The organism is Novosphingobium terrae, assembly GCF_017163935.1.
GTDB classification, from domain to species: Bacteria; Pseudomonadota; Alphaproteobacteria; order Sphingomonadales; family Sphingomonadaceae; genus Novosphingobium; species Novosphingobium terrae.
The window spans coordinates 3,937,093-3,994,763 of the sequence record NZ_JABVZR010000001.1; the positions used below are offsets into that span (position 1 = coordinate 3,937,093).

47 protein-coding genes (2 of these 47 only partly in view) are annotated in these 57,671 nt (G+C 65.3%); 17 read left to right on the forward strand and 30 right to left on the reverse strand.

Going from position 1 to position 57,671, the window contains the following annotated elements:
• A protein-coding gene (gene murA, locus HGK27_RS17525; protein WP_206242226.1) for a UDP-N-acetylglucosamine 1-carboxyvinyltransferase crosses the window boundary here: on the reverse strand, positions 1–860 show its 5' portion. The gene continues 424 nt to the left of window position 1, outside the view; only the first 860 of its 1,284 coding nucleotides appear in the window; its start codon is at positions 858–860; its stop codon lies beyond the left edge, outside the window.
• A 144-nt stretch (positions 861–1,004) separates the two neighbouring features.
• On the opposite strand from murA, the gene galU reads away from it, so the two are divergent.
• Entirely contained in the window at positions 1,005–1,901 is an 897-nt protein-coding gene (galU, locus tag HGK27_RS17530) for a UTP--glucose-1-phosphate uridylyltransferase GalU (protein WP_206242227.1), read from the forward strand.
• A gap of 460 nt (positions 1,902–2,361) precedes the next feature.
• On the opposite strand, the gene HGK27_RS17535 is transcribed toward galU, so the two are convergent.
• From HGK27_RS17535 to glnE, 4 genes are all read right to left on the reverse strand, one after another.
• Positions 2,362–3,129 (reverse strand): M23 family metallopeptidase, encoded by a 768-nt coding sequence (locus tag HGK27_RS17535; protein ID WP_206242229.1) that lies wholly within the window; start codon positions 3,127–3,129, stop codon positions 2,362–2,364.
• Between the two features lie 163 nt (positions 3,130–3,292).
• Entirely contained in the window at positions 3,293–4,090 is a 798-nt protein-coding gene (locus HGK27_RS17540; RefSeq protein WP_206242230.1) for a ferritin-like domain-containing protein, read from the reverse strand.
• Between the two features lie 282 nt (positions 4,091–4,372).
• Positions 4,373–4,846, reverse strand: a complete 474-nt coding sequence (locus HGK27_RS17545; protein WP_206242232.1) for a peroxiredoxin — start codon at positions 4,844–4,846, stop codon at positions 4,373–4,375.
• Positions 4,839–7,565, reverse strand: a complete 2,727-nt coding sequence (glnE, locus tag HGK27_RS17550) for a bifunctional [glutamate--ammonia ligase]-adenylyl-L-tyrosine phosphorylase/[glutamate--ammonia-ligase] adenylyltransferase (protein WP_206242234.1) — start codon at positions 7,563–7,565, stop codon at positions 4,839–4,841. Before glnE ends, HGK27_RS17545 begins: the two co-directional genes overlap by 8 nt.
• Positions 7,566–7,680: 115 nt before the next feature.
• Between glnE and HGK27_RS17555 the strand changes: the two genes are divergently transcribed.
• Entirely contained in the window at positions 7,681–8,664 is a 984-nt protein-coding gene (locus HGK27_RS17555; protein ID WP_206242235.1) for an agmatine deiminase family protein, read from the forward strand.
• Positions 8,665–9,148: 484 nt separating this feature from the next.
• Here HGK27_RS17555 and thrS read toward each other — a convergent pair whose 3' ends face one another.
• The gene (gene thrS / locus HGK27_RS17560) at positions 9,149–11,140 is read right to left on the reverse strand and encodes a threonine--tRNA ligase (RefSeq protein ID WP_206242237.1); all 1,992 of its coding nucleotides are present in this window, start codon (positions 11,138–11,140) and stop codon (positions 9,149–9,151) included.
• 148 nt (positions 11,141–11,288) lie between these two features.
• Here thrS and HGK27_RS17565 point away from each other — a divergent pair, with 148 nt between their 5' ends.
• The 5 genes from HGK27_RS17565 to HGK27_RS17585 all read left to right on the forward strand — a co-directional run bounded on the left by HGK27_RS17565 (position 11,289) and on the right by HGK27_RS17585 (position 18,525).
• Complete coding sequence (locus HGK27_RS17565; protein ID WP_206242238.1) at positions 11,289–11,708, forward strand: hypothetical protein; 420 nt, start codon at positions 11,289–11,291, stop codon at positions 11,706–11,708.
• A 10-nt stretch (positions 11,709–11,718) separates the two neighbouring features.
• A complete protein-coding gene (locus tag HGK27_RS17570) occupies positions 11,719–11,910 on the forward strand; it encodes a helix-turn-helix transcriptional regulator (protein ID WP_206242240.1) in 192 nt (63 codons plus the stop codon).
• A gap of 50 nt (positions 11,911–11,960) precedes the next feature.
• Positions 11,961–12,731 carry an alpha/beta hydrolase gene (locus tag HGK27_RS17575; RefSeq protein ID WP_206242242.1) on the forward strand — a complete coding sequence of 257 codons (771 nt, stop codon included), beginning with the start codon at positions 11,961–11,963 and terminating at the stop codon, positions 12,729–12,731.
• Positions 12,732–12,746: 15 nt separating this feature from the next.
• Positions 12,747–13,691 carry a tetratricopeptide repeat protein gene (locus tag HGK27_RS17580; protein ID WP_206242244.1) on the forward strand — a complete coding sequence of 315 codons (945 nt, stop codon included), beginning with the start codon at positions 12,747–12,749 and terminating at the stop codon, positions 13,689–13,691.
• A gap of 91 nt (positions 13,692–13,782) precedes the next feature.
• Positions 13,783–18,525 (forward strand): NAD-glutamate dehydrogenase domain-containing protein, encoded by a 4,743-nt coding sequence (locus HGK27_RS17585; RefSeq protein WP_206242246.1) that lies wholly within the window; start codon positions 13,783–13,785, stop codon positions 18,523–18,525.
• A 254-nt stretch (positions 18,526–18,779) separates the two neighbouring features.
• On the opposite strand, the gene HGK27_RS17590 is transcribed toward HGK27_RS17585, so the two are convergent.
• Positions 18,780–20,030 carry an ABC transporter permease gene (locus HGK27_RS17590; protein ID WP_206242248.1) on the reverse strand — a complete coding sequence of 417 codons (1,251 nt, stop codon included), beginning with the start codon at positions 20,028–20,030 and terminating at the stop codon, positions 18,780–18,782.
• Complete coding sequence (locus tag HGK27_RS17595; RefSeq protein ID WP_206242250.1) at positions 20,030–21,031, reverse strand: ABC transporter ATP-binding protein; 1,002 nt, start codon at positions 21,029–21,031, stop codon at positions 20,030–20,032. Before HGK27_RS17595 ends, HGK27_RS17590 begins: the two co-directional genes overlap by 1 nt.
• Before the next feature lie 42 nt (positions 21,032–21,073).
• On the opposite strand from HGK27_RS17595, the gene queG reads away from it, so the two are divergent.
• Positions 21,074–22,144 (forward strand): tRNA epoxyqueuosine(34) reductase QueG, encoded by a 1,071-nt coding sequence (queG, locus tag HGK27_RS17600; protein WP_206242252.1) that lies wholly within the window; start codon positions 21,074–21,076, stop codon positions 22,142–22,144.
• Positions 22,145–22,399: 255 nt separating this feature from the next.
• Here queG and HGK27_RS17605 read toward each other — a convergent pair whose 3' ends face one another.
• A complete protein-coding gene (locus HGK27_RS17605) occupies positions 22,400–23,185 on the reverse strand; it encodes a 3'(2'),5'-bisphosphate nucleotidase CysQ (RefSeq protein WP_206242254.1) in 786 nt (261 codons plus the stop codon).
• Between the two features lie 134 nt (positions 23,186–23,319).
• Between HGK27_RS17605 and sucC the strand changes: the two genes are divergently transcribed.
• From sucC to HGK27_RS17620, 3 genes are all read left to right on the forward strand, one after another.
• Positions 23,320–24,522: an ADP-forming succinate--CoA ligase subunit beta gene (gene sucC / locus HGK27_RS17610; RefSeq protein ID WP_206242256.1), complete on the forward strand. Its 1,203-nt coding sequence runs from the start codon at positions 23,320–23,322 to the stop codon at positions 24,520–24,522.
• Positions 24,523–25,002: 480 nt separating this feature from the next.
• A complete protein-coding gene (locus HGK27_RS17615; protein ID WP_206242258.1) occupies positions 25,003–25,749 on the forward strand; it encodes an electron transfer flavoprotein subunit beta/FixA family protein in 747 nt (248 codons plus the stop codon).
• 1 nt (position 25,750) lies between these two features.
• Positions 25,751–26,683 (forward strand): electron transfer flavoprotein subunit alpha/FixB family protein, encoded by a 933-nt coding sequence (locus tag HGK27_RS17620; protein WP_206242260.1) that lies wholly within the window; start codon positions 25,751–25,753, stop codon positions 26,681–26,683.
• 351 nt (positions 26,684–27,034) lie between these two features.
• Here HGK27_RS17620 and HGK27_RS17625 read toward each other — a convergent pair whose 3' ends face one another.
• The 5 genes from HGK27_RS17625 to HGK27_RS17645 form a co-directional block, all read right to left on the reverse strand.
• Entirely contained in the window at positions 27,035–28,246 is a 1,212-nt protein-coding gene (locus HGK27_RS17625) for a DUF445 domain-containing protein (RefSeq protein WP_206242262.1), read from the reverse strand.
• A gap of 32 nt (positions 28,247–28,278) precedes the next feature.
• On the reverse strand, positions 28,279–31,524 hold the full coding sequence (locus HGK27_RS17630) for an efflux RND transporter permease subunit (protein WP_206242264.1): 3,246 nt from the start codon (positions 31,522–31,524) through the stop codon (positions 28,279–28,281).
• Entirely contained in the window at positions 31,521–32,723 is a 1,203-nt protein-coding gene (locus tag HGK27_RS17635) for an efflux RND transporter periplasmic adaptor subunit (RefSeq protein ID WP_206242266.1), read from the reverse strand. The genes HGK27_RS17630 and HGK27_RS17635 overlap by 4 nt, the downstream gene beginning before the upstream one ends.
• A 208-nt stretch (positions 32,724–32,931) precedes the next feature.
• Positions 32,932–33,231: a CtrA inhibitor SciP gene (gene sciP / locus HGK27_RS17640; protein ID WP_068088725.1), complete on the reverse strand. Its 300-nt coding sequence runs from the start codon at positions 33,229–33,231 to the stop codon at positions 32,932–32,934.
• Positions 33,228–33,668 carry a hypothetical protein gene (locus HGK27_RS17645; protein WP_206242268.1) on the reverse strand — a complete coding sequence of 147 codons (441 nt, stop codon included), beginning with the start codon at positions 33,666–33,668 and terminating at the stop codon, positions 33,228–33,230. Before HGK27_RS17645 ends, sciP begins: the two co-directional genes overlap by 4 nt.
• Before the next feature lie 195 nt (positions 33,669–33,863).
• On the opposite strand from HGK27_RS17645, the gene mnmA reads away from it, so the two are divergent.
• The gene (mnmA, locus tag HGK27_RS17650; protein ID WP_206242270.1) at positions 33,864–35,015 is read left to right on the forward strand and encodes a tRNA 2-thiouridine(34) synthase MnmA; all 1,152 of its coding nucleotides are present in this window, start codon (positions 33,864–33,866) and stop codon (positions 35,013–35,015) included.
• Between the two features lie 232 nt (positions 35,016–35,247).
• On the opposite strand, the gene HGK27_RS17655 is transcribed toward mnmA, so the two are convergent.
• On the reverse strand, positions 35,248–35,661 hold the full coding sequence (locus tag HGK27_RS17655; RefSeq protein ID WP_241127275.1) for a hypothetical protein: 414 nt from the start codon (positions 35,659–35,661) through the stop codon (positions 35,248–35,250).
• A gap of 55 nt (positions 35,662–35,716) precedes the next feature.
• Between HGK27_RS17655 and HGK27_RS17660 the strand changes: the two genes are divergently transcribed.
• Positions 35,717–36,826 carry a serine hydrolase domain-containing protein gene (locus HGK27_RS17660; RefSeq protein WP_241127277.1) on the forward strand — a complete coding sequence of 370 codons (1,110 nt, stop codon included), beginning with the start codon at positions 35,717–35,719 and terminating at the stop codon, positions 36,824–36,826.
• A gap of 262 nt (positions 36,827–37,088) precedes the next feature.
• On the opposite strand, the gene HGK27_RS17665 is transcribed toward HGK27_RS17660, so the two are convergent.
• Together HGK27_RS17665 and pdxH are read right to left on the reverse strand one after the other, a co-directional pair.
• A complete protein-coding gene (locus HGK27_RS17665) occupies positions 37,089–38,012 on the reverse strand; it encodes a cation diffusion facilitator family transporter (RefSeq protein ID WP_206242274.1) in 924 nt (307 codons plus the stop codon).
• A complete protein-coding gene (gene pdxH / locus HGK27_RS17670; RefSeq protein ID WP_241127278.1) occupies positions 38,009–38,647 on the reverse strand; it encodes a pyridoxamine 5'-phosphate oxidase in 639 nt (212 codons plus the stop codon). The genes HGK27_RS17665 and pdxH overlap by 4 nt, the downstream gene beginning before the upstream one ends.
• Before the next feature lie 154 nt (positions 38,648–38,801).
• Between pdxH and HGK27_RS17675 the strand changes: the two genes are divergently transcribed.
• From HGK27_RS17675 to fabI, 3 genes are all read left to right on the forward strand, one after another.
• On the forward strand, positions 38,802–39,758 hold the full coding sequence (locus HGK27_RS17675; protein WP_206242278.1) for a DnaJ C-terminal domain-containing protein: 957 nt from the start codon (positions 38,802–38,804) through the stop codon (positions 39,756–39,758).
• 91 nt (positions 39,759–39,849) lie between these two features.
• Entirely contained in the window at positions 39,850–40,767 is a 918-nt protein-coding gene (locus HGK27_RS17680; protein WP_241127279.1) for a YihY/virulence factor BrkB family protein, read from the forward strand.
• Positions 40,768–40,784: 17 nt separating this feature from the next.
• Positions 40,785–41,588 carry an enoyl-ACP reductase FabI gene (fabI, locus tag HGK27_RS17685; RefSeq protein ID WP_206242279.1) on the forward strand — a complete coding sequence of 268 codons (804 nt, stop codon included), beginning with the start codon at positions 40,785–40,787 and terminating at the stop codon, positions 41,586–41,588.
• Positions 41,589–41,859: 271 nt separating this feature from the next.
• Here fabI and HGK27_RS17690 read toward each other — a convergent pair whose 3' ends face one another.
• The 7 genes from HGK27_RS17690 to HGK27_RS17720 all read right to left on the reverse strand — a co-directional run bounded on the left by HGK27_RS17690 (position 41,860) and on the right by HGK27_RS17720 (position 50,023).
• Positions 41,860–42,414: a hypothetical protein gene (locus HGK27_RS17690; protein WP_206242281.1), complete on the reverse strand. Its 555-nt coding sequence runs from the start codon at positions 42,412–42,414 to the stop codon at positions 41,860–41,862.
• A gap of 368 nt (positions 42,415–42,782) precedes the next feature.
• Positions 42,783–44,546, reverse strand: coding sequence for a hypothetical protein (locus HGK27_RS17695; RefSeq protein WP_206242283.1), 1,764 nt, complete (start codon positions 44,544–44,546; stop codon positions 42,783–42,785).
• 85 nt (positions 44,547–44,631) lie between these two features.
• Positions 44,632–46,494, reverse strand: coding sequence for a hypothetical protein (locus HGK27_RS17700; RefSeq protein WP_206242285.1), 1,863 nt, complete (start codon positions 46,492–46,494; stop codon positions 44,632–44,634).
• Between the two features lie 10 nt (positions 46,495–46,504).
• Complete coding sequence (locus tag HGK27_RS17705) at positions 46,505–46,900, reverse strand: GtrA family protein (RefSeq protein ID WP_241127280.1); 396 nt, start codon at positions 46,898–46,900, stop codon at positions 46,505–46,507.
• 19 nt (positions 46,901–46,919) lie between these two features.
• Complete coding sequence (locus tag HGK27_RS17710; RefSeq protein ID WP_206242290.1) at positions 46,920–48,497, reverse strand: NAD(P)/FAD-dependent oxidoreductase; 1,578 nt, start codon at positions 48,495–48,497, stop codon at positions 46,920–46,922.
• 209 nt (positions 48,498–48,706) lie between these two features.
• Positions 48,707–49,216, reverse strand: coding sequence for a peptide-methionine (R)-S-oxide reductase MsrB (msrB, locus tag HGK27_RS17715; RefSeq protein ID WP_206242292.1), 510 nt, complete (start codon positions 49,214–49,216; stop codon positions 48,707–48,709).
• Between the two features lie 108 nt (positions 49,217–49,324).
• Complete coding sequence (locus HGK27_RS17720; RefSeq protein ID WP_206242294.1) at positions 49,325–50,023, reverse strand: OmpA family protein; 699 nt, start codon at positions 50,021–50,023, stop codon at positions 49,325–49,327.
• Between the two features lie 173 nt (positions 50,024–50,196).
• On the opposite strand from HGK27_RS17720, the gene HGK27_RS17725 reads away from it, so the two are divergent.
• Positions 50,197–51,513: a hemolysin family protein gene (locus HGK27_RS17725; RefSeq protein ID WP_206242296.1), complete on the forward strand. Its 1,317-nt coding sequence runs from the start codon at positions 50,197–50,199 to the stop codon at positions 51,511–51,513.
• A gap of 350 nt (positions 51,514–51,863) precedes the next feature.
• On the opposite strand, the gene HGK27_RS17730 is transcribed toward HGK27_RS17725, so the two are convergent.
• The 6 genes from HGK27_RS17730 to HGK27_RS17755 form a co-directional block, all read right to left on the reverse strand.
• Positions 51,864–52,271: a DUF3035 domain-containing protein gene (locus HGK27_RS17730; protein ID WP_206242298.1), complete on the reverse strand. Its 408-nt coding sequence runs from the start codon at positions 52,269–52,271 to the stop codon at positions 51,864–51,866.
• A gap of 5 nt (positions 52,272–52,276) precedes the next feature.
• Positions 52,277–52,849 (reverse strand): signal peptidase II, encoded by a 573-nt coding sequence (lspA, locus tag HGK27_RS17735; RefSeq protein ID WP_206242300.1) that lies wholly within the window; start codon positions 52,847–52,849, stop codon positions 52,277–52,279.
• Positions 52,846–55,644 carry an isoleucine--tRNA ligase gene (ileS, locus tag HGK27_RS17740; protein WP_206242302.1) on the reverse strand — a complete coding sequence of 933 codons (2,799 nt, stop codon included), beginning with the start codon at positions 55,642–55,644 and terminating at the stop codon, positions 52,846–52,848. The genes lspA and ileS overlap by 4 nt, the downstream gene beginning before the upstream one ends.
• A 285-nt stretch (positions 55,645–55,929) precedes the next feature.
• Positions 55,930–56,859, reverse strand: a complete 930-nt coding sequence (locus HGK27_RS17745) for a bifunctional riboflavin kinase/FAD synthetase (RefSeq protein WP_206242304.1) — start codon at positions 56,857–56,859, stop codon at positions 55,930–55,932.
• A 10-nt stretch (positions 56,860–56,869) separates the two neighbouring features.
• On the reverse strand, positions 56,870–57,352 hold the full coding sequence (locus HGK27_RS17750; protein WP_206242305.1) for a dihydrofolate reductase: 483 nt from the start codon (positions 57,350–57,352) through the stop codon (positions 56,870–56,872).
• Between the two features lie 10 nt (positions 57,353–57,362).
• Positions 57,363–57,671, reverse strand: partial view of a 5-(carboxyamino)imidazole ribonucleotide synthase gene (locus HGK27_RS17755; protein WP_206242307.1) — the 3' portion only. 747 nt of this gene lie beyond the right edge of the window; 309 of the gene's 1,056 nt are visible here — the last part of the coding sequence; the start codon falls outside the window, past its right edge; the stop codon is at positions 57,363–57,365.

A 57,671-nucleotide genomic window follows, 5' to 3' on the forward strand; every position in this document is an offset into this window, starting at 1 on the left:
CCGGCGACGCCTTCGACATGCACACCGGCGTCGCGCAGCGCCTGCAGGGTGCTTTCCATTTCCTCGATGCGGGCGCCCTTGAGCTCCACCTCACCGCCGGTGATCGCGGCGGCGCAGGCATAGGAACCGGCTTCGATGCGGTCTGGCATCACCATATAGGTTGCGCCATGCAGGCGGCTGACACCATGAATGATGAGGTCCGAACTGCCGATGCCCTCGATCTGCGCGCCCATGGCCACCAGCAGGTTGCAGAGGTCGACGATCTCCGGTTCACGCGCAGCATTGTGCAGAATGCAGGTGCCGGTGGCCAGCACGGCAGCCATCAGGGCGTTCTCGGTGGCGCCCACGGAAACGACAGGGAAGGTGTAACGCCCGCCGGGCAGGCCGCCATCAGGAGCGATCGCGCGGACATAACCGGCGGTCAATTCGATCGTCGCGCCAAAGGCTTCCAGCGCTTTGAGGTGCAGGTCGATTGGGCGGTTGCCGATGGCGCAGCCGCCGGGCAGCGAAACAGTGGCTTCACCAGCGCGGGCCAGCAGAGGGCCCAGCACCAGAATCGAGGCGCGCATCTTGCGCACCAGTTCGTAAGGCGCGGTGGTGGCCGTCAGCCGCGTGGCGGCCAGAGTCATCACCCGCCCGAAATCCTCGGGCCGGCTGCCCGCGATGGTGGTCGAGACACCGAACTGGTTCAGCAGATGCTGGAACGAATCGATGTCCGCCAGACGCGGCAGATTGCGCAGCGTCAACGGTTCGTCCGTCAGCAGCGCGCAGGGCAGCAGGGTCAAAGCCGAATTCTTGGCGCCCGAAACGGGCACCGCGCCCGACAGGCGTTTTTGCCCGTGAATGATGATCTTGTCCATTTCGGCCCTTTAGCTTGTTTGCCTCCGGCCCGCAAATGCCCAACACCCATCGCACGCCAGACACATGTCGCGCTGAACGGCTTGCGCTGCAGTGCGGCATAAGATTTAACACGTAATACACATCCATGTGGCAGCAGGGGTTTCATGACCAACCAATCATCGATCAAGCCCGTTCGCAAAGCTGTTTTTCCCGTTGCGGGATTGGGCACACGCTTTCTCCCCGCCACCAAGGCGATCCCGAAGGAGATGCTGCCGATCATCGATCGCCCGCTGATCCAATATGCCGTCGATGAGGCGCGTGAGGCCGGCATCGAACAGCTGATCTTCGTGACCGGGCGCGGCAAGACCGCCATCGTCGAGCATTTCGACACCGCCTTCGAACTCGAAGCGACCATGACCAACCGCGGCAAGTCGCTCACCGCGCTGGAGCCTTCGCGCATTCAGCCGGGCAACCTTGTCACCGTGCGCCAGCAGGTGCCGCTGGGTCTGGGCCACGCCATCTGGTGCGCCCGTGCCATCATCGGCAACGATCCCTTCGCCATCTTCCTCCCCGACGAGCTGATGATCGGCAAGCCGGGCTGCATGAAGCAGATGGTCGATGCCTATAACAAGGTCGGCGGCAATTTCGTCAGCGTGCTGGAAGTGCCGCGCGACGAGGTCTCCTCCTATGGCGTCATCGCGCCGGGCGCCAAGCCCGAGGGCTTCGACGGCACGCTGACCGAGGTGAAGGGTCTGGTCGAGAAGCCCAAGAAAGAAGAGGCTCCCTCGAACCTCATCGTTTCGGGCCGCTACATTCTGCAGCCCGAGGTGATCGACATCCTCACCACACAGGAACAGGGCGCGGGCGGCGAAATTCAGCTGACCGATGCCATGGCCAAGCTGATCGGCAACCAGGCCTTCCACGCCGTGACCTTCGGCGGGAAGCGCTATGACTGCGGCTCCAAGACCGGCTTTGTCGAGGCGACGCTGGCTCTGGCCCTTGAGCGCCCGGATATGGCCGATGAGGTCCGCGCCGTGGCGAAGCGGTTGCTGGGGCTGTAATCGCCCTTTCGGCTTTGCAGCATCGATACGGGAAGGGGGGCTTCGGCTCCCCTTTTTGGTTTTGGGGTTCCGTTAAAAAGGAAGGTTGAAGGGGAGAAAGGAAATGAGAGGGTGTTACACCCTCGCGCTCCCATGACGTCTTCCGAAGAGAGGTCAGGGGCGCCGAAATGTTGCGCTCAGCCCTCTCCACCTGCACGAGGCGCCGCAGGCAGTGCAACCGCTGGAGGGGGCTGTGCCGGGCATTTTCAAGCCTGCGGCGCAGCGACGTTAGATCCATGGCCGAACCCGAAGCGCAACGCAGACATTAAAGGGAGCGCGAGGGTTATGACCCTCGCATTCTCTCTTCTGAACCCCCTTCAGAACCCCACAAAAACAAAGAGCGGCTGTTTCCAGCCGCTCTTTGCCGCATCCTCTCCAAGATGCTGTTGCCTTGGGGGCTCTTGCCCCTTCTCAGGCCGTTTTATTCGTCGTCAGCTTCGTCGTGGGCGCCATGGTCCGCGATCTTCTCGGCGGAGGCCAGCGTGGTCATATCGGCCACACCGCCCTGCATGAAGGGGATCGGGTTCACGGCAGAACCCTCGACGCGCACTTCATAATGCAGGTGGGGGCCGGTCGAGCGACCGGTGGTGCCCACGAAACCGATGATATCGCCCTTATGGACCGACTGACCGGCCACAACGTTAAGGCGCGAAAGGTGGCCATAGCGCGTTTCGATCGAGCCACCATGTTCCAGATCGATGCACAGGCCATAGCCGCCGAACCAGTCGGCGCGGCCCACGACACCGTCAGCCGTGGCGTGAACAGGGGTGCCGACGGGGTTCGCCAGATCGACGCCGGTATGCGCGCGGCGGCCGCCCAGAACGGGGTGCCAGCGCAGACCGAAGCTGCTGGTCATGCGCAGATTGTCGACGGGCATGCGCGAGGGGATCGAAACCTTGTGGTTCAAGCCAACCAGATTGTTGCTGCCGAAACCGGGGATCGTGGTGGAAGTGGCGACGGCGGGGCGGGCGAACTCGGTGGTCTGGCCGCTGCGGTCCATCTGGCGCCAGCTGGCGAAGAGCTGGCGGAATTCAGTGTCACCCTTGTCGGACTGGGCCGTGACGGGCTGCGCGGTGCGGAGGGGAGCGGCGATGTCGGCATTGGCGCTGTTGGCCAAGGCGGGCGTCGCCAGCAGAGATGCGATGGAGGCGGCGGTAAGCGCGCCATTACGCATCGTCTTGAGAACCATTTTAGCGATCACCCGTCACACACCTTGAACTGCTTTGGCACGCCGATCCCGTTTGGCGCGACAAAAATGACCCATACCGCAAGCCGAACACTTGCGGCGCTGTTTCTTGGAGTTTGGTCGGAACCCCCCGCCAACTCGTTTGTATGGTTAGCGTGACCGATTCCTAAACCGCAAGCGCCATATACATTTCGCGCGGTAAACCGGCAGCATGGCGCGCTGAGTCGTTGAACGGTCGCTTAACGGAACCCCGAAAATAGCGCCCGACCAGCATCTGCCAGCATGATTCGATGTCCAGACCTTGTGCGTCGCACCATGCCTTGAGGTGAATCACCCCACAGCGCACATGTCGAATTTCATCCGCAAGAATACGTGTGAGGATGCGCGCGCCGGTGATGTCGCCACTCTGTTCGACCCGCTCCAGCGTCGCCGGAGTCACATCCAGACCCCGCGCCTCAAGCACCATCGGCACCACCGCCAGCCGCGCCGCAACATCGTGCCGCGTAGCATCCGCCGCCTCCCACAGGCCGTCATGCGCGGGCAGGTCGCCATAGGTCGCGCCCATGCTGGCCAGATGGCGCTGGATGATCGCGAAGTGCAGCGCCTCGTCAGCGGCCACGCTCAGAAAGTCTGAGGTGAAGGCCTCGCCCATCTGCGCGCCGAAACGCCCCGCCATGTCCAGCGCCAGATCGATCGCCACGAATTCGATATGTGCAATCGCGTGCCACAGCGCGATCCGCCCTCTTTCCGATCCGCCCTTGCGGCGTTTGGGCATGCGGCTGGGGGGCAGCAGTTCGGGGTTTTCAGGCCTAGCCGGGCGTTCCGGCATGGCGTTCGGAAACGCAAACGATAGTCGCCCCAGGCGCCAGTCGCGCGCCACCTTGCGCGTTGCCATCAGTTTGGCGCGCGGGTCGGCGGTGGACAGTGCGGCGTGGATGGCGTCGCCTAGGGTGGGTTGAGTCATGGTGTGCGGGTAGAGGGAAGAAGCAGGAAAAGAAAGATGCGAGGGTCATCACCCTCGCGCTCCCTTTAATGTCTACGTGGCGCTCCGGGTTCGGCCTTGGAGCAACGTCGCTGCGCCGCAGGCTTTCAATCCCCAGCGCAGCCCACGCTTCAAACGATGCCTGCCTGCGGCGCCTTACCTTGCGCAGGTGGAGAGTTCAGGCCCGACGATGCGGAACCACTGCCCCATCGCCGGGAGACGGAATGGGAGCGCGAGGGGATAATCCCCTCGCATCTTCTCTTCTTACTTCCCCTGAACCGCCTTCAACACCTCTTCCGCATGGCCTTTGACCTTCACCTTGTTCCAGACCTGCTCGATCCGGCCATCGGAGCCAACCAGATAGGTGGTGCGGACCATGCCCATATAGGTGCGGCCATAGTTCACCTTCTCGGTCCAGATGCCCAGAGCGTCGGACAGGCCGCCCTCTTCCGCATCGCTGCCCAAAGGCGCCACCAGCCCGTGCTTCTCCGCAAACTTCACATGCTTCTTCGGCGGATCTTTCGAAACGCCCAGCAGGGCGGCGCCTGCCGCCTCGAACTGCGCCGACAGCTCCGAGAAATCCTTGTTCTCGGTGGTGCAGCCGGGGGTGTCGTCCTTGGGGTAGAAGAAGACGACCAGCTTGCGCCCGGCAAAGTCCGAGGGGCGCAGGGTGGAGCCATCGGGGGCGGTCAGGGCGATATCGGGGAAGGCGTCGCCGGGGCCGGGCAGATCAGTCATGGGGTTCGATCTCCAGAGTTTCGCCGAAAATTTGCGCCCAGGCGGCGGCGGTGTCGCGGCGCGCCTGTTGCATGGCTTCGGTCACCGCTTGCCAATCGCGCAGGTTGCAGGCTGTGGCAAGCGCCATGCGGGCGGCCTCGCCGGGCAACTGGGCGTCGGGCGCGATCAGGCGAGAGGCGACCAGCAGCCGCGCCATGGCGGCATGGGCCTGTGCCAGTGCGGGGGGCAGCAGGCCTGCCTCGATCAGACCGCACAGGGCGTCGCCAAGGCGCGGGGTCAGGGCCTTGCCCTCGCGCAGTTGCAGCGTGTGGATCAGGAACTCCACATCGACCAGACCGCCGCGCAGCAGCTTCATATCCAGCGGCCCGCGCGGCTGCTTATGCTCGGCCATCTTCTGGCGCATGGCGAGAATATCGGCGGTGAGCGTCGGCGCGGGCGAGCGGGTCAGCACGCCATGGATGATGCCGCAGAGTTTCGCGCGTGCTTCCTCCGATCCGAATAGGGGGCGGGCGCGGCACAGGGCCATATGCTCCCAGGTCCAGGCCTGTTCGCGCTGGTAGAGGTCGAAGCTTTCGAAGCTGACGGCCAGCGGACCTTGGGTGCCTTGCGGGCGCAGGCGCGTGTCCACCTCATAGAGCGCGCCTTCCGCTGTCGGCACGGAGAGCGCCGCGCTGATCCGCTGGGCCAGCCGGTTGAAATAGAGTGTGGCGCCCAGCGGCCTGCGCCCATCACTTTCGGCGGCATAATCGCCGGTGAAGAGATAGACGATGTCCAGATCGCTGGCGTGAGTCAGCGCCTCGCCGCCCAGCCGTCCGAGGCCGAGAATCACCAGTTCGGCCCCGGCAATGCGGCCATGGGTCTGCTCGAATTCGGCGATGGTGGCGTCGGCCAGAACCTGAATCGCGGCCTGTGCAACGTGAGACAATGAAGCAGCGATGGCGAAGGGATCATGCGCGCCCTCGATCAGCTGCACGCCAAGGGCGAAGCGGCGCTCACCCACCTTGCGGCGCACGCGGTCGAGGATGCGCTGGTAGTCGTCGCCTGTCTCGCTGGCGGAGAAGTCCGCGATCAGCGCCTCCACCCCGCCGGGCAGGTTGAGCGCGCTGGCATCGATCAGCGTGTCGAGCAGATCGGCGCGGCGCGCCAGCTCCTCGGCCAGCGGCGGGGCCAGCGCCAGAATCCGCGCCAGAGCATCGAGCAGCGCGGGCCGTGCCTCCAGCAGACGGAAGAGATTCACCGCGCTGGGCAGGCTGGCGATCAGGCGCTCCCAGCGGTTGAAGGCCTTGTCGGGCTCGGGCGCCTTGGCCAGCGCGGAGAACAGACGCGGCTGGACCGCATCGAGCGCCGCCAGCGCCGCCTCGGAGCGCAAGGCGCGCATCGTGCCGCCGCGCCAGCCGTCGATCCGCGCGGCAAGGCCTGCCGGATCGCTGAAGCCCAAAGCGGCAAGGGTGGATTCCAGCGCCAGACCGATGGGGGCCTCCACCACGCTGCCACCGCCGCCAACCGGGCTGCCCGCCTCGATCAACGCATCGTAACGCGTGCCGACGGTCTCGGTGATCTCGCGCAATTCCGCGATCAGCGCCGCGCCATCGGGCAGGCCATCCAACCTTGCCACGGCATCGATGGCGGCCATATCGCGCGGCAGAGCATGGGTTTGCAGATCGCTGACCATCTGCAGGCGATGCTCGATGGTGCGCAGGCGGTCATAGGAGTCGCCCAGCACCTGCGCGTCGCCCGAATCGATGATCCCCGCCGCGGCCAGAGCATCCAGCGCCGCGCGCGTGCCCCTTTCCCGCAACGCCGGATTGCGCCCGCCGTGAATCAGCTGATGGCCCTGCGCGAAAAACTCCACCTCGCGGATGCCGCCCCTTGCGCGCTTCAGATCGAAGCCGGGGCCCACGGTGGAAACCTTGCCATGTTCGGCGCGGATGCGGCGGGTGAGGCGCCCGATCTCGGCAATCGCGCCGAAGTCGAGGCTCTTGCGCCAGACGAAGGGGCGGATCTGCGCCAGAAACTGCTCGCCCAGCGGCACATCGCCCGAGGCCGAGCGGGCGCGGATAAAGGCGGCGCGCTCCCACGCCAGAGCGCTGCTCTCATAATGGCTGAGCGCGGCATCGGCGGAGATCGCCAGCGGGCTGACCTCGCTGGCCGGGCGCAGCCGCAGATCGACGCGGAAGACATAGCCCTCGCCATCCATATGCGAGAGGATGCGCACGATCTGGCGGGCATAGTTCTGCGCCGCCTCGCCGGGGTCTTCGCGCGGGCGGCGGGGCAGGGTTTCGGGATCGAAGAGCAGAATCGGATCGATATCGGAGGAATAGTTCAATTCCTTCGCGCCATGCTTGCCCAGCGCCAGCGCGAACATGCCCGCAGGCTGCGCATCGGGCACGCGGGTGGTGATGGCATGGTTGATCGCGGCATCCAGCGACAGATCGGCCAGAGCGCTCAAGTCTCCGGTAACGCGGGCCAGCGGGAAAGCCCCGGCCAAATCGCCGATTCCCAAAGCCAGAGCCGTCGCCAGCCGGCGCCGACGCAGCGCAATCGGCACATCGGGCGCGCCCTCTCCGGCCAGCACCGCTGCCGCCAGAGCGCCCTCGCCATCGCCAGCTTCCAGCAGCGCGGCAATCTCCGGCAGGCGGTCCAAGGCGCGGGAAAGAAAGGGGCTGAAGGCGCGGGCACGATCCAGCGCGCCGGTCCAGTCAGGGGAAAATTCGGGCATTCACTCATCCACTCTCAATCGCTTTGCCCGGTTCATGCTCTGGCGGGGCGGCTGGCGCAAGCTCTGGTCTGGAAGGGTCTGGCATGGGATGCGATCAGCGGCTATGGGCGCGCCCATGACCCAATGGCGCTTCCCCCCCGAATGGCACATGCAGGACTGGCTGTGGATCGGCTTCCCGCATGATGGCGATGAATGGCCCGGCTTCCTTGAGCAGGCCCAGGTGCAAATGGCGGCCTTCGCCAGCGCGGTGGCCGAAAGCGGCCAGCCGGTGCGCCTGCTGGTCCGCAACGAGGCCAACGAAGCCCGCGCCCGCGCCCTGTGTAGCGAAAAGGTGACCATCGAGCGCCGCACCTATGGCGACGTCTGGCTGCGCGACACCGGCCCGCTGGTGATGACCAATTCGGCTGGCGGCCGCATCGCCAAGCGCTTCGGCTTCAACGGCTGGGGCGGCAAATATCTGATGGACGGCGACCAGACCATCGGCGCCGAAATCGCCAAGGACGCTGGCCTCGACATCGAAACCGCCGACTGGATTCTGGAAGGCGGCGCCATCGATGCCGACGGCACCGGTCTGGTGGTGACCACCGAGCAGTGCCTGCTCAACCCCAACCGCAACCCGCATCTCTCGCGCGAAGACCTTGAAATGCGCCTCCAGCGCGATCTCGGCTTCAACCGCGTGCTGTGGCTGGGCGAAGGCCTGATCAACGATCACACCGACGGCCATGTCGACAACCTCGCCCGCTTCGTGGCGCACAATGTGCTGGCGCTGCCCAAGGCCACAGGCGAAAACGACCCCAACGCCCATATCTACGCCGACGCCCGCGCCCGCGCGGAAGGCGCCGGCGTGGTGGTGAAGAGCATCCCCTCGCCCGGCCGCGTCGAGCGTGATGGCCGCATCGAGCCCGCCAGCTATATGAACTTCGCCATCACCTCGCGCCTGATCGTCGTGCCCATCTATGGCACGCCGCATGACGCCGATGGCGTGGCCGCCATCGCGGAGCTGTTCCCCGGTCGCGACACCGTGGGCATCATGGCCGACGCCATCCTTGCGGGCGGCGGTTCCTTCCACTGCTCCAGCCAGCAGATGCCGCGTATTTAACCATTTGTTATCAGGTTGAAGCCCATGATCCGTTCATGAGCTTCAACCTCTCACGCCTCAACGCCGATGCCCTGATCGAGGGTCTGCGCGCTGCTGTCGTGCTGGGTTGCGCCGCCGCCCTGGCCTTCGCCGGGCTGGCCGCGCACGCCTGAAGCCGCAGCTTTAGACGGAGGGCCAGCGCGGAAGCTCCCAAATTTTCCGCGCTGGCCTGATTTTTTTCAGACTCTAGAAAGTAAGATGCGAGGGGGTTACCCCCTCGCGCTCCCATGACGTCTTCCGACGGTATGGCAGTGGCGCCCGGTCGTGGTGTCTGAACTCTCCACCAGCACAACGAAAAGGCGCCGCAGGCAGTAAGCCCCGGCGCCTTTCCTATCGTTTCATGCCTGCGGCGCCGCGACCTTAGCCCTATGGCCGAACCCGATGCGCAACGTAGACATTCATGGGAGCGCGAGGGTGTAACACCCTCGCACTTACCCCTTCATTCTTACTTCAAATCCGGCGCAGTCGCCTCACCCTTCAGCAGGGCAATGGCTTCCGACAGAGTCATAACCTTCTGCGCCTGCTCGCCCAGCACGCGGACGGCAACGGTGCCTTCCTCGGCCTCACGCTTGCCGACGACCAGCAGATAGGGGACCTTCTTCAGCGAGTGCTCGCGCACCTTGTAGTTGATCTTCTCGTTGCGGGTGTCGGCTTCCACGCGGATGCCGGCGGCCTTCAGCTGGGCCACGGCGTCATGGGCGTAGTCGTCGGCGTCCGAGACGATGGTGGCGACCACGGCCTGGACCGGGGCCAGCCACACGGGCAGCTTGCCCGCGAAATGCTCGATGAGGATGCCGATAAAGCGTTCATACGAACCCAGAATCGCGCGGTGCAGCATCACGGGGCGATGCTTTTCGCCATCCTCGGCAATGTAGGCGGCGTCGAGGCGCTCGGGCAGCACGCGGTCCGACTGGATCGTGCCGCACTGCCAGGTACGACCGATGGCGTCGGTCAGGTGCCATTCCAGCTTGGGAGCATAGAAGGCGCCCTCGCCGGGCAGCTCTTCCCAGCCGTACTCTTCCGTCGCCAGACCGGCCTCGACCACGGCGTTGCGCAGCTCTTTCTCGGCCAGATCCCACATCTCTTCGGTGCCGAAGCGCTTTTCGGGACGCAGGGCCAGCTTGATCTCGTACTTGAAGCCGAAGTCCTTGTAGACGCGGTCCGCCAGCTGGCAGAAGGCGCGAACCTCTTCCACGATCTGGTCTTCGCGGCAGAAGATGTGGCCATCGTCCTGCGTGAACTGGCGCACGCGCATGATGCCATGCAGCGCGCCATGCGGCTCGTTGCGGTGGCAGCAGCCCATTTCGGCGAGGCGCAGCGGCAGCTCGCGGTAGCTCTTGATGCCCTGACGGAAGATCAGCACATGCGCCGGGCAGTTCATCGGCTTCAGCGCCATCCAGTCGGCGTCCTTCGAGACGATGGGGCCATCGTCCTCGGTGTTAGGCGCCTCGTCGGGGATGACGAACATGTTCTCGCGGTACTTGCCCCAGTGGCCGGACTGCTCCCACTGCTTGGCGTCCATCACCTGAGGCGTCTTCACCTCCTGATAGCCGGTGCTGTCGATGGCGCGGCGCATATAGGCCTCCAGCTCGCGCCAGATGAGATAGCCCTTGGGGTGCCAGAAGACGCTGCCATGCGCCTCGGCCTGCAGGTGGAACAGGTCCATTTCGGCGCCCAGCTTGCGGTGGTCGCGCTTGGCGGCCTCTTCCAGACGCAGCAGATGGGCGTCGAGCTGCTTCTTGTTCAGCCAGCCGGTGCCATAGATGCGCGAGAGCATCGCGTTCTTCTGGTCGCCGCGCCAATAGGCGCCCGAGACGCGCGTCAGCTTGAAGGCCTGCGGATCCAGCTTGCCGGTGCTGGGCAGGTGAGGGCCGCGGCACATATCCAGCCAGTCGTCGCCCGACCAATAGACGGTCAGATCCTCGTCGCCCGGCAGTTCGGCGGCCCATTCGGCCTTGAAGGTTTCGCCCTGCTGCTTCCAGCGGCTGATCAGCGTTTCGCGCGTCCAGACTTCGCGGCGCAGCGGCTTGTTGGCGGCGATGATCTTGCGCATTTCCGCCTCGATGGCGGGCAGGTCGTCATCCGTGAAGGGGCGGTCCTTGGGGGCGAAATCGTAATAGAAACCATCGTCCGTCGCCGGGCCGAAGGTGATCTGCGTGCCGGGGAACAGCGCCTGCACCGCCTCGGCCAGAATATGCGCGAAATCGTGGCGCGCCAGTTCCAGCGCGTCTTTCTCATCCTTGTTGGTCACCAGAGCGAGGGTCGCGTCGCCAGTGAAGGGGCGAGTGAGGTCCACCAGTTCGCCATCGATGCGCGCGGCAATCGCGGCCTTGGCCAGACCGGGGCCGATTGCGGCCGCCACATCTGCGGGGGTGGAGCCCGGCGCCATTGCGCGCTGCGAGCCATCGGGAAGGGTGATCGTGATGCTGTCAGACATGGAAAAGGCCCTTAGCCGGGAGCGGGGCGCGCCTCAACCTTGCAAATGGGGGCTTTGCGCAAAGAGCATGGCGAATTGGAAAGCAAACTTGACACAAGGTTAGCGTGCTATGTAAAGCATCCTTGTCAAAACGTCAGGGAGACCAGACATGGCACGCTATCACTCCCCCGCGATCAGCCGCTATTCGCGCCGGTTGGGCGGCTTTATCACCCTTTATGTCGCGCTGGTTTTCGCGATGGGCTGGCTGTTCCGCCACGCGCCTCCGCCCGCGCCATGGAATGTGTTGCTGGCGATTCTGCCCGCCCTGCCGGTGCTGGGCATCGTCTGGACGGTGATGCGCCTGCTGGTGGAAGAGCCCGACGAGTTCTGGCGGATGCTCTTCGTGCGTCAGGCACTGATCGCCACCGGCTTCTGCCTGACGGTGATGACCATCTGGGACTTTCTGCAGAATTACGATGTCGTCGCCCCCGGGCAGCATGGTTTTGGCGCCGCTTTTTTCTGGTTTATGGGGCTGGGCGTGGGGGCGGTGTGGAACGCCATCACCCTGTGGCGCAGTGAAAAGGCATGAGGGTCTGCCCGTGAACAACCGCCTGCGCGTGCTGCGCGCCGAAAAGGGCTGGAGCCAGCAGGATCTGGCCCAGCGGCTGGAGGTCTCGCGCCAATCCGTGAACGCCATCGAAACCGGGCGCTACGATCCTTCGCTGCCTTTGGCCTTTCGCATCGCCGATCTGTTCGGCCTGCCGATCGAGGCGATCTTCCTGCGCGATTAAGGGTTCCTCCCCCCTTTCCCCTCCGCACGCGCCGGGGCAAAAGGGGCGCCATGAGCGACGTCCTTTTCCATGCTTTGCCCACCGATGGCGAAAAGCCCGCCCGCCGTCTGGCCTATCGCCTGACGCCGCCCGCCGACTCGGAGCGCACGACACTGGTCTTCCTGCCCGGCTATATGTCGGACATGGCCGGGTCCAAGGCGGCGATGCTCTTCGATGCCGCGCGCGAAAAGGGCGTGGGCTGCCTGCTGCTCGATTACTCCGGCTGCGGCGCTTCGGATGGCGATTTCACCGATGGCACGCTCACCCGCTGGCGCGAGGAGGTGCTGGCCCTGATCGAGGCCCTGGTGCCCGGCCCGGTGGTGCTGGTCGGCTCCAGCATGGGCGGCTGGCTGATGCTGCTCGTGGCGCTAACCCTGCCCGCCGACAAGCTGGCCGGGATCATGGGCATCGCCGCCGCGCCCGATTTCACGCAATGGGGCTACACCAGCGCGCAGAAGGGCGAGCTGATCGCCGGGCGCACCATTTTCGAGCCCAACCCCTACGGCCCCGAGCCCACGCCGACTCACGCCCGCTTCTGGGCCGATGGCGAGCATAACCGGCTGCTCGATGCCGAAATCCTGCTCGATGTGCCTGCCGTGCTGGTCCATGGCCAGCGGGACGAAGATGTCCCCTGGGAAATTTCATTGCGCCTCTCTGCAACTTTGCGTTCTGACGCGGTTCAGCTATGCTTGGTCAAGGACGGCGACCACCGGCTCAGTCGGCCGGTGGATCTGGCCCTGATCCGGCGCATGGCTCTTGCGCTGGCAGGGGCCGACGCCTGATCCGGGAAGTCATTGATGTCGCTTGTTTTAATCGCAACTGCCCTGATGCTTCAGACCGGCCCGCTGGTGGGCGATGGCATGGCCCCCTCGCTGGGCCTGCCGATGATCGACCGGCCCACGGCCCCGAACCGGCGCCGCGCCGTCAGCGAGATCACGGCGCGCCCTGAGCGCATCGACGACTCGAACAAGCTGACTCACTGCCGCGAAACCGCCGACCACGATCCGGATGCCGCCGCCGAAATGGCCACCGACTGGCTGAGCGGCGCGAAAGACAGTCAGCGCGCCGAGGCGGAACTCTGCCTTGGCTATGCCTATTCCGCGCAGGAAGCCTGGCCCATGGCCGAGCAGGCCTTTCTGGCCGGGCGCGATGCGGCGGGCGACAATGCGCTGAACCGTGCGCGTCTGGGCGCCATGGCCGCCAGCGCCGCGCAGGCGCAGGAGGGCGGCGCTGACCGCGCTCTGGCCGCGCTGGACAAGGCCCGCGTGGATGCCAAGGCGGTGAACGATCCTTCGCTGATCGTGTCCATCGCGGTGGACCGGTCGCGGGCGCTCGTGGCGCTCAAGCGCAATGATGAGGCCGCCGCCGCTCTGGCAGAAGCCCGCACGCTGGGGCCGGACAATGGGCAGGCCTGGCTGCTGTCGGCCACGCTGTCGCGCCGGATGAACCATCTGGCCGACGCCCAGACCCAGATCCAGACCGCCGCCAAACTGACCCCGCTCGACCCCGAGGTCGGGCTGGAGGCCGGGGTGATTGCCATGCTTGCGGGCCATGAGGATGCCGCCCGCAAGAGTTGGGAGTCCACCGTCAAGACCAGCCCGCAGAGCGAGGCCGGCCATCAGGCCGCCGCCTATCTGCAACAGATCGGGGGTACGTCAGGGGCAAACGCCCCATCCCCTTCGAACGCCACTGGCGCCAACGCCGCTTCGTCAAAACCCTCGCCACAATCTTCGCCCGGGTGATTACGCAGTCACTTTGGGCATAAATACCAAGGCCTTTGGCGTAATGCCGCCGGGCCCGTCACATCATTGAACCATCGGGAGAGAGACACACATGTCCGACCAGCCGAGCCGAGCGCAAACCCCCGCCACCCTGCCTGAAGCGCTGATCACGCGGCTGGCCCCCAGGCTGGAGGCCCGGCTGGATGAGGCGCAGCTCCCCGGCGACCCGGAAATGAGCGCCGAAGCGCTGGCCGCCGCCGCCCGTTTCATGCTGACCTCCGCCGCAAGGCGTGAGCGCGCCCAGAGCGCGATCAACATCGAAACCGTCTCCGGCGCGGCGGGCGAGCGCTTCATGCGCATCGCCGTGGTCAATGAGGATATGCCCTTTCTGGTCGATTCCATCGCGGGCACGGTGGGCGCGCATGGTCTGGTGATCGACCGGCTGATCCACCCCATCGTCCCCGTTGAGCGCAACGGTCAGGGCGACATCACCGACCTGCCCGAGGGCGAGGCCCCCGGCGTGGCGCGTGAATCGGTGATCTATCTGGAAACGCCGCGCGCGGATGCGCGCACCCGCGCCGCTCTGGCCGCCGATCTGGCGGTGACTCTGGGCGATGTGCGCGCCGCCGTGGGCGATTGGGGCGCGATGCGCACCGCCATGGAGGACGATGCCGGTCGCCTCACCGCGATGGACCGCGCCGAGGGCGCCGCGCTGCTGCGCTGGTTCAAGGACGGTATGCTGACGCAGCTGGGCCATGTCACCCGCCTGCGCGATGGCAGCCAGCAGGGCGCACTGGGCATCTGCCGCAAGAGCACCTGGGAACTGCTGAACCGCGCCGGTTTCGAGCAGGCCTTCGCCTGGTTCGACCAGTTCGCGGCCAAGGGCGGCGGCGGTCGCCTGCCTTTGATCGTCAAATCGAACCGCATCGCCCATGTCCACCGCCGCGTGCCGCTCGACCTGTTCATCGTGCCGGTGATCGAGGGCGGTCAGGTCACGGCCCTGTCGGTCCATGCCGGTGTGTGGACCAGCGAGGCGCTGGCCAGCCCGCCTCAGGCCGTGCCGCGCATGCGCGCGCAGCTCGCCGCGCTGATGGAGAAGTTCGGCTTCTCGCCGCGCGGCCATGCGGGCAAGGTGCTGGTCCATGCGCTGACCAGCCTGCCGCATGACCAGCTGATCGGCTTCGGTGACGAGGATCTGGAGCGCGTCTCCCTCACGCTGATGAGCATCATCGACCGTCCGCGCCCGCGCCTCTCGCTGGTGGCCGGGCCGCTGGGGCGCCATCTCTACACCTATGTGTGGCTGCCGCGCGAGACGCTGTCGAACCGCATGCGCGCCCGCATCTCCACCATGCTGGAAGAGGCCTCGGGCACGCAGGTGCTCGACTGGTCGCTGGAGGTCGAGGAAGGCAATCTGGCGCAATTGCGCTATGTGCTGGCCCCCGCCGAGGGCCGCGAGATCGCTGTGCCCGATGAGGCCGCGCTGGATGCCCAGCTTCAGGCCATGCTGCGCGGCTGGGGCGATGCGGTGGAAGCCGAGCTGGCCAACACCGAGGAACCCGCCCGCGCCGCCGCCATCGCCGGGCGCTATGCCGAGGCTTTCCCTGAAAACTATCGCGCGCTCTATGGCCCCGCCGAAGCCGCGATCGACATCGCCCAGCTGCGTCGCGTCGCCAGCGGCGGCGATGAGCATCCGCGCGCGGTGCGCCTCTATTGCCTGCCGGGCAGCGACGAGCCCGAGCGCCTCCGCCTGAAGATCTATGAGCGCAAGGCCTCGCTGGTCCTCTCCGACGTGGTGCCCGCGCTGGAGAATTTCGGCTTCCGCGTGCAGGACAATGTTCCCACCTCGCTGCGCAGCGCCGATCTGGGGGTGATTCACGATTTCCTGCTGGCCCTGCCGGTAGGACAGGAGACAGCACCCGTTCTGGCCCATGCGCCGATCATCGAGGATGCGCTGATCGCCGTGCTGACCGGCGCGGGCGAGGAAGACGCCTTCAACCGCCTGATCGTGGGCGTGGGCCTTTCCGCGCGTGAGGCCAACTGGCTGCGCGCCTGGTATCGCTATTTGCGCCAGACGGGGCTGAATTACAGCATCGACACCGCCGTCGACGCGCTGATGAATGCCGGTGCGGTGACTTTGGGTCTGGTCGATCTGTTCCGCGCCCGCCATCTGCCCGGCACTGCCGACCGCGTGGCGCTGGAAGCGCAGGCCGAGGATGCCATCCGCGATGGCCTCGCCAAGGTTTCCGCGATCAACGAGGACCGCCTGCTGCGCGCCTTCCGCATGATCGTGCTGGCCATCCTGCGCACCAACGCCTTTGCCGAGGCGGGCCGCGAGGCGCTGGCCTTCAAGTTCGATTCCGCGCTGGTGCCGAACCTGCCCAAGCCGCTGCCGTGGCGCGAAATCTTCGTCTATTCGCGCCGGGTGGAAGGCATCCATCTGCGTGCCGGTCCCGTCGCGCGCGGTGGCCTGCGCTGGTCCGACCGTCGCGACGACTTCCGCACCGAAGTGCTGGGCCTGATGAAGGCGCAGCGCGTGAAGAACGCCGTCATCGTGCCCACCGGCGCCAAGGGCGGTTTCTATCCCAAGCAGCTGCCCGATCCCGCGCGTGACCGCGACGGCTGGGCCACCGAGGGCCGCGAAAGCTACAAGGTCTTCATCCGCACCCTGCTCTCGATCACCGACAACATCGTCGAGAACAAGGTGGTCCACCCCGCCGAAGTGGTGATCCGCGACGGCGAAGACCCCTATTTCGTGGTCGCCGCCGACAAGGGCACCGCCACCTTCTCCGACACCGCCAATGGCCTCGCCGCCGAGAAGGACTTCTGGCTCGACGACGCTTTCGCCAGCGGCGGCTCAAAGGGCTATGACCACAAGGCGATGGGCATCACCGCGCGCGGCGCATGGATGAGCGTGCAGCGCCACTTCCTTGAAATGGGCGTGGATGTGCAGGCCGATCCCGTCCGCGTCGTCGGCGTGGGCGATATGAGCGGCGACGTCTTCGGCAATGGCATGCTGCTCTCGAAGAGCCTGCTGATCACCGCCGCCTTCGATCACCGCCATATCTTCCTCGACCCCAATCCCGATGCGGCCAAGAGCTGGGAAGAGCGCAACCGCCTGTTCGCTCTGCCGCGTTCCAGCTGGGATGATTACGACCGCAGCGTGATGTCGCCGGGCGGGGCCATCGTGCCGCGCAGCCAGAAGGAAATCCCGCTCTCGCCGGAAATCCGTCTGGCGCTGGGCATCGATGCCGAAGTGATCGATCCCGATTCGCTGATGACCGCGATCCTGAAGGCGCCGGTCGATCTGCTGTGGTTCGGCGGCATCGGCACCTATGTCAAAGCCGCGAGCGAAGTGCATGCCGCGGTGGGCGATCCCTCCAATGACTCGATCCGCGTCAATGGCGCCGAAGTGCGCGCCCGCGTCATCGGTGAGGGCGGCAACCTCGGCTGCACGCAGGCCGGGCGCATCGACTATGCCCTGCATGGCGCGAACGGCTTCGGCGGGCGCGGCAACACCGACTTTATCGACAATTCGGCTGGCGTCGATTGTTCGGACAAGGAGGTCAACATCAAGATCGCGCTGGCCAATGCCAAGCGCGCCGGGCGTCTGGATGAGGATGGCCGCGTCGTCATCCTTTCCAAGATGACCGACGCCGTGGCCGCGCTGGTGCTGGAAGACAACCGCCTGCAGGCGCTCGGCCTCTCCATCGCGCAAAACGGCGGGGCTGACGCCATGCCCGGCCATGTCCGCCTGATCGAGATGCTGGAGGACAATGGCCAGCTCGACCGCCGCACCGAAGGCCTGGCCGATGCCGACACCTTCGCGCGCCGCGCCGCCGACATTGGCGCGGGCCTGACCCGCCCCGAACTGGCCGTGCTGCTCTCCAGCGCGAAGCTGGCGATTCAGGATGCGCTGGAAGCCTCCACCGTGGTCGATGACACCGCGCTGGACGACGATCTGCTCCACGCCTTCCCCGAGGATATGCGCGAAACCTATCGCGAGGACATCCTCGGCCACCGTCTGCGCCGGGAAATTCTGGCTACGCGTCTGGCCAACCGCCTGATCAACCGCCTCGGCTTCGTTCACCCCTTCGAACTGGCCGAGGAAGAGGGCGTTGGCCTTGCCGAAGTCACCGCCGCCTTCCTCGCCGCCGAGCAGCTCTTCGGTCTGGAAACGATCTGGCAGGCCATCGAGGACGCGCCCATCGCCGAAAAGCCGCGCATCCTGCTGATGAGCCGCGCCGCCGATGTGGTGCGCAGCCATATGGCCGACCTGCTCCGCTCGGGCGCAACGACCATCGCTCCCTCGGTGCTGGCCGCGGATCTGGCCGGGGGCATTTCGGCCCTGTCGCGTCAGGTCGACGATCTGCTGGTCACCGAAACCCGCGAGCGTTCCACCCGCATGGCCAGCGATCTGCTGGCAGCGGGCGCGGATGGCGAGCAGGCTCTGGCCATCGTCCACCTCTTCGATATGGACGGCGCAGTGGGTCTTGCCGCGCTGGCCCATGGCAATGGCGCCGATCCCATCGCGCTCACCCGCGCCTTCACCCGTCTGGGCGAGGCACTGGGGCTGGACTGGGCGCAGGGCGTGGCCGCGCGCCTCTCCCCCGCCGACCCGTGGGAGCGGCTGCTGGTGGCGGGCCTTGCGCGCGATTTCCAGCAGATGCGCTTCCAGTTCCTGGCCCGCGCGGATGCCAAGGCGCCCGGGCAGACGGTCGAGACCTGGCTGGAAGCAACCAGCGCAAGCGTGCTGACCTTCCGCGCGATGATCAACCGCGCACGCAAGGCGGCGGTGGTGAGCCCGGCCATGCTGGCGCAGATCGCCAGTCAGGCGCGGAACGTGCTGGCACGGTAAGAAGGAAGGGGAAGGGCGAGGGTGTTACACCCTCGCGCTCCCATGACTGTCTGCGTTGCGCTTCGGGTTCGGCCACAGAGCTAACCTCGCCGCGCCGCAGGCATCAAGGATAGGAAAGGCGCCGGGGCTCACTGCCTGCGGCGCCTTTTCGTTGCGCTGGTGGAGAGATTGAGCGCTCGGATCGGGCACCACTGCCCCATCGTCGGAAGACGTTCCGGGAGCGCGAGGGGGTAACCCCCTCGCATTCTCTCCCTTCAAACCTTCTTCCCGAAAATCCCCCGCCTCTTCTTCACCGCCCCTTGCACACCCCCGCTCTGCATCACGCGACGGCGGAAGATATGCGCGCCTGCGCGAACGAAGATCAGCACACACAAAGCCTGCCAGCCCAGCGCCGCCAGATGCGGCCACAGATCGGCATGCAAAGCCGCGCGGCCCAGCATGGCGAAGGGCGAGGAGAAGGGGAAGATCATGGCGGCCCATTCCACCGGCGATCCCTCGCGCGCCATGCCGTAGGAGGCGAAGAAGAACACCAGAATCTGCGCCATGGTGACGGGCATGTTGAGCGTCTGCACCTCGCGCACGGTGCTGGCCATGGAACCGATGGTGAGGAAGACGCTGCCCAGCAGCAGATAGCCCATGGCGAAATAGGCGATGCCCAGCGCGATGAACATCGGCCAGCCCACGGCAGGGGCGGTCAGGAAATGCAGCGACTGGCCGCTGGCGAGATGCATCGCGCCGCCCGCCGCGCCCCAGACAGCGATGCCCACCAGCGAGACAGCCAGCATGGCAAAGAGCTTGCCAAGGAACACCGCGTCCATGGGGATGGCGGCGGCGAGAACCTCGATGATCTTGTTGCCCTTTTCCTCAACGAGATTGGAAAGGACCATGCCCGCCAGCAGCATCATCAGCAGGAACAGCAGGGTCTGCGCGGCTTGGGCGGTGAGAGCGCGGCCATGGCCTGTCTCGGGGCGGGAAGGCGCTGCGGCAGCGGTGGCGGAGAGTTTGATGCCGGGCAGGGCTCCGGCATCGGCGGTGCGGGCGTGAGCGATCAGCAGGGCAATGGGGCCGCGCCATTCCTCGATGCGGTCATGCGGGCCGGTCAGCACGGGGCGGTCGAGCGTGCCGGAGAGGATCGCCCCGATATCGTGGTTTGCGGCCTGTTCGCGTCGCAGCGCGGCAGCCGGATCGCCCGGTTTCTGCTGCCTGACTTCGGAAAGGTCAGGCAGGGCGCCGTCCATCGTCGGGCCGATGGCATTCGCCGCGATCATCACGGCATGGAGATCGGCACGCTCCATCATCACGCCGATGCGGGGGACTTCGGAAGCGGTGTTGTCGACATGGCTGGTCACCGAGCCGGCCATGGCGCCGACCACCAGAGGGAACAGCGGGCCGATCAGGAAGAAGATAAAGCTGCGGCTCCACAGCACGGCCATGAAATCGCGCCGCGCCACCACCAGAGCGGCGGCGAGCAGGGAGAGGCGACCACCTTTGGTTGTGTTGTCCATCACAGGACCTCCTCGCCGCTGGCATCCAGCGCCTTGGCCGCCGCAGACCCCGCGATGGCGACAAAGGCGTCATGCAGCCCCGCGCGTTCGATGGAGAGCGAGAGGATGCCGGCATCGCCCTCGATCAGGGCGCGCAACAGGGGCTCCACCCCGCTTTCGGGCAGGGAGAACAGCCAGAAGCGGCCTTCCTGCCGTGTGTCCTGCGGCAAAGCGGTGCGCCACAGGCCTTCGCGCTCACGGGTTTCAAGGCGCACCTGAGGCCGGATACGGTCACGGGCTTCATCCACCGGCCCGGCGAAGGGCACGCGGCCCCCGGCGATGATCGCGACCTCGTCGCAGAGGCGCTCGGCATGGGCGATGACATGGGTGGAGAAGATCACCGTGGTGCCCTTGGCCGCCAGCCCGCGAATCATCTGTTCCAGCCGCCCCTGATTGATGGCATCGAGGCCGGAGAAAGGTTCGTCGAAGATCACAAGGCGCGGTTCGTGGACCAGCGTGCCCAGCACCTGCACCTGCTGGGCCTGCCCCTTGCTCATCTGGCGGATCTGGCGCTCGGCGAGATGGCCGAGGCCATGCTCCTCCAGCAGTTCGCGCCCGCGCTGGCGGCCCTTGGCCAGCGGCACGCCGCGCAAGGCGCCCAGAAAGCCGATCGCCTCATAGGCCTTCATCGCCGGGTAAAGCCCGCGCTCCTCGGGCAGATAGCCGATAGCGTGGGAGACATCATGCGGTCGCTCGCTGCCCAGCACGCGGCGGTAACCGTCGTCGGGATCGATGATGCCCAGAATCATGCGCAGAGTGGTGGTCTTGCCCGCGCCATTGGGGCCGAGGATGCCGTAAATCGCCCCCTCCGGCACGCGCAGATCCACGCCATCCACCGCCGTGGTGCCGTTGAAGCGCTTCACCAGCCCCCGCACCTCGATGGCCAGCGGGCGGGTGTTCCCTTCCGCCGCAGGGCGGGCATCGTTGCCCTTCAGCGGCGCTTCTTCTAGATCAGCCGTCATTCCGGTCCCCATGTCTCTACCGCTGCAACAACACAGAGTTTGATGAAGATCACGCTAAATCCCGCGCTCAAACAGCAAATTGCCGCTCAGGCGCAGGCGCTCGGCTTTGGCGCCTGCGGCTTTGCAGGCGCGGGTGAAGATCCTGTGCGCGCCGCCCGCCTCGGCCAGTGGCTTCAGGAGGGCATGCACGGCAGCATGGACTGGATGGAAAGCCGCGAACACCACCGGCGTTCCCCGCAAGGCCTGTGGCCCGAGGCGCGCACCGTGATCGCGCTGGGCATGAGCTATGCCCCCGCCTTCGATCCGCTGGCGCTGGAAGGCGATGCCGAACGCGCCCGGATTTCCGTCTATGCGCAAGGCGCCGACTACCACGATATCGTCAAAAAGGCGCTGAAGCACCTCGCCCGCTGGATCGTGGAGCATTGCGCGAAACAGGGCATCGAGGCCGGGGTGAAGGTCTTCGTCGACACTGCCCCGGTGATGGAAAAGCCGCTGGGCGAGGCGTCTGGCATCGGCTGGCAGGGCAAGCACACCAACATGGTCTCGCGCAGCCATGGCTCGTGGCTGTTCCTAGGCGCGATCTACACCACGCTGGAGCTGGAGCCCGATACGATGGGCCGCAACCGCTGCGGCTCCTGCGATGCCTGCCAGACCGCCTGCCCCACAGACGCCTTCCCCGCCCCCTACCGGCTGGATGCGCGCCGTTGCGTTTCCTACCTCACCATCGAGCACAAGGGCCCGATTCCTCAGGAATTCCGCGCGGCCATGGGCAACCGCATCTATGGTTGCGACGACTGCCTCGCCGTCTGCCCCTGGAACAAGTTTGCCGAGCAGGCTCAGCGCAACCGGGCGTTTTTGCCGCGTGCCGAGCTGGTCGCGCCGCGTCTGGACGAATTGCTGGCGCTGGACGATGCGGGCTTCCGCAAGCTGTTCTCGGGCTCGCCGATCAAGCGGATCGGGCGGGATCGGTTTGTGCGGAATTGCCTGTATGCTGCGGGGAACTCCGGGAATCAGGATTTGATCGAGCAGGTGCGCGGTCTGTGCGCCGATCCTGATGAGGCTGTGGCGGATGCGGCCTTATGGGCTTTGGGAAGGTTGGAAGACGGGGAATAAAAGAGACATGCGAGGGGGTTACCCCCTCGCGCTCCCATTCCTTGTCAGCGTGGGCGCAACGGTTTCGGCCTTGCGCAACGTCGCCGCGCCGCAGGTTTGCATTCGCCAGTCTGGCTTGTGCCTGAAGATCGATTGCCTGCGGCGCTTTTCGCCTGTGCAGGTGGAGAGACAGAACACCACGATCGGGTGCCACAACCCTATCGTCGGAAGACGTTATGGGAGCGCGAGGGTGTAACACCCTCGCATCTTCTTCCTTCAAGCCATCCTTCCCGCCCGATCCGCCAGCCTTTCCACCGCCGCCCCATGAATCCCCGGCGCGCAAGCGATCACGCCAAAGGCACGCGGATCGCGCTTGTTGTAGGCCAGCGCCTGACCGAAGGCATCGCTCACCACCGCCCCGGCCTCACGCGCGATCAGGGCTGCCGCGCCAATGTCCCACTCGAACCCCCAGCGCAGAGTCGCCACCAGATCGGCGCGATCGTCAGCCACCATGGCGATCCGCAGGGCGATGGAATTGGGCTGCTCGACCGAAATCAGATCCGCATCCTCGGCAGGCAACACCCGCGCCGGGACTCGTGCGCCGGGCAAAATGCTGCGGCGCGATGCGTGAATCGGCGAGTCGTTCAGCGTGGCGCCCTGCCCCGCGCTCGCCTGCCAGAATTCGCCCCGCGCGGGGGCTGCCAGCATGCCGATCAGGGGCCGCCCGGCACTGATCAAAGCCACGGAAACCGCCCATCCCGGGCGCCCGTTGATGTAATCCCGTGTTCCGTCAATGGGATCGACCAGCCAGATCAGACTGCCCTGACGCTCATCCGGCGAGTCGGCAGTCTCTTCGGAGAGCCATCCGGCGGCGGGCAGCAGCGCTGATAGCGACTCGCGCAGGAAGGCGTTCACGTCCAGATCGGCGGAGCAGACCGGGTTGTTCGGCCCCTTTTCCCATATATCCAGTGCCTTGCCGCCGCCCATTTCGCCCGGCCAGCAGGCCAGAGCCATAGCCCCCGCTTCCTCCAGAATGGTGCGTAGACGCGACTGATTGATCACGGTGTCAGGCCTGCCCGGATGAAAGTTTGCTATTAATAATCATTATCACACATCCTCCTTTTCAACCCCACATTCCTATGCTTATGCGGCAACGCAATAAGGGCCGACAGGCTTGCAACAGCGGGTATAGACCGATGAACGTCCATGAGTATCAGGCAAAAGAACTCCTCGCAAAGTTTGGCGTGGCGATCCCCACCGGCCACGCGGCACTGACCGTTGAGGAAGCCGTTGCCGGCGCCAAGCAGCTGCCCGGACCGCTCTATGTCGTGAAGGCTCAGATCCACGCCGGTGGCCGCGGCAAGGGCAAGTTCAAGGAACTGCCTGCCGACGCCAAGGGCGGTGTGCGCCTCGCCAAGTCGATCGAGGACGTCGAGGCTTTCGCCAAGGAAATGCTCGGCAACACGCTGGTCACCATCCAGACGGGCGAAGCCGGCAAGCAGGTGAACCGCCTGTATGTCACCGATGGCGTTGACATCGCTTACGAATATTACCTGTCGCTGGTCGTCGACCGCAAGACCAGCCGCGTGGCCTTCATCGTGTCGACCGAAGGCGGCATGGACATCGAGGACGTGGCCCACTCCACGCCCGAGAAGATCACCACCATCACCATCGATCCGGCCCAGGGCTTCCAGCCGCATCACGGCCGCGCCATCGCCTTCGCTCTGAAGCTGAAGGGCGAGCAGAACAAGCAGGCTCAGGTTCTCGGCAAGCAGCTGTATGACGCCTTCGTGGCGCTCGACTGCGACATGCTGGAAATCAACCCGCTGGTGGAAGACAAGGCCGGCAAGCTGCTGGTGCTCGACACCAAGATGAGCTTCGACTCGAACGCCCTGTACCGCCACCCCGACGTCTTCGCCCTGCGCGACGAGACCGAGGAAGATCCCGCCGAGATCGAAGCCAGCAAGTATGACCTGGCCTACATCAAGCTGGACGGCAACATCGGCTGCATGGTCAACGGCGCTGGCCTGGCCATGGCGACGATGGACATCATCAAGCTGAACGGCGCCTTCCCCGCCAACTTCCTCGACGTGGGCGGCGGCGCCACCACCGAGAAGGTGACGGCTGCGTTCAAGATCATTCTGTCCGACCCTGCCGTGAAGGGCATTCTGGTCAACATCTTCGGCGGCATCATGAAGTGCGACATCATCGCCGATGGTATCGTGGCCGCTGCCAAGGAAGTGAACCTCTCGGTTCCGCTGGTTGTCCGTCTTGAGGGCACCAACGTCGAGAAGGGCAAGGACATCCTGAACAACTCGGGCCTGCCCATCGTGGCCGCCGCCGATCTGGGCGACGCCGCGCAGAAGATCGTTGCCGAGGTGGCCAAGGTTTCGGCCTGATCGCTTTCTCTCGGTTTGAAGGAAGAGCCCTCGCTTCGCGGCGGGGGCTTTTTCTTTGTCCGGTTTCAGGGAGGAAAGAAAAAATGCGAGGGGGTTACCCCCTCGCGCTCCCATTCCTTGTCGGCGTGGGCGCCATGGGTTCACCCTTGCGCAATGTCGCCGCGCCGCAGGCAGGATCATGCGGCGTGATCCCCATGGAAATGGCTGATTTTCCTGGGGCCTGCGGCGCTTCAGGTGGCGCAGGCGGAGAGATCTGGCACTGCATTTCGGCATCCCTGCCCTTTCGCCGGGAGACGTCATGGGAGCGCGAGGGGGTAACCCCCTCGCATCTTCTCTTCCTATTTCCCTCCCTCAATTGACGTAAACGTAAACCAAACCATCTCCGGGCACTTGACGTATCGCTTTCATCGCGCAATGCCGGGGATGTGGCGGCTTAACCGATCGCTTAAGCCCCTGCTGGAATGGAAAGGCACTGGCCCCATGAAGATTCTCGTCCCCGTGAAGCGGGTGATTGATTACAATGTTCGCCCCCGCGTGAAGCAGGATGGCAGCGGCGTTGACCTTGCCAATGTGAAGATGAGCATGAACCCCTTCGACGAAATCGCCGTCGAGGAAGCGGTGCGCCTGAAGGAAAAGGGCGTGGCGACCGAGGTGATTGCTGTCTCGATCGGCGTCGCCAAGGCGGCGGACACGCTGCGCACGGCGCTGGCCATGGGCGCGGACCGCGCCATCCTGGTGCAGACCGAAGAAACCGTCGAGCCGCTGGCCGTCGCCAAGATCCTCAAGGCGATTGCCGCCGAGGAAGAGCCCGGCCTGATCGTGCTGGGCAAGCAGGCCATCGATGATGACAGCAACCAGACCGGCCAGATGCTGGCCGCGCTGTGGGGCCGTCCGCAGGGCACCTTCGCCAGCAAGGTCGAGGTTGAGGGCGATGCCGTGCTGGTCACGCGCGAAGTCGATGGCGGTCTGGAGACGGTGAAGCTGTCGCTGCCCGCCGTGGTCACCACCGACCTGCGCCTGAATGAGCCGCGCTTTGCCAGCCTGCCCAACATCATGAAGGCCAAGAGCAAGCCCCTCGCCCAGAAGACCCCTGCCGATTACGGCGTGGACATCGCGCCGCGTCTGAAGGTGCTGAAGGTGGCCGAGCCTGCCGGTCGCGCCGCTGGCGTGAAGGTGGAGAGCGTGGACGCTCTGGTGGCGAAACTCAAAGAGCTGGGAGTGGCCTGAGATGACGAAGGTTCTGGTTTGGGCCGAGCATGACAATGCCGCCCTCAAGGAAGCCACGCTGCATGCGGTAACGGCAGGTGCCCAGCTGGGCGGCGTGACGCTGCTGGTGGCTGGCGCGGGCGTTGCCGCTGTTGCAGACGCCGCCAAGCAGGTTGCCGGTGTGGACGCCGTGCTGGTGGCTGACGATGCCGCTTACGGCGCCGCTCTGGCCGAGAATGTCGCACCGCTGATCGTGGGTCTGATGGGCGATTTCGATGCCTTCCTCGCGCCCGCCACCACGCATGGCAAGAACATCGCGCCGCGCGTTGCCGCGCTGCTCGATGTGGCGCAGATTTCGGACATTCTGACGGTCGAGGGCCCCAAGACCTTCACCCGTCCGATCTATGCCGGCAATGCCATCGCCACGGTGGAAAGCACCGACGCCAAGCTGGTGATCACCGCGCGCACCACCGGTTTCGCCAAGGCGGCGGCCACGGGCGGCAGCGCCTCGGTCTCGCCGGTCAGCGGCGCGGGCGATGCGGGCCTCTCCAGCTTCGTGGGGGCCGAAGTGGCCGCCAGCGAGCGCCCCGAACTGACCAGCGCACGCGTGGTGGTTTCGGGCGGTCGCGCGCTGAAGGATGCGCAGACCTTCGCCGACACCATCTACCCGCTGGCTGACAAGCTGGGCGCGGGCGTGGGCGCCAGCCGCGCCGCTGTGGACGCCGGCTATGTGCCCAACGACTATCAGGTCGGCCAGACCGGCAAGATCGTCGCGCCTGAGGTCTATATCGCTGTCGGTATTTCCGGCGCGATCCAGCATCTGGCGGGCATGAAGGATTCCAAGACCATCATCGCCATCAACAAGGATGAGGATGCGCCCATCTTCCAGATCGCCGATCTGGGTCTGGTGGCGGACCTGTACAGCGCGGTGCCTGAGCTGGTGTCGAAGCTGTAAGCTGTCTTTCAGCCGGGTGGTGACATCCGGCGAAGCAGACCTTGCAAAGGGGGTTGATCCGGCGCCGCCGGGTCAGCCCCTTTTTCGTGGGGCATGCACTCACGCGGAAGGCGGGCAAAAAAAAGCCCGGCCGGAGCCGGGCTTTGGAAGTTTGGGAGAGGATGCCTGAAAGGCATGAACTGGTTAGTCCACGTCCATTTATCTGACAAGTGCGTTTCCCGAGGCGATAGATGCATTTAATGCAACCAACACTCTGCACCGGCGCGGCAGACGCCCCAAAAATGCGATGAATGGAGAGGCTGGACTGGTTGATCCTCCAGATCGTCCGGGAACCGCACCCTGCACTTGCAATCAGATCAACCGATCGATCCCGTGCAGGGCCAGTCCCACCAGCCCGCCGACCAGCGTGCCATTGATGCGGATAAATTGCAGGTCACGCCCCACAGCGCCCTCCATGCGGGCGGTGATGGTCCGCGTGTCCCAACGCTTCACTGTATCGGACACCAAAGAAACGATGCTGACGCCATAACGCGTGGCGATTCCCGCCAGAAAGCGCCGTGCATGACGGTTGACCATCCACTGCAGATGCGAATCCTGAGTCAGCGACTGGCCCATCTCCGCGAGACTGGCGCCGAACCCGCCCGACAGCGTGCCCTGCGGGTTCTCGGCGGCATGCAGCAGCGCCTGACGCGCCCGCAGCCACAGCGCATCGAACCATGCGGCCATGGCGGGATTGGCCAGCACCTCATCCTTCATGCCCGCCACCCGGGCCTGCATCGCCGGATCGTGGAGCAGGTCCTCGGCCAGCTGGCGCAGCGCCTCTTCCATACGGGCGCGCAGCGGGTGGTCGGGATTGACCACGCATTCGGCCAGCAGCTTGTAGAGGCCATCCAGAATGCCATTGGCCAGCGTTTCATCCAGACCGGTCCAGCGCAGGATGGTGTTGGCGCGGTCATGGATCATCTTGCGCAGCAGATCTTCATTGTCCTCCAGCGTCAGCCCGGCCCAGCGCAGCGCCGCCTCGATCACCGGGCGGTGCCGCCCATCCTCAATCGCGGCGGAGAGCAACTGCCCCAGCAGCGGCGCCAGATCGAGCTTCTCCAGCTGGCTGCGCAGCATGGTTTTCACCATCGTGCCCAGCTGCTCGCCCGCCAGCGAGTGGAGGATATCCCCCAGCAACCCCGCCGTGCCCTGCCGCAACCGCGCCTGACCGCCCCGGCTGGGGTCGATCAGAAAGCTGCCGACCAGACCGGCGAAATTCACGCCCTTCAGCCGCCGCAACACCACCTGAGGCTTGAGGAAATAGACCCGCAGAAAGCCCGCCATCGCATCGGCCAGCCGGTCCTTGTTGGCCGGGATAATCGCGGTGTGCGGAATCGGCAAGCCCAGCGGGTGACGGAACAGCGCCGTCACCGCGAACCAGTCGGCCAGAGCGCCCACCATGGCGGCCTCGGCAAAGGCGCGGGGCCATTCCCAGCCGCCATAGCCCTGCCCCATCAGATGGCGCGAGGCGAGGAACAGCGCGGCCATCGCCACCAGCAATCCGCCCGCCACCTGCCGCATACGCCTGCCGCTGTCGGCAGCGGGAGGCGGGGTCAGGGATGGGGCAGCGGCGGCGTGGATTGGGGAGATGGGGTATGCTCCTTGCCCGTGATATCCTTGAGGAAATCCTTGGCCGCCCCCCCGGTTCCGTCACGATGTGATGGATCATAGGTAAGGAAACGGCGACGCAAGGCAGGGCCTAGCCGCTTTTCCAGCCCGTCGGCAAGGCTGAAGGCGGCGGGCACGATCAGCAGGGTCAGCAGGGTGGAGAGGCACAGGCCCCCGATCACCACCGTGCCCATCGGCGCGCGCCACGCTCCATCGCCGCCCAGCGAGATGGCCGAGGGCACCATGCCCGCCGTCATTGCCACGGTGGTCATCACGATGGGCTGGGCGCGCTTGTGCCCGGCTTCCACGATGGCGTCGAATTTGGGCTTGCCGGTGGCCATCTCCTCGATGGCGAAATCGATCAGCAGGATCGAGTTTTTGGCCACGATGCCGAACAGCATCAGCATGCCGATAAACACCGACATGGAGATCGGCTGCCCGGCAATCGCCAGCGCGATCAGCCCGCCCAGCGGCGCCAGAAACAGCGAGCCCATGTTGACCATCGGCGAGACGACGCGGTGATACAGCAGCACCAGCACCGAGAAGACCAGCATGATCCCCGCCGCCAGCGCATATTGGAAGTTGATGATCATCTCCTGCTGCCACTTGTTGTCGCCATAGGCCGTGTTCGACACGCCTTGGGGCAGGTGCAGCATGATCGGCAGCTTGTTGACCTTGTCCATCGCCTCGCTCTTGATCACGCCGGGCGGCAGATCGGCGGAGATGAAGACGCGGCGTGCCTGATTGTAGCGCTGGATCGTCGTCGGGCCCGAACCGAAGGTGATATCGGCCACGCGGCTGAGCGGCACCGAATCCCCGCTGGCGGTCGGCACCGGCATGTTGGTGATGTTGGAGAGCGAGGTGCGCGCGCTTTCGGGCATGCGCACACGGATCGGCACCTGCCGGTCAGACAGCGAGAATTTCGCGGCATTCTGGTCGATATCGCCGATGGTGGCGATGCGGATGGCCTGGCTCAGCGAAGAGGTGTTCACCCCCAGGCTGGCCGCCAGATCGAGACGCGGGGTGATCACCACCTCGGGCCGCCGCAGATCGCCGTTGATGCGCGGGGCGACCACTTCCTTCAGCCCCTTCATCTGCTCGACCAGCTCGCCCGCCGCCGCATCCAGTCTGGCCGGATCGGAGGAGGACAGCATCACCTCGATGGGCCGCCCGGACGACGATCCCTGATTGCTGGAGGAGCGGAAGGTCACCCGCGCATCGGCGATCTGCTGCAGCGGCGGGGTGAGCGCGCGCTCGAACTGCGCGGTGGTGATCTTGCGATCCTTCTTCAGCGTGATGAACAGATCAGCGCGCGCTTCCTGAATCTCCTGCAGCACCTGATCGACCTCGGGTCGCTGGCCAACAAATTCCGCCACGCGATCCGCCACCGCCTCGGTCTGGGGGATGGTGGTGCCGGGCACCAGCTCGACACGCAGCTGCGTGAAGTCGCTGTTTTCATCGGGGAACATCTCGCTGGGCAGGATCATCACCCCGGCCACCGTCATCCCCAGCGCCACCACCGCAATGCCGATCATCCACACGCGGTGGTCAAGCAGCCGCGCCTTGAAGCGCGTGCCCCAGCCCAGCCGCCCGCGCAGCTCCATCACCCGCGCGCGCAGGGCCTGCGCCTTGCTCGTGTCGAGCGACCACAGCAGGATTTTCAGATAGCGCGTCATCATCGCGCCGCCGCCATGATCGCTGGTGCCATGGGGTTTGAGGATATAGGCCGCGATCATCGGCGTGATCATGCGCGCCACGGCAAGGCTCATCAGCACCGAGATCACGACCGTCAGGCCGAAATTCTTGAAGAAAGCCCCCGCCACGCCGGGCATCATGCCCACCGGCAGGAACACCGCCACGATCGAGAAGGTGGTGGCCACCACGGCCAGCCCGATCTCGTCGGCGGCGTCGATCGAGGCCTGATAGGCTGTCTTGCCCATGCGCATATGGCGCACGATGTTCTCGATCTCGACGATGGCATCGTCGACCAGCACGCCGGCCACCAGCCCCAGCGCCAGCAGCGACATGTTGTTGAGCGTAAAGCCGAACCATGCCTTCATGCACCAGAAGGTGGGGATGGCGGAGAGCGGGATGGCCACGGCGGAGACCATCGTCGCCCGCCAGTCGCGCAGGAAGAAGAACACCACCACCACGGCCAGCACGGCGCCCTCGATCATCGAATCGATCGAGCTTTCATACTGCTTGCGGGTGTAATCGACGGTGGTGAAGAGCAGCTTCACATGAACGCCGGGGTTCTCGGCCTCGATCTTGCCGATCTCCTTCACGGCATTGTCATAGACCGACACGTCCGAAGCGCCGCGCGCGCGGCTGATCGAGAAGAGCACCACCGGCTTGCCGCCGACCTTGGCGAGGCTGACGATCTCGCCAAAACTGTCCCTCACCGTGGCGATGTCGGACAGTTTCACCATCCGCCCGCCACCCAGCGAGACCTGAGTCTGCGACAGGGCATAGGCATCCTGCGCATTGGCCAGCACGCGCATCGACTGGCGCGTACCGCCGATTTCCGCGCGCCCGCCCGCCGCGTTCAGATTCAGCACCCGCAGCGCCTGATTGACCTGAGGCGCCGTCACCCCGAAAGCCTGCATCCGCAGCGGATCGAGCGTGACGAGAATCTCGCGATCCACGCCGCCCTCGCGCTTCACGTCCGCCATGCCCTCCACGCCCAGCAGGCGCTTGGCCACCGAATCATCGATGAACCACGACAGCTGCTCCTGAGTCATGTCGTCCGCCGAGACCGAGAAATAGGCGATCGGCTCGCTGGAGGTGTTCACCTTGAAGATCTGCGGCTCCATGATCCCGTCGGGCAGATTGCCGCGGGTCTGGTCGACCATGTTCTTCACTTCGGAAACGGCGGCGTTGATGTCCTCGCCCAGCTGGAACTGCACCTGCGTGCTGCTCATGCCTTCAGACGCGTTGGAGCTGATCGAATCCACGCCGGGGATCGAGCGGACCGCCGCCTCGATCCGCTGGGTGATTTGCGTCTCGATCTCCTTGGGGGCGGCACCCGGCTGGCTGATCTTGACGATCACGATGGGGAATTCGATGTCCGGCTGCTGCTGGATCTCCATCCGCGAGAAGGCGACGATGCCCATCAGCATCAGGCCGGTGAACAGCACGATCGGCACGATGGGGTTGCGGATGCACCAGGCCGAAAGGTTGCGGAAGTTCACTTGCTCGATCCTTGGGCTTGCCCCGGCTTGGCCAGCTGAGGCTGCACCGTCTCACCCGCGCTGAGGAAAGCGCCTGCCCGCAGCACCACCTTCTCCGTGCCCTGCAGGCCCGAGGCGATGGTCACGCCGCCATCGGTGATGAGGCCGATGGTCACGGCGCGGCGCTGGGCCTTGTTGCCCGGCGCGATGATGTAAACGAAACTTCCGTTGTTATCGGCCTGCAGCGCCGATTCCGGCAGCACCGGCGCATCGACCATGCCCGACTGAATCCCCGCGCTGGCAAAGCCGCCCGGGCGGATCGCCGGATCATAGGCGAGCTGAATGCGCGCCAGCCCCTGCCGCGTCGCCGGATCGATCACCGGCGAGACCTGCCAGACATGGCCGGTGTATTTCTGCGTCGTGCCCGCAGGCACCACCTGCACGCTCTGCCCCACGGCCAGATGCGCCAGATCGCTTTCGGAAAGGCGCGCGCGCATCTCCATCTCGCCATGTTCGGCAATGCGGAACAGCGTGCCGGTGCCGCCGCCCACCACCTGTCCGGGCTCGACCATGCGGTCCAGCACCAGACCATCGGAAGGCGCGACAATGCTCAGACGGCGGATGCGGGCACGGGTCTCGCCAAGGCTGGCCTGCGAGACGCGCACGCGGGCATTGGCGGCATCGCGCGTGGCGGTCAGCTGATCGATGTTGGCCTTGGAGATGAAACCGCGATCCACCAACTTCAACGCACGATCCAGATTGGACTGCGCCAGCCGGGCATCAGCCTCCGAAACCCGGACCTGCGCCTGCTGGTTGGCATCCTGCTCAACCTGCACCGAGCGGTCGATGATCGCCAGCAGCTGGCCCTTCTTCACCCAGTCACCGGCATTGACCAGCACCTCGGCCACCTGGCCGCCCTCACCCACCGAGGCGACGGGCATATCATGCTTGGCGGCCAGCACACCGGTGGCGTTGATCGTGCCCGCCACGCTGGTGCGGCCCGGGACCACCACGGTGACGACCGGCGCCTGAGCGCCCTTGTCCGCCGCCACAGGCGTGCGATGCATCGCCCACCATGCCCCACCCAGCACCGCAAGGGCGGCAACACCGCCCAGCCAGATGCGCCAGTTGCGCGCGGCAGGCGCCTGATCGCCCTGGGCCTGATCCCATTCGCCCTGCGAAGGCGCGCTTTGTGAGGAAACACTGGAATATTCGTTCATCGATGCACCGCCCCCGGAAAGATGGGCTTGGCCATTCTTTCCCTCAATCTGAGTGGCGTATTACATGACTAAGGCACTCTGGTAAAGCGGTTAGCGACGGGCTTTCGGCAAAGCCCTCAACGCAACGGCCCCAAACGCAAGAGGCGGGTGCGGGGACCTGTCGCCCCGCACCCGCCTCATGCCTGTTCCTCCCTTTGGATAAAGGGATTCAGTACTTCTGCTGGCGCTCGTAGAGATCGCGGTAGTGCTGGATGCGCGTCACGCGCAGGCCCTGCATGCCCGAACGGTCCACCGCCCGCTGCCAGGACGCGAATTCCTCCAGCGTCAGGCTGTAGCGTTCACAGACCTCGTCGATGGTCAGCAACCCGCCATTGACGGCCGCCACCACCTCTGCCTTGCGGCGCACAACCCAACGCGTGGTCGATGCTGGCGGCAGTGACTCGATGGTCAGCGGCTCGCCGAGTGGCCCGATCACCATGGCCGGACGGATCTTTTGGTTCTCGATCATTTCAGTCCTCGATTGCCGGAAGGGAAGAGGCCGGCAACAGTCATATCTTTGCCAGATGTGTTTTTGCGATCGGCTGAAGAGGTAGGGTTAACGGTCTGTGACACTTTTCCCTCCTCCCGGCCCAAGGCTGCGTTCCCCGTCAGCCGGTTAGCCGCCGCCTCGCTCCAGCCGGGCGGCCCGGCTGATGATTCAGATGTAAACCCGGCCAGCGCCCGCGCCGTGGGCTCATGAAAGCTGCCCGAGGCGGAAGGGAACATGAAGCCCCCTTCCCCGCCGCCGAACTCGGCCTCAACGCCGCCGTGGCGCTGAAAAGCATGGGCCGCCGCCAGCCGTGCGGCCAGCTCGGACCAGTCGAGGCGGGCGGGAAAAAGGCGACGCGCCAGTCCCGAATCGCCGGACAGATCTGCCCATGTTTTGGAATCGAATGTCATATCCATAGGCAGCCTTCTAACCTGCCTTGGTAAAGACGATGTCAAAGCGCGCTTTACACTTGTTTGAGAATGGTTAACGCCGAACAACCTTCCTTGCCAAACGGCAAGATTTGGCGGCATTCCCCTGCCGCTCCACCGCCATTTCCGGCAGAAAACCGCCGCTTTTTGCGAAAAATGCCGCTTGGGTGTATGGGAGCGGCCATGAACGCCCCCACCAGCACCCTTTCGCTCGACCATGGCGAAATCTTCCAGCTTTCCCAGCCGTTTAACGCGCGCCGCATCGTTGTGGCCATGTCAGGCGGAGTCGACTCCTCGGTGGTGGCCGCTCTGGCCGCGCAAAGCGGCGCCGAGGTGATCGGCATCACCCTCCAGCTCTACGACCATGGCGAGGCGGTGAAACGCAAGGGCGCCTGCTGCGCCGGAGACGACATCCGCGACGCCCGCGCCGTGGCCGACCGGCTCGGCATTGCGCATTATGTCTTCGACCATGAATCCTCCTTCCGTGAATCGGTGGTCGAGGGTTTCGCCAATGACTATATGGAGGGGCGCACCCCCATCCCCTGCATCCGCTGCAACATGGGGCCCAAGTTCACCGACCTCTTCGCCATGGCCCGCGACCTTGGCGCCGATTGCCTCGCCACCGGCCACTATGTGCGCCGCGTGATGGGCCCGGGCGGGTCCGAGCTACACCGTGCCCTCGATCCCGCGCGTGACCAGTCGTACTTCCTCTATGCCACCACGCAGGCGCAGCTGGATTACCTGCGCTTCCCGCTGGGCGGCCTGCCCAAGACGCAGGTGCGCGATCTGGCCGAGCAGTTCGGCCTGCGCGTCGCCGCCAAGCCGGATTCGCAAGACATCTGCTTCGTGCCCGATGGCGACTACGCCAGCGTCGTACGCAAAATCCGCCCCGATGCGGACACGGGCGGCGCCATCGTCCATGCCGAAACCGGTGCGACTCTGGGTCAGCATAAGGGCGTGATCCACTACACCGTCGGCCAGCGCCGGGGTCTGGAAATCGGCGGTCAGGCCGAGCCGCTTTATGTGGTGGGCATCGATGCGGGCCAGTCGCAGGTGCTGGTCGGCCCGCGCGCGATGCTGGCGGTGGGCGCGGCGCGGATTACGGAGACGAACCGCATCGGGCCTCTGCCCGAGGGTGTGGCCCTGACGGCCAAGGTTCGCTCTCTGGCCAAGCCGGTGCCGGTGGTGCTGGACAGGCCTCTGGGCGATGGGGCCGATACGGTGATCCGCTTCCAGACGCCCGAATATGGTGTGGCGCCGGGGCAAGCGGCAGTGATCTATGCCGGGGACCGCGTTGTCGGTGGCGGGTGGATCGATGAGACGATGAAGAACTGAAGAAGTGAATGCGAGGGTCATAACCCTCGCGCTCCCTTTAATGTCTACGTCGCGCCACGGGTTCGGCCTTAGGGCTAACGTCGCAGCGCCGCAGGCAGGAAGTGGCTTTTAAAGCCTGCGGCGCCTGAGGTGGCGCAGGTGGAGAGGTCAAGCGCAAGGATCGGGCGCCACTGCCCATGAGCCGGAAGACGGAATGGGAGCGCGAGGGGGTAACCCCCTCGCATTTCCTTTTTTAACTCCCCCAAGCTTCCAGAACACACCCCGCGCCCGGCTTCAAAGTCGCGGTCTGGCGGGAAAGCAGCAACACCCGCGCCGTCACGCTCTTCGCAGTCTCATCGCTGGAAATGGTCACCATGCCCATGCCCGGCTCGAAATCGTCGCGGCACTGGCTCAGCGGGCGTCCTTCGATGAAGTGACAGGCGCAGGCCACGCGCGCACCCACCGATGCACCCGTCACCGCATTGCCGTGAACCGAGGGCCAGAACCATGCCAGCACCGCCAGACCGATCACCAGAAGCAGCGCGATGATTCGCCCCGTCCAGCCGCGCCACAGCTGGGTGACATCGGGGCGCCATTGGCTCAGGCGGCGCAGGATTCGGGTGATCTGGGCCAGGAGGGTGATATGTCTGGGCTTTATGGTTGCCATTGGCTCTGGCCTTGCGCATGGGGTGGGGCCCATGGTGATGCGCCCTCGATCTTGGATGTCCCTTATCGCGCCGCTGGCGCTGCTGCCAGCCCTGATGGCGTGCCATTCACAGGGGCAGGCGCCGCTGCCGCCCGAGGCGCTGGCGGCGGTGAACGATCACCCCGGCGCCCCGCGAGAGGCTCTGGCCCGCGCCGTGGACGCCCTGTTCACAGAGCGTGATCTGGGCGAAACCCGCGCGGTGCTGGTGATGTACAAGGGCCGCATCGTGGCCGAACGCTATGCCCCCGGCTATGGCCCGGACACGCGGCTGATCGGCTGGTCGATGTCGAAAAGCGTGACGGGCGTGCTGGTCGGCCTGCTGGTGGCCGATGGGCGGCTGCGGCTCGACGAATCGCTCCCCGTGCCCGCGTGGCAGCGCCCCGGCGATCCGCGCGGCGAGATCACGCTGCGCCAGCTGCTCCAGATGCGCTCCGGCCTGCGCCACCGCGAATCGGGCGATCCGGTGCGCGATACAGACACCGTCCGCATGCTTTTCACCGACGGGCGTGACGATATGGCCGCCTATGCCGAGGCCCAGCCGCTGGAGCATGAGCCCGGCAGCACCTGGGTCTATTCCACCGCAACGGCGATCATCCTCTCCGACATCGCCACCCGCGCCCTGACCGACAGCCGCGATCCGCGCATCCGCCGCGAGACCATGGCCGATTATCTCCACACCCGCCTGTTCGAGCCTTTGGGCATGCATTCGGCGGTGGCGGAATATGACGCGGCGGGCACGCTGGAGGGCGGCAGCATGATCCACGCCACCGCGCGTGACTGGGCCAAGTTCGGCGAGTTTCTGCGTCAGGGCGGCACCGTGCAGGGCGCCCGCATCGTGCCGAGCGACTGGGTGAGCTTCATGACCACCCCCTCGCCGCGCAATCCGGGCTATGGCGCGCAGATCTGGCTGAACCGCCCGCAGGTGGATGGGCATAGCGAGTTGCTTCCGGGGCGCGCGCCGAAGAACCTCTTCGCGGCGATCGGGCATCTGGGGCAGTATATTCTGGTCTCGCCCGATCAGCAGCTGACGGTGGTGCGGCTGGGCAAATCCTCCACGCAGGAGCGCGTGCCCCTGATGGCCCGGTTGGGGGATATCGTGGCGCTTTATGTCGGGTCTGAGGATTGAAGGTTTTGAAGGGTGGAATGCGAGGGTCATAACCCTCGCGCTCCCTTTAGTGTCTGCGTTGCGCTTCGGGTTCGGCGGCAGAGCAAGGTTGCAGGCAGGAAAGTAAAGCCTGCGGCGCCTTTAGTGGCGCAGATGGATAGCCTGAGCGCAAGGATCGTGCACCGCTGCCGCTTCGTCGGAAGACGTCATGGGAGCGCGAGGGGGCGTTTTGTTGGTTGCATGTCTCAAGAGACATGCTCTAGGCCCCTCGCATCTTCTCCCTTCAAATCCCCTTCAGAATATCCTCGGCCATTTCCCCGCTTTGCCCCACATGGCCTTCCGGATCGGGGTGAATCAGGATTTCCACATCGGGGAAATGCGTTTTCAGCTTGGCCTCGATCTCGTCCATCACCTTATGGGCGTGAGTCACCGTCATGTTCCCGTCGACCCACACATGGAACTGCACGAAATCCTGATTGCCACTGGTGCGGGTGCGCAGATCGTGGACGCCGCGCAGTTCGGGATGCATGGCCAGCACCTCGATAAAACGGGCCTTTTTGTCCTCGGGCCATTCGTGGTCCATCAGCTGCTCGATGGCTTCCTGACTGGCCTTCCACGCGCCCCAGCCCAGCCACAGGGCGATGCCCAGACCAAACAGCGGATCGGCGCGGGTGAAACCGGCATATTGGTCCAGCGCCAGCGCAACGATCACCGCGATGTTGAGGATCAGATCCGACTGATAGTGCAGATGGTCGGTGGCAATGGCGATGGAGCGCGTGCGCGCCAGCACATGGCGCTGCCACGCCAGCAGGGCCAGCGTGCCAACGATCGCCACCGCAGAGACGATGATGCCCTCGCCCGCCTGCTCGCTGCGGCCGCCTGCAAACAGCTGCTGCACCGAGTGAATCGCCAGCACCACGGCGGAAACGCCGATCAGCACCACCTGAAACAGGGCGGACAGCGCCTCGGCCTTGCCGTGGCCGAAGCGGTGGTTGTCGTCCGCCGGTTGGCCCGCCACCCAGACGCCCGCCAGCGTCGCCACCGAGGCCACCAGATCGAGCGCCGTATCGGCCAGACTGCCCAGCATCGCCGCCGAGCCGGTGGACCATGCGCCATAGCCCTTGATCGCCACCAGCACGCTGGCCATGGTGATCGAGGCCAGCGCGGCGCTGCGGTTCAGCGCTGCGGGATCGTGGGTCTCGCTCATGGATAGAGCAGGCTGCTGGTCCAGCCGCCGTTTACACGGGTGAAGCGGCGGCGTTCGTGGAGGCGGAAGGCGCGGTCCATCCAGAATTCGATGGCGGTAGGGGTCAGGCAGAAACCGGTCCAGTGAGGCGGGCGCGGCACGGGGCCGATCAGATGGCGCGCGGTCACCTTGGCGATGTCAGCAAGGAAAGTCGCGCGCGATGGCAGCGGCGCCGACTGGTCACTGGCCAGCGCACCCAGCTGCGAATCGCGGCTGCGGCTGGCGAAATAGGCGTCGGCCATGGCGTCGGGCACCTGGGTAATCGTGCCCTCGATGCGGATCTGGCGGCGCAGGCTCTTCCAGTGGAACAGCATCGCGGCCTTGGGATTGGCCAGCAGCTCGCCGCCCTTGCGGCTGTGGGTGTTGGTGTAGAAGACAAAACCGCCGTCCGGCCCCAGCAAATCCGGCCCGTGATCCTTGAGCAGCACCATCCGCACCGAGGGAAAGCCATCGGGCGTGGAGGTGGCCAAAGCCACGGCTTCAGGATCGGCGGGTTCGCGCTCTGCGGCGAGAGCGAACCACTGGTCGAACAGGGTGAAAGGGTTGTCCCGGGCGATTTCCTCGCCCTGTTCGCTCTGGTGCTGGCTGGCGTCCACGCTGTGTCTTCCTGTTGCGGCGGAGCCCCCGGCGTCCACCTGTGCCCCTTGAGGCCTCGCATTAAACGGGTGGCTCCGGCATGGAAAGGCAGAAAGGCCCATTCCACAACGCGCTATCTTGCAGCTTGGCCTTCACGCTCCTAGCTAGGGCTTTATGGCAAAAGACCCTTACGCAACGCTGGGCGTGGCCCGCAACGCCAGCGAGAAGGACATCAAGTCCGCTTATCGCAAGCTGGCCAAAGAGCTGCACCCGGATACCAACAAGGACAATCCGCGCGCGGCGGAGCGGTTCAGTGACGTGACCTCCGCCTATGATCTGCTGTCCGACAAGGACAAGCGCGCCCGTTTCGACCGGGGCGAGATCGATGGCGACGGCAATCCGGCCTATGGCGGCTTCGGCGGCGGCGGCGGCGCGGGCCATGGCGGTTTTCGCCCTGAGGATTTCGGCGGCTTCGGCGGTTTTGGCGCGGGGGCCGAGGGGATCGACCTCGGCAATATGTTCGACGGGCTGTTTGGTGGGCGTGGCGGTTTCGGCGGCGGTGGCGGCGGCTTTGCCGGCGGCCAGCAGCGTCAGGCGCCGCGTGGCGGGAATATGGCCTATCGTCTGGCCGTCTCGCTGCCCGATGCCGCGCTGGGCACCAGCCAGCGGCTGACGCTGTCCGACGGCAAGCCCATCGATGTGAAGCTGCCCAAGGGCGTGGAAGAGGGGATGCAGATCCGCCTCGCGGGCAAGGGCCAGCAGGGGCCGGGCGGCGCGGGCGATGCCATCATCACCGTCACCATCCAGGCGCATCCCTGGTTCAAGCGCGATGGCGACAATGTGCTGCTCGACCTGCCCGTCTCGCTGGCCGAGGCTTTGGCGGGCGCCAAGGTGAAGGTGCCCACGGTGGAAGGCGCGGTGGTGCTGACCGTGGCGCCCGGTTCCTCCTCGGGCCGCGTGCTGCGCCTGAAGGGCAAGGGCTTTGTGCGCAAGGATGGCACGCGCGGCGATCAGCTGGTGCGGCTGGACATCGCCCTGCCCGCGCCCGACAGTCCGGCGGCGCAGGATCTGGCCGCAAGGCTGGAAGGCTGGGCCGATCCGCAGGAACCGCGGGCCCGCTTCGGGCTTTAAAACCGGTATGACCCCACGCCACGACACCTCCGATGCCGGCAGCGATGCTCGTGGTGGGGTCAGCAACGGGGCCAGTAGCGGGGGGCGCTCCTTGTCGGATCACCTGCAATCGGTGGAGCGCCGCGTCGGCCCCAACGGTATGGAGGTGATCCGCCGCGTGGTGGCGGGCGTCTGGAATGACGGCTTCATCCACGCCGGCAACCTTGCCTATATGACGATGCTGACGCTGTTTCCCTTCTTCATCGTCATGTCCGCCGTCTTCTCGATGATCGGCGAACAGCGTGAGCGCGCCGCCTCGGTCCATGCCTTCATGACCGCCCTGCCCCATGTCGTCCGCCAGGCGCTGGAGCCGGTGGCCAGCGGCGTGATCGAGGCGCGCAAGGGCTGGCTGCTGTGGGCGGGCGCGCTTGTGGCGCTGTGGACCGTCTCCAGCCTGATCGAGACCATCCGCGACATCCTGCGCCGCGCCTATGGCATGCAGGCCACCCAGCCCTTCTGGCATTATCGCCTGCTGGGCGGCGGGCTGGTGATGCTGGCGGTGATCGCACTACTGCTCTCGCTCTATCTGCAGGTGGCGATGGATGCCAGCGCCTCGATCGTCACCGAGCGGCTCACCCCGCTGGCGCAGCATGGGCTCAAGCTGATCCAGATGCCCATCGCCCGCCTGCTGCCCGCAGCCATCCTCTTCGGCGCGATGTATCTGCTGTTCTACATGCTGGCGCCCGGCCATTATCGCCGCCGCGTCTACCCCAAATGGCCCGGCGCCGCGCTGGTGACGCTATGGTGGGGCGTGGTCAGCACCGTGCTTCCCGTGCTGCTGCGAGTGTTGCTTAAATACGACCTTACCTACGGCAGCCTTGCCGGTGTGATGATCTCGCTTTTCTTTTTCTGGCTGGTCGGCTTAGGGATCGTTACAGGAGCCGAGTTGAACGCGGCGCTGGCCTTGCCGGCAGAGCGCGACATGATCGGACAGTCAGACGACCGCGCCCGGCGCGGACGGATAGAGTAACGCAGGGAAGATTAAGAATGAGCGGATTGATGCAGGGCAAGCGCGGCCTGATCATGGGGCTGGCCAATGACAAGTCGCTGGCATGGGGCATCGCCAAAAAGCTGCACGAACAGGGTGCCGAGCTGGCCTTCTCCTACCAGGGCGATGCCCTTGCCAAGCGCGTGCGCCCGCTGGCCGAACAGCTGGGCAGCGATTTTCTGATCGATTGCGACGTGGCCGATATGGACGCGCTGGACAAGGCCTTCGACGAGCTGAAGGCCCGCTGGGAGACGATCGATTTCGTCGTCCACGCCATCGGCTTCTCGGACAAGACCCAGCTGCGCGGGCGTTACTACGACACCACGCTCGACAACTTCCTGATGACGATGAACATTTCGGCCTACTCGCTGGTGGCCGTGACCAAGCGCGCGCGTGAGATGATGCCCAGCGGCGGCTCGATCCTGACGCTGACCTATTACGGCGCCGAGAAGGTTGTGCCCCACTACAATGTGATGGGCGTGGCCAAGGCCGCTCTGGAAACCAGCGTGAAGTATCTGGCGAACGATTGCGGGCCGGAGAACATCCGCGTCAACGCGATCTCCGCCGGGCCGATCCAGACGCTGGCCGCGCGCGGCATCGGCGATTTCTCCTACATCATGAAGTGGAACGAGCTGAACTCGCCGCTGCGTCGTAACGTGACGATCGAGGATGTGGGCGGGTCGGCTTTGTACTTCCTGTCGGATCTGGCCTCGGGCGTGACCGGCGAGATCCATCATGTCGATGCCGGGTACAATCTGGTCGGCATGAAGCAGGAAGATGCTCCGGATATTTCGCTGGTTTAAGAAGATGAAGGGATAGGTGCGAGGGGGTTACCCCCTCGCGCTCCCGTTACTGTCTACATTGCGCATCGGGTTCGGCCACAGAGCTAACGTCGCTGCGCCGCAGGCAGCTTTGCCAACACAGTCTATCGATTTGAGATTCGATTGCCTGCGGCGCTCTGCACTGCGCAGCGCAGGTGGAACGTTTGCGCGTTCCGATGTGTCATCCCTGCCATTGCGTCGGGAGACGTAATGGGGGTGCAGGGGGCGTAACGCCCCCTGCTTCAATCCTTGCTTACTTACCCGCAGCCTTCGCCGCCTCATCCGCCTCGGCCTTGGCGCGCTGGCGCTCGTCGTAAGCCTTTTCTTCCTTCTCCACCGCCGACTGGGTCGCGGCAGCATCGGCATCGACATGCGATTCGCGCTCGGCCCGCGCGTCCTGAATCATCTTCGAGAAGGCGACATCGCTGCCCAGCTTTTTCTCAAGATAAGCGTTGTGCACGAACTGGTTGGCGCAGCCCGTCCAGCCGCCTGCGCCCACCGGCGAGCAGCTCATCGGGCCGGTGGCGCCGACCATTTCGTAGCTCTTCACGCGTTCGGTCCAGGAGGTGTTGTTGGTGCTGCCCGGATTGCGGAAGGGCTCGGGGATGCGATAGCGCTCGGCCTCTTCCTTGCGGGCGCAGACCACGATGTCCTGATCGTTGGTTTCCGGGCATTTGTCGTCACCATAGACGATGACCATGTTGACCCGGCTGCCGTCCGAGCCCTGCGCCATCGCGGGCGAAGCCAGCCCGCCCAGCCCCAGAGCCCCGGCCAGAACAGTGCTGGCGGCGAGAAGAAGGCGGTTCATGGGCAGGCTCCTTGGCGTTTCATCGGCAATTTCGCGGGTATAGGCCGTGTTGCTGTTGAATGGTAGCTGAAGCTGGGCGGGTTGTTCCATTGTTTGGCAGGAAGATTTGAAGGGGTGAATGCGAGGGGATTATCCCCTCGCGCTCCCATGAATGTCTACGTTGCGCATCAGGTTCGGCCATGCGCTCAGTTTGCTGCGCCGCAGGCGGGAATTGATGCCTGCGGCGCCTCAGGTAGCGCAGGTGGAGCGGTTGGGCGCTTGGATCGGGAACCACTGCCCTTGCGTCGGAAGTCGTTCCGGGAGCGCGAGGGCCCGGAGCATCTCTCTTGAGAGATGCGACCAACAACGACTCCCACCCTCGCTTTTTCTCACTTCAAAACCTTCACCCCACACCCTGCCCCCTTGAAAGCCTCAGCCGTCTCCGCAAACCGCTGGTTGGCTTCTCCGCTGGCCGGACGACCGAACAGCGCGTCCTCCTGCGCGAAGAACGAATCCTGAGGCAGAGCGATGCTCTTCCCCCCGCCCCGGCACAACCGCGCGGCGAGGGCATCGGCGTCGTCGATCTCCCAGATGGAGAGGCGCAGGGGGCGGTTGGAAAGGTCGGGTCGATTGAGGATCAGGTCCAGCGCGAAGGCGCCATCATTGCCGCCGATGATGGTGTAATCGGCGCCCGAGGCGTTGATCGCATCATTTTCGTGGGAGAAAGTCGCGTAGAGGCGGTGTGTCAGCGTGCCCTGCGCCACCATCAGCGCCAGCGTGCCCAGACTCGCCACCGCCAGAGCAGGGCGCAGGCGGGTGTGCCATGGCGTCAGCCGCTGCCAGCCGAAACCGGCGAGCAGGGCGGCATTGCCCAGCAGGCCATGCATATAGCGATAGCCGAAACCATAGCCCTGGTAGGGCAGGATGATGCCCATCACGATCACCGGCAAGAGCAACCCGGCCAGCAGCGCCCCGACGCGGCCATCGCGCAAGGCCAGACCGGCGCCCAGCGCGGCCAGCGGGATCAGGGCGAGGTGGTTCCACAGGGTGAAGCGCAGCAGATTGGCGCTCATCATGGAGAGGTTGTGCTCGTTCTGGGCGAGGAGATCGAGCAGGCGCGAGAGATAGCTGGTGCCAACATCGCTCTCGAAGCTGCCCGGGCCCCAGATCAGACTGTGAGTCACATGCGGCCAGGCCAGCCAGAACAGGCCGATGGCGCCATAGACCACGACATAGAGCCCCAGCCGCCGCCACTCGCCGCGCACCAGCAGCAGGGCCAGCCACGGGGCGACGAACATGGGATGGAACAGCGGCTGGTGCAGGCCGGTGCCGAAGAAGCCCACGGCCAGCGCAGCAACATCGGTGCGGGGGCGGTTTGCCAGAAACAGCCGCAACCACAGCAGATTCACCGCCAGATGCGCGGGCATGGCAAAGGCGCTCATGCTGGCGAACAACGACTGGCCTGAAAGCAGCAGCATCAGCAGGGCCACGCTGGCGCCTTCGCGGGTCAGCATGGTGCGAGCGATGCTCCACAGCAGCCAGAGCGAGGCGCCCAGCATCAGCGGTCCGGTGAAGGCGGGGCCGCCCAGCCAGTTCGGTGCGATCAGTCCGATCAGCGCGCGCAGCCCGGTATGGCCCGGCAGATAGGCCGAAATCCACGCCACCGGCCTGCCCACCGGTAGCATGAAGAGGGTGTTGAGCATCGGAAAATCGACGCGCCACTCTGGCGGCAGCGGCCAGGCAAGGTGGCCATGGGCGTAGATCCAGGCGTCGAATGTCGCCATCTGCTCATCGCGGGAGAGGTCGTAATCGAGCAGCAGCCAGTGCCGCCCGACCACCGCTGCGACCATCGCCAGCAGAGTCAGCGCAATCACCGCCCTTGGGGAGAAGGCCATGCCGCGCGGCCTGAAGCGGGATCGCGCCAGCAGGGCCGTCAGGGCCGAAAGCAGCGTCACACCAAGCGCCATGACCAGCAGCCAGCGGTCCTGCATGAGCACATAGGCCCCCGCGATGCCCTGCCCGCCATGGGGGCTCAGGCTGCTGGCCAGCAGGAAGCACAGCAACAGCCCCACCAGCCAGCCGAGGCAGGCCAATCCGATCTGCGCGCGCGATGCTTGGGGCGAGCCTTGTGTAGGCCGCCAACCTTCGGTCATTCTCTCCATCGCGGCCAGTCTAGAGCCTTTTCGCGATGAGCCAAAACGCTCTTTTTTCCGGGCCTTTTTCGAGCCTGAAAGGGCTCTAGCGCACCACGCGCCAGACTTTCAGCCGCGCATCCTGCGGCCCGGGCAGCGGCGCCAGCCAGCCCGGCACATGACCGGCCAGCAATTGCCCGGCCAGACCTTGCGGCGCGACACGGGCATAGATGGCACTTTCAGCAGTCAGCGGACAGAGCGCGACATACTGGGCCTTCTGGCCGCGTATGATGGCATGAGCTTGATTGAGCGGGGAAAGGAAGGCGTGAATTACGGTGTCCATGGCACGCGCACCACGATGATGGCCGCTGGCCAGCGCAGTATGATGCGTGGCGACCAACAGTTCAGGCGCAATATCGAGACCTGCCAGAATGAGACCTGATGGTTGTTCACTGAGCGCATGAGCGCTTTCATCAATGTGGCAAGTCCATACCGACCATACTAGCTGGTTCCCAGACGCAGCCTCTGTGCCGGGCGGCCGATTCGTGTAAATCCCTGTCCTCTCAGTGTTTCCTTGCTGACTGGATTGACCGTAGAGCGTAAATGGAGCGCTGGGTTCCACCGCCAAAGCTATGGCCACAAACCAGCCGATACGAGGCAAGACAGCAGAATCTTGGGCTCGATTGAACCAGCGCAGCACCAACCAGGCCAAAGGTATCGCTGTCAGAGCCGACGATAAAGAGGCTGCGCGTACCACCAGCAAGGCCACTGCCTGTGCCCCTGCCAGCACAAGCGCATAGTCACGCCAGAACAGGCGCATGGCGCCATGGCCTTCGCGGATCAGACACCAAAGAGAGAAAAACGCAAACAGCGGCGGGAGGCAGATCTGAAGCGACCATACCGGGAACTGTTGCCAGATCGGCAGCCCTTCGGCGACCTGATCGTACCACATATGCCGAACCGTAGGGCTCAGCATATCGAAGCTGCCGGAACGACATTGCGGCGCCATGCCCAGATAGAGCGCCCCGGCCACTGCCCCCAGCGCGCCCAGCACCACCACCCTGCCCCAGATCGGCCAACGCTGCCCAAGGGCGGTTGCCGCCACACTGCCCAGCGCGGCCACGCTCAGCACAGTCAGCTGGACGGGTGACATCTGGTCGCAATGCTGGGCCAGATCGCCAAAGCCGCGCAGCAGGCTGAACAGCAGCAACGATCCCGATGCCAGCGCCGCCATATAATGGGCCAGCCAGAAACGCCCCGGCTCATTGCGGAACCAGCGCAAGGCACCCACCGCCGCGAAGATCGCGGCAAGCGGCAATCCTTCCACGCTGATTTCCAGACTGGCCGCCATGCCCAGACCCGCCAGCCATGCCCCCAGTGCGATGCGCCGGGCCAGCAAGCCGCTCAGCGCCAGCACGGCGCAGGCCACCTGCCAGCCGTGATGGTCGATCCGCATCGGCAGGATCTGGGTCACGAAAGGCGGGCTCATCATCAGCAGCAAGCAGGTCATGGTGGTGCCCCGCGCGCCCAGCCGCAGCCAGGCGATGCGCGCCAGCAGCGCCATGACCACGCCCAGCGTCAGCATCGGCACCAGAATGCGCGCCGCAAGTTCCGCCCCGTCAGCGCCCAGCAGAGGGCGCAGCAGCAGAATCGTCCCCGCCAGCGGCATATCGACCAGCCGCGACCAATGCATCACCACCCCGCCATGCAGCGGATCAAGCCGGTGCTGGGTGAGATCGAACCAGCCCTGCCCGCCCAGCCAGTCACGCACCTCCAGCAGGCGCAAGGCATCGTCGGGGTCGGGGAAGCGATGCTCGATGATGGCGCGGATGTTGGTCAGCAGCAGCAGGGCCGCGACCAGCAGGAAAGCCGGGATCAGCCTGGCGAGAAAAGCGGGCCATTGTCCGGCCAAAGGCAGGCCGCCGCGCGATGCCTGATCGCCAGCCGGTTTCAGGGGGACCTGTTTCACGGGAAGTCTCTCAATCCGCCAGACGGGGCGCGAAAACCAGCCGGTTGCGCAGACTATAGGTCGCGGCAAAGGAAGCCGCCACAGCGATACCCTTGGCCAGGCGCGGATCGAGACCGGCGCGGCTGCCCGCCCCCACGATCAGCACCGTCACGGCAAGACCCAGCAGCGCCGAGGCGACGAACAGCGCCTGCTGCCTCAGCCTGTCGGCTCCGGCCTGCGCCAGATGCTGCGCGAAGACCGCCCGGCTGGAGAGGAACCAATGCGCGGCAATGCCCAGCGCATAGGACAGGGCCGCAGCGGGCGCGGCGGCCAGAGTCAGCCGCAGCAACAGCAGATAGCACCCCATATCGACACCCAGCGCCAGAAGGCTGGCGCCCAGATAGCGCGGAAAAGCGTGGCTCAGCACGGCGCGCATCGCTCTGCGGTCAGGCCGCGCGCGTTTTCGGCAGGCCAGCGCCGACGCGTGCCGGCACATCGCGCAAAGAGCCCAGAGCAGCCGCCTGATCGGGCGTGACGGCGCGCGTTTCAGGAAGCCGGGTCTGGGCGCCCTCATCGCCTGCCTCGTGATATTCGGCGTCTTCGTTGACGCACCAGATATCGTAGAGCCGCTTGCCCGCCTTGATGTTCTCCACCGTCAGCATGGCGGTCATCATGGCGTGGTCCTGATTGTTGTAGCGATGCATGCCGTTGCGACCCACCATATGCAGCGTGGGGAAGCGCGCTTCCAGATCATCGCGCATCGCCGCCACATGGGCCGCATAGGTCTCATCATAGACCGGATAGGCCTTTTCCTGACGGACCACGGCGCCGCCGATCACCTGATCGGGGTTCACCAGACCAAGCACCTGCATTTCCCGCGTGGCCAGCGCGACCAGATCGTCATCCGCCATCGACCACAGGCCATCGCCTTCAAAGCAGAAATATTCCAGACCGACGCAGGCCACCGTCGCGTCGGGCACCATTTCCGGCGACCAACTGCGGAAGTTCTGGATGCGGCCCACCTGCACCTTGGAATCGTGGATGTAGATCCAGTTGTCGGGGAAGAGGTCCTCGCTGCGGATCTTCAGGGCCACGGTCAGGAAGTCGCGGTATTTCAGCTCCATGGCCTCGGGCAGGCTGACGGGCAGGGGGTGGATACGCCCTGCCAGCTCGCGCATTGGCGCGCTGGAGATCACATGGCGCGCCGCGATCACGCTCTCGCCGCCATCATGGCTGGCGGTGAGGTGCCACAGGCCCTGCGCATCCTGTGAAAGCTGCTTCAGCCCATGGCCCATCAGGATGCTGCCGAAACCGGTCGCCTCGATCTTGCGCGCGGCCTCTTCCCACATCATGCCCGGGCCAAGGCGCGGATAGCGGAAGCTTTCCAGCAGCGTCTTGGTGGCCATGCCATCGTTGGGCTTTTTGTTCAGACCCAGACTGCGCTTGAACCCGTCCAGCACCGCCTTGCCCAGCGACAGTCCCTTGATGCGCTGGGCGGCCCAGTCGGCGCTCATCGTGTCGCAGGGCATGCCCCAGACCTTCTCGGTGTAGGTCTTGAAGAAGATGGAATAGAGCTTCTGGCCGAACTGGTTGATCGTCCAGTCCTCAAAGCTTTTGACTTCCTTGCGCGGGAAGGCCTTGGCCAGCGCGAAACTGGCCATGCACAGGGTGGAGCGCCACAGGCCCAGATTGCGCAAGGCCTCAAAGGCGCGCAGCGGATAGGAGTAGAAGCGGCCCTCGTAATAGATGCGGCTCATGCGCGGGCGCTGGATGAAATCGTCGGGCAGGATCTCGTTCCACAGATCCACGACCTGCTGCGATTTCGAGAAGAAGCGATGGCCGCCGATGTCGAAGCGGTATCCCTCATGCTCCACCGTGCGGCTGATGCCGCCGACATAGCGCGGGTCCTTCTCGATGATGGAGACGGTGTAGCCGGCCTTGGTCAGCAGATAGCCTGCCGTCAGGCCTGCTGGCCCGGCGCCGATGATCGCCACATCCACTGCTTGCTGTCGGTCGCTGCTCATACCAAACCTTGCCACATCGCCCCTCTCGGGACCCCTGCGACAGGCCTGAAGGAAAATGCCTAAGCAATGATGAAGAAAGGCCGGACATGCGCCCGAAAACGCCGGTTTTGCAGGCGATAGCAAGGTGAACGCGGCGGTAACGTCGATTCGCGGCGGTGCGGGCGAATCATGGTCTGAAGCCCCGATCCGGCCCGCATCGACAGAACAAGCTAAGCGGGCTTGAACACCATCGCCACGCCATTCATGCAATAGCGCAGCCCCGTGGGCCGGGGGCCATCATCGAAGACATGGCCCAGATGTCCGCCACAGTGGCTGCAATGCACCTCGGTACGGGCATAGCCGAGTTCATGATCGGTGCTGGTGAGGATCGCGCCGGGCAGGGGCTTGTAGAAGCTGGGCCAGCCGGTCCCGCTCTCGAACTTCGTGTCAGAGGAAAACAGCGGATTCCCGTCGGCCACGCAGAGGAAGGTGCCCTTGCGATGCTCCTTCAACAGCGGCGAGGTGTAGGGATATTCCGTCGATTGCTGGCGCAGCACAGCAAACTGCTGAGCTGTCAGCCGCTGTTTCCATTCCGCATCGGTGTAATGGACCGGGTAGCTGGCCGTGGCGGCCTGCGCCTGCTGCGGCCAGAGCCGAAAACCACAAGCCATGGCCGAAACGCCGAGCGCCAGGCCGGCCAGCATATGGCGCCGCGATGTGTGGAGCGTGATATCCTGCATCCTGCATCTCCTTCACAAGCTATTACGCAAGGAAGGTGCGAAAGGATACGCGGCCCGCAAAAAGTTCAGGCGCGGGGGATCAGCCTTGTGAAGCCCCCGCCGCCAGCCTCAGTTCCCGCCCTGAGCGCGGGCCGCCCGCACCTGATCCTGCGTGATCGGCACGATCTTGATTTCCACGCGGCGGTTGCGGGCCTTGCCCTCAGGCGTGGCATTGTCGGCCACGGGCATGGTGGCGCCAAAGCCCTGAGCGCGCACGCGCGCCGCGCTTACGCCCCGGATCGAGAGATAATCGGCCACGGTGCGCGCCCGGTTTTCCGAAAGCACCTGATTGTGCTGCGGCGTGCCGGTGCTGTCCGTATGACCGTAAACATCGATCAGGCTGTTGGGATAATCGTTCATGCTCTGCGCGATCTTGTCCAGCGTGGGGCGGAACTGGGGCTGCAGGGCATAGCTGTCGCTGTCGAAAGTGACGCCATCGGGCAGGTTGACCAGAATGGCGCGGCCATCGTCGGTCTGGCTGATGTTGACGCCGGTGCCGGCGGTCTTCTCGCGCAGGTCGCGGATCTGCTTGTCCTTGGCATAGCCGATCGAGCCGCCCACAATGCCGCCGATCCCCGCGCCGATGATGCGGCCCGTGCCGCCGCCGATCAGCCCGCCGATCAGAATGCCGCCCACAACGCCCGCACCCGCACCGATGGCCGCGCGCGAGACTTTCTTGTGCCCGGTGTTGGGATCGGTGACGCAGCCCGCCGTCATCAGCGAGAGGGCGGCCAAAGCGCCAACAGCTGCGCGTGACTTGGTGAGCATGGATGCGATCTCCCTGTGCGACGTCTCGAATGTCGCAACTCGTATCATGCGTTTTTGGTGAACGACAGCTTGACCAGAGAGTTATGAACCATCGGACATGTGAATTCTTGCAATCGCTTCGCGTGGTAATGCCCCTTCGCGCGCGAAAGGAAAGCTGTTAAGGTGGGATTATTGTGACACCCTTTCCCTGGACAGACCTGTTGATGATCGCGGGGCTGGTCGTTTTGAACGGCCTGTTCTCGATGTCGGAACTGGCAATCGTATCGGCCCGCCCGGCCCGGCTCAAACTTCTGGTGGAGCGCGGGCGGCGCGGCGCACGCGCGGCCCTCGCCCTCTCCGAAGACCCCGGCACGCTGCTCTCCACCGCACAGATCGGCATCACGCTGATCGCGCTGGTCACGGGCGCGCTGTCCGAAGCCAGCCTCGGCACGCCGGTCGCGCAGCGGCTGGAAGCGCTGGGCATCCCTCATCGCTTTGCCGATGAGACCGGGCTGGTGCTGGTGATGGGCATCACCACCTTCGTCAGCCTGATCGCGGGCGAGCTGGTGCCCAAGCAGCTGGCCCTGCGCATGGCCGAGCCCATCGCCTGCCTCGCCGCGCCCGTCATGGCCCGCCTTGCCCGCTGGACCGCGCCGCTGGTCTGGGTGCTGGACCGAAGCTCGCAAGGGGTGCTGCGCCTGCTGGGCGTGAAGCACACCGACGAGCCCTCCGTCACCGAGGAAGAACTCCACCTGATGTTCGCCGAGGCCACCCGCTCCGGCGTGATCGAGGAGGATGAGCGCGAGATCATGACCGGCATCATGCGCCTCGCCGGTCGCCCCGTGCGCGAGGTGATGACGCCCCGCAACCAGATGGACTGGATCGACGTCAACGCCAGCGAAACCGCCGTGCGTGAGCGGATCGCCGCCAGCCCGCACTCGATCATGCCCATCGGCGACGGTTCGCCCGACACGATCCTCGGCGTGGCCAAGGTGCGCCAGATTCTGGCCGTGCTGCTCTCCGGCCGCACGCTGAGCCTGCGCCGCCTGATGAAGAAGGCCGAGATCATCCCCGATCAGCTCGACGCCATGGACGCGCTGCGCATCCTCCAGCAGTCGGGCATTTCCATGGCGCTGGTGCATGACGAATACGGGCATCTGGAAGGCATCGTCACCCCCGCCGACCTGCTCTCCGCCATCGTCGGGAATTTCGTGAGCCATCAGGACGATGGCGAAGGCCCGATGGTGATCGAGCGCGAGGATGGCAGCCTGCTGATTTCGGGCGCCTTGCCCGCCGATGCCCTGAGCCGCCGCCTTGGGCTGGATCTGCCCGAGCATCGCGATTACGCGACGACGGCTGGGTTTGCGCTCTCCGTGATGAAGCGGTTTCCCGATGAGGGCGATGTGTTCGAAGTGCCCGGGTGGCGGTTCGAGATCGTCGATATGGATGGGCGGAAAATCGACAAGCTGCTGGTCAGCAAGATTGTCGTGGCTGAAGTGATGGAAGAGTAAAAAGGGAAGATGCGAGGGGGGAGTCCTTGTTGGTCGCATGTCTCAAGAGACATGCTCCGGGCCCTCGCGCTCCCATAACGTCTTCCGACGATGGGGCGGTGGTTCCCCATCGCGGCGCCTAAGCTCTCCACCAGCACCACCCAAGGCGCCGCAGGCAATCGAATCATGCGGCCATGGGATCGGCGCCGCGACGTTTGCTCTGCCGCCGAACCCTATGCGCCACGCAGACAGTAAAGGGAGCGCGAGGGCGATGGCCCTCGCATCTTCTCTTTTCTTCCCAACCCCGGAAAACACAAAACCGCCCGCGAGGCATCCCTCGCAGGCGGCTGTGTGAGCCAGAGACCGAAGCCTTACTTGGCCGTGGTCGTCTGCGCCTCGCGACCGTTGCCTTCGGGCGCCGCGATGATGTCGCGGGTGATGTCGCCCTTGTCGACGGCGTTGGTCTTGGGGTCTGCGGCGGTGGAGCGGATGCCCGCTTCGGGTTCGCCGGCCTTGCGCAGGGTTGCGTTCTCGACCGGGCTCTTGCCGGCTTCGCCGCCGAACATGGCAGCGAGGGCATCCTGCTGGCTCGAACGGCTGGCGGGGCGGGGCGCGCCGGGCTGCGGCGGCGTCAGCGAGAAGTCTGGCGGAATGTAGAGCGGGGCCTGGCGCTGCACCGCGAATTCATCGGGGCGCACGCGCGCGAAGAGACGATCGGTGCAGCCCGACAGCGTCAGGGTGATGGCGCTCGCCAGCAGAATGGCGGTGGACTTGCGCATGTGTGTCAGCTCTCCGTCGCGGTGTTGGCCTGATCCTGTGGCCGAGTGGCGCGCTTTTCGCCTGAAAGGAAGGATCGGGCAAGGATAATCAGGACGCCGATGGTGATGGCGGCATCCGCCAGGTTGAAAATGAGGAAGGGACGGATGGCGCCGAAGTGCAGATCCGCATAATCAACGACATAGCCAAGGGCAGCACGGTCACGGATGTTGCCAAGGGCGCCGCCGAGAATCATGCCCAGCGCCGCCGTGTCAGCGAAGCGCTTTTCGCGCAGCAGCCAGACGGTGACGAAACCGGCGATCAGGGCGGTCATGGCGACAAGCGCCCAGCGTGCCCCGTCCGACCCGGCGGTGAACAGGCCGAGCGAGACGCCCGGGTTCTGCTGCCAGCTCAGGCCGAAGAAGGGGATGAGCGGCAGATCGGGAACGGCGGGGTTCCAGTTGATGCTGTCGATGTTGTGATCATGGATCGCCGGCAGGCCGATCGGGTGCACGACAGCCCACTTCACCGCCTGATCGGCGGCAAAGGTCAGGGCGGCAACGCCCAGGCCCAACAGGCGGTTGCGCGAAAGCAAACTCATTCTGCAGCGTCCATGGCGGAGACGACATGATCGCAGCGTGAACAGAGATCGCCATCTTCGGCCACTTCGGGCAGGTGTCGCCAGCAGCGACCGCATTTGTGCTTGTCGGTACGGGTGACCGACAGGACATCTCCGCGCGTGACGGCGGCGCTGATGAACAGCTCGGCCAGATCGGCTTCAGGCGCATCGGCGGGGACGGTGACTTCGGCCTCCAGCGAGGAACCGAGGGTCTTGTCACGGCGCAGCGGCTCGATGGCGGCCAGCGCCTCGGCGCGCAGGGCGCGCAGCGCGGTCCAGCGCTCGGCATCCAGCGTGGCTGCGGGGATGGTGGGCCATTCCAGCAGGTGGACGCTCTCGCCAGCAAAGCGCGACTGCCACACCTCTTCCGCCGTAAACACCAGAACCGGCGCGGCATAGCGGATCAGCGCGTGGAACAGCATGTCCAGCACGGTGCGATAGGCGCGGCGCTTCACGTCATCCGCGGCGTCGCAGTAGAGCGAATCCTTGCGGATATCGAAGAAGAAGGCCGACAGATCCTCGTTGCAGAAATCGACCAGTGCGCGGACATAGGCGTTGAAATCGAAATCGACGGTGGCCTGCTTCAGCGTGCCATCCAGCTGCGCCAGCAGGGCCAGCACATAGCGCTCCAGCTCGGGCATCTGCTCGACCGGCAGCTTCTCGGCGTCCGAAAAACCGTCCAGCGCGCCCAGCAGGTAGCGGAAGGTGTTGCGCAGCTTGCGATACTGGTCAGCGATGCCCTTGAGGATCTCGTCACCGATGCGGTGATCCTCGGTGTAATCGACCGAGAGGGCCCAGAGGCGCACGATGTCCGCGCCATAGGTCTCCATCACCTTGAGCGGGTCGACGGTGTTGCCCAGCGACTTGGACATCTTGTGACCCTTGGCATCCATGGTGAAGCCGTGAGTCAGGATGGCCTTGTAAGGCGCATGGCCGCGCGTGGCGCAGCCTTCCAGCAGCGAGGACTGGAACCAGCCGCGATGCTGGTCACTGCCTTCCAGGTACAGGTCGGCATGCGGGCCCTTGTAGCCTTCGGGGCGCAGCAGGTCAGGCCAGCGGCCCGATTCCAGCACAAAGGCATGGGTGCTGCCCGAATCGAACCACACGTCGAGAATGTCGGTGACGCGCTCGTAATCGGCCAGATCGTAGTTGGCGCCGAGGTACTGCTGGGCGCGCTCCTCGTCCCAGGCATCGACGCCCTCGGCCTTGATGCCCTCGATGATGCGGGCGTTGACGGCCGGGTCGCTGAGATACTGGCCGGTCTTGCGGTCCACGAAGAGCGTGATCGGCACGCCCCAGGCGCGCTGGCGGCTCAGCACCCAGTCCGGGCGGCCTTCGACCATGGCGCCGATGCGGTTGCGGCCCTTTTCGGGGACGAAGCGCGTGTCGGCTATGGCCTGCACGGCCTTTTCGCGCAGGGTCTTTTCGCCAGCTTCGGCGCGGTCCATGGGGACGAACCACTGCGGGGTGCAGCGGAAGATCACCTTGGCCTTCGAGCGCCACGAATGCGGGTAGGAATGCTTGTAGTCGGCAGAGGCCGCCAGCAGGCCGCCCGCTTCACGCAGAGCGGTGCAGATCGGGCCATCGGGCGCGTTGAACTTGGGGTTGATGACCGAGCCTTCGCCGCCCAGCCATTCCCAGTTCGCACGATACTTGCCATCGCCCTCGACCGCGAAGACCGGCTCGATGCCGTGCGCCTTGCAGAGCAGGAAGTCATCCTCGCCATGGTCGGGCGCCATATGGACGAGGCCCGTGCCGGAATCGGTGGTGACGAAATCACCAGCGAGGAAGGGGCGGGGCTTGGTGAAGAAGGCGCTCTCGGGGAACTGCGCGGCCATCGGGTGGCGGGCAACGGTTCCGGCGAGGTCTGCGCCCTTGCCGGTCCACACGGCAGTCAGCGAAGCAGCTTCATGAGCAGCGGAGAAGCGCTGGAAGAAACCATCTTCCAGTTCAGAGCCGATCAGGAAAACGCGACCAGAGTCAGCATCGCGGAATGCGGTGTACTCAACCTCCGGCCCATAGGCCAAAGCCTGATTGGCCGGGATCGTCCAGGGCGTGGTCGTCCAGATCACCGCGTAGGCGCCAACCAGCTCGGCCACCGGCGAGTCCGTGATCTCGAAGGCCACATCGATCTGCGTGGACACAATGTCCTCATACTCGACCTCGGCCTCGGCCAGAGCGGTCTTTTCCACCGGCGACCACATCACCGGCTTGGCGCCGCGATAGAGCTGGCCGCTCTCGGCGAATTTCAGCAGTTCGGCCACGATGCCCGCCTCGGCGGCGAAATCCATCGTCAGATAGGGGTGATCCCAATCGGCATTCACGCCAAGGCGCTTGAGCTGCTCGCGCTGGGCATCGACCCACTGGCGGGCATAGGCGCGGCATTCGGCGCGGAATTCCTTGGCGGGAACCTCATCCTTGTTGCGCTTCTTCTTGCGGTACTCTTCCTCGACCTTCCACTCGATGGGCAGGCCGTGGCAGTCCCAACCGGGCACATAGGGCGCGTCCTTGCCCAGCAGGCTCTGGGTGCGGACAACCATGTCCTTCAGGATGTGGTTCAGCGCATGGCCGACGTGAATGTTGCCATTCGCATAGGGCGGGCCGTCATGCAGAATGAACTTCTCGCGACCCGCGCGGGTGTCCCGCAGCTTGCGGTACAAATCCTGATCCTGCCAGCCCTTCAGAATGCCGGGCTCCTTCTGGGGGAGGCCCGCCTTCATGGGGAAATCGGTCTTCGGCAGGAAGACGGTCGGTCGGAAGTCGCGCTTTTCGGTCATATCGCCGGGTGCCTTAGCGATTGTGAGGGATTCCTGCAAATGGAAGGGGGGCAAGAAAAGATAAGGCGAGGGGGTTACCCCCTCGCGCTCCCATAATGTCTTCCGACGCACGGGCAGCGGCTCCCCATCGGAGCGCCCGAACTCTCCACCAGCGCCACCTAAAGCGCTGCAGACTTTAGCAATTCATCTGCCTGCGGCGCCGCAAATCAAGCGCCTTCGGTGAACCCGAAGCGCAACGCAGACAGTAAAGGGAGCGCGAGGGCGATGGCCCTCGCATTCACCTCTTCAAACTTCTTCCAAAACCTTCCGAGCCTGATCGCAATCCCTGCCGATCTGCTCGATCAGCGCATCCATCGACTCGAACTTCGCCTCGCCGCGCAAAAACGCATGGAAGGCCACCTCGATCTCCTGCCCGTACAGATCGCCCGAGAAATCGAAGAAATGCGGCTCAAGCAATTCCTTGGGCGGATCGAAATGCGGGCGCACACCGATGTTCGCCGCGCCTTTCAGCACCCGGCCATCGGGCAGCAGGCCGGTGACGGCATAGATTCCGTAAGCGGGGCGCAGATAGTCACCCAGCGCCAGATTCGCGGTGGGGAAGCCGATCGTGCGGCCCAGCTTGTCGCCATGCTGCACGGTGGCGCGGATGGTGAAGGGGCGGGTCAGCAGGCGAGCGGCGGTTTCGGGATCGCGCTGATGCAGCGCATCGCGGATGCGGCTGGAGGAAATCACACCCTGCGCATCCTCCACCGGAGCGATGGCGCGGGCTCCCATGCCGATTTCGGCGCCCAGCGTGGCCAGCGTGGCGATATCGCCCTCGCGCCCCTTGCCGAAGGTGAAATCGGTGCCGGTGACGACGCCCGCCGCGCCGATGCTGCGGCCCAGCACCTCATGCACCCAATCGTGGGCCGAGGAGGCGGCGAAGGCGCGGGTGAAGTTGAAAACCAGCATGGCGTCGGCCCCGGCGGTGGCGAAAAGCTCCTGCCGCTGGTCCAGCGTGGTCAGGCGGAAGGGCGCGGCATCGGGAGCAAAAAGGGTGACAGGATGCGGATCGAAGGTGGCGACGATGGCAGGGCGACCCTCGGCCCTGGCCCAGCGGATCGCTTCACCCACAACCGCCTGATGGCCCTGATGGAAGCCGTCGAAATTGCCCAGGGCGACGATGGCGCCGCGCAGGTGATCTGGAACGCGCAGGTCTGAGGTAAGGCGAATCATGGGGTCTGCTCTATAGGTCACGTGTCAGTGTGACGAAAGCGAAGCCGGGGCGGCTGCCTTCGGGCGCGTGGGTTTCACGTGAAACTTCATGCCATTGCGGGCCAAGGGGTGGCATATGGGTGTCACCCTCGACGCTCATATCGACCTCGGTGAGTTCAACCCGCGCCGCACGGTCCATAAACAGCGCGTAGATTTCCGCACCGCCGACCACGGCGACCTCGCCATCGCCCGCCAGCGCCAGAGCAGCCTCCACGCTGTGCGCCACCTCGGCGCTCTCGCGGGCCCAGTTGGTGTCGCGGGTCAGCACGATATGACGGCGGCCGGGCAGGGGGCTGGGGAAGCTCTCGAAGGTCTTGCGGCCCATGATCATCGGCTTGCCAAGGGTCAGCGCCTTGAAATGCTTCAGATCCGCCGGAAGGTGCCAGGGCAGGCGATTGTCCACCCCGATGGTGCCATTGGCCGCGCGGGCATAGATCAGGAACAGCTCGGCCATCGGGGCGTGCTTACAGCGTCAACCGCGTGACATGGCCCATCTTGCGGCCGGGCCGGATCGAGGCCTTGCCATAGAGATGCAGATGGTTGGCCGGATCGGAGAGGATGCCCGCCCAGTCCTGCGCATCGTCGCCAATGATGTTGCGCATCTCCACGCCCTTGGCCGCCAGCGACGTGTCGCCCAGAGGCAGGCCGCAGATGGCGCGGATATGGTTTTCGAACTGGCTGGTGATCGCGCCTTCGGTCGTCCAGTGGCCGGAGTTGTGGACGCGCGGGGCCATCTCGTTGAAGATCGGGCCTTCCTCGGTGGCGAAGAACTC

What these genes read in the sequence shown, in the direction of transcription:
- galU (WP_206242227.1), top strand. Translation starts at nt 1,005, where the DNA reads ATGACCAACCAATCATCGATCAAGCCCGTTCGCAAAGCTGTTTTTCCC.
- HGK27_RS17535 (WP_206242229.1), bottom strand. Translation starts at nt 3,129, where the DNA reads ATGGTTCTCAAGACGATGCGTAATGGCGCGCTTACCGCCGCCTCCATC.
- HGK27_RS17540 (WP_206242230.1), bottom strand. Translation starts at nt 4,090, where the DNA reads ATGACTCAACCCACCCTAGGCGACGCCATCCACGCCGCACTGTCCACC.
- HGK27_RS17545 (WP_206242232.1), bottom strand. Translation starts at nt 4,846, where the DNA reads ATGACTGATCTGCCCGGCCCCGGCGACGCCTTCCCCGATATCGCCCTG.
- glnE (WP_206242234.1), bottom strand. Translation starts at nt 7,565, where the DNA reads ATGCCCGAATTTTCCCCTGACTGGACCGGCGCGCTGGATCGTGCCCGC.
- HGK27_RS17555 (WP_206242235.1), top strand. Translation starts at nt 7,681, where the DNA reads ATGACCCAATGGCGCTTCCCCCCCGAATGGCACATGCAGGACTGGCTG.
- thrS (WP_206242237.1), bottom strand. Translation starts at nt 11,140, where the DNA reads ATGTCTGACAGCATCACGATCACCCTTCCCGATGGCTCGCAGCGCGCA.
- HGK27_RS17565 (WP_206242238.1), top strand. Translation starts at nt 11,289, where the DNA reads ATGGCACGCTATCACTCCCCCGCGATCAGCCGCTATTCGCGCCGGTTG.
- HGK27_RS17575 (WP_206242242.1), top strand. Translation starts at nt 11,961, where the DNA reads ATGAGCGACGTCCTTTTCCATGCTTTGCCCACCGATGGCGAAAAGCCC.
- HGK27_RS17580 (WP_206242244.1), top strand. Translation starts at nt 12,747, where the DNA reads ATGTCGCTTGTTTTAATCGCAACTGCCCTGATGCTTCAGACCGGCCCG.
- HGK27_RS17585 (WP_206242246.1), top strand. Translation starts at nt 13,783, where the DNA reads ATGTCCGACCAGCCGAGCCGAGCGCAAACCCCCGCCACCCTGCCTGAA.
- HGK27_RS17590 (WP_206242248.1), bottom strand. Translation starts at nt 20,030, where the DNA reads ATGGACAACACAACCAAAGGTGGTCGCCTCTCCCTGCTCGCCGCCGCT.
- HGK27_RS17595 (WP_206242250.1), bottom strand. Translation starts at nt 21,031, where the DNA reads ATGACGGCTGATCTAGAAGAAGCGCCGCTGAAGGGCAACGATGCCCGC.
- queG (WP_206242252.1), top strand. Translation starts at nt 21,074, where the DNA reads ATGAAGATCACGCTAAATCCCGCGCTCAAACAGCAAATTGCCGCTCAG.
- sucC (WP_206242256.1), top strand. Translation starts at nt 23,320, where the DNA reads ATGAACGTCCATGAGTATCAGGCAAAAGAACTCCTCGCAAAGTTTGGC.
- HGK27_RS17615 (WP_206242258.1), top strand. Translation starts at nt 25,003, where the DNA reads ATGAAGATTCTCGTCCCCGTGAAGCGGGTGATTGATTACAATGTTCGC.
- HGK27_RS17620 (WP_206242260.1), top strand. Translation starts at nt 25,751, where the DNA reads ATGACGAAGGTTCTGGTTTGGGCCGAGCATGACAATGCCGCCCTCAAG.
- HGK27_RS17625 (WP_206242262.1), bottom strand. Translation starts at nt 28,246, where the DNA reads ATGCGGCAGGTGGCGGGCGGATTGCTGGTGGCGATGGCCGCGCTGTTC.
- HGK27_RS17635 (WP_206242266.1), bottom strand. Translation starts at nt 32,723, where the DNA reads ATGAACGAATATTCCAGTGTTTCCTCACAAAGCGCGCCTTCGCAGGGC.
- sciP (WP_068088725.1), bottom strand. Translation starts at nt 33,231, where the DNA reads ATGATCGAGAACCAAAAGATCCGTCCGGCCATGGTGATCGGGCCACTC.
- HGK27_RS17645 (WP_206242268.1), bottom strand. Translation starts at nt 33,668, where the DNA reads ATGGATATGACATTCGATTCCAAAACATGGGCAGATCTGTCCGGCGAT.
- mnmA (WP_206242270.1), top strand. Translation starts at nt 33,864, where the DNA reads ATGAACGCCCCCACCAGCACCCTTTCGCTCGACCATGGCGAAATCTTC.
- HGK27_RS17655 (WP_241127275.1), bottom strand. Translation starts at nt 35,661, where the DNA reads ATGGCAACCATAAAGCCCAGACATATCACCCTCCTGGCCCAGATCACC.
- HGK27_RS17660 (WP_241127277.1), top strand. Translation starts at nt 35,717, where the DNA reads ATGTCCCTTATCGCGCCGCTGGCGCTGCTGCCAGCCCTGATGGCGTGC.
- HGK27_RS17665 (WP_206242274.1), bottom strand. Translation starts at nt 38,012, where the DNA reads ATGAGCGAGACCCACGATCCCGCAGCGCTGAACCGCAGCGCCGCGCTG.
- HGK27_RS17675 (WP_206242278.1), top strand. Translation starts at nt 38,802, where the DNA reads ATGGCAAAAGACCCTTACGCAACGCTGGGCGTGGCCCGCAACGCCAGC.
- fabI (WP_206242279.1), top strand. Translation starts at nt 40,785, where the DNA reads ATGAGCGGATTGATGCAGGGCAAGCGCGGCCTGATCATGGGGCTGGCC.
- HGK27_RS17690 (WP_206242281.1), bottom strand. Translation starts at nt 42,414, where the DNA reads ATGAACCGCCTTCTTCTCGCCGCCAGCACTGTTCTGGCCGGGGCTCTG.
- HGK27_RS17695 (WP_206242283.1), bottom strand. Translation starts at nt 44,546, where the DNA reads ATGACCGAAGGTTGGCGGCCTACACAAGGCTCGCCCCAAGCATCGCGC.
- HGK27_RS17710 (WP_206242290.1), bottom strand. Translation starts at nt 48,497, where the DNA reads ATGAGCAGCGACCGACAGCAAGCAGTGGATGTGGCGATCATCGGCGCC.
- msrB (WP_206242292.1), bottom strand. Translation starts at nt 49,216, where the DNA reads ATGCAGGATATCACGCTCCACACATCGCGGCGCCATATGCTGGCCGGC.
- HGK27_RS17720 (WP_206242294.1), bottom strand. Translation starts at nt 50,023, where the DNA reads ATGCTCACCAAGTCACGCGCAGCTGTTGGCGCTTTGGCCGCCCTCTCG.
- HGK27_RS17730 (WP_206242298.1), bottom strand. Translation starts at nt 52,271, where the DNA reads ATGCGCAAGTCCACCGCCATTCTGCTGGCGAGCGCCATCACCCTGACG.
- lspA (WP_206242300.1), bottom strand. Translation starts at nt 52,849, where the DNA reads ATGAGTTTGCTTTCGCGCAACCGCCTGTTGGGCCTGGGCGTTGCCGCC.
- ileS (WP_206242302.1), bottom strand. Translation starts at nt 55,644, where the DNA reads ATGACCGAAAAGCGCGACTTCCGACCGACCGTCTTCCTGCCGAAGACC.
- HGK27_RS17745 (WP_206242304.1), bottom strand. Translation starts at nt 56,859, where the DNA reads ATGATTCGCCTTACCTCAGACCTGCGCGTTCCAGATCACCTGCGCGGC.
- HGK27_RS17750 (WP_206242305.1), bottom strand. Translation starts at nt 57,352, where the DNA reads ATGGCCGAGCTGTTCCTGATCTATGCCCGCGCGGCCAATGGCACCATC.